The organism is Streptomyces sp. NPDC056600 (assembly GCF_042792855.1).
Taxonomy (GTDB): Bacteria; Actinomycetota; Actinomycetes; order Streptomycetales; family Streptomycetaceae; genus Streptomyces.
Genome location: NZ_JBHTVQ010000050.1, coordinates 1 through 55,517, shown reverse-complemented (window position 1 = coordinate 55,517; position 55,517 = coordinate 1). Strand labels below are relative to the sequence as shown.

Here is a 55,517-nt window from a genome sequence, read left to right as displayed (position 1 = left end):
AGCACCCGCTTGTCGGTGGGGTGGTAGTCCACGCCGTCGTTGTGCCGCTCCGCCGGGGTGGCGCGCGTGTCGTCCACACGGAGAACCCGGCGGGCGATGAAGCGGGCGTAGAACCGCTGGGCGATGAGGTAGGAACCGACCGCCGCGGCGACGATCCAAATGGCCGAAATCTTCTCACCGCGAGCGAGGGCGATGGCTACCCAACCGGCGGCGCCGATGGCTGCCACCAGCAGCCATACGGCGATGCTGCGGGGACTGGTGCGGGACACGTCGACGTGCCTTTCGTTCAGTGGGTTCCTGGCGCTTCACTGATGCTAACGGGGGTAACACGCGTCTCATCAGGGATGTTGCATATGTCACTTATCTGATCGGAACAAAGAAGGGTGACCGGTCGCGTAAGCGATATCCGGCCACCCTTGGGTGGGTCGAGGTCGAGCCGGTGGTCAGCGCCCTCGGCGGAGGGCCAGGTCCGCGACCACCGGCCGGTGGTCCGAGGCCAGGGTCTCGGGCACCGTGACGTCCTTGACCACGACCGCGCCCGGGGACACCGTGACGTAGTCGATACGGGTCCTCGGGTTGAGTGCCGGGTAGGTCGGCACGTCCGCCCCGGCCTCGGTCGAGGCGTCGGTCAGGCGCTCCCAGAGGGGCGCCAGCTCGGGGGCGGCGTGGACGGCATTGAAGTCGCCGGTGAGGATCTGGCGCGGACAACGGCCGTGCGCGTCGCAGTCCTCGTCGAGGATCCGCAGCGTGTCGGCGACCTGGGCGGAGCGCACCGAGGGGTCCGCCCGGTAGTCGAGGTGCGTGGTGTAGACGTGCACCGGGACGCCCCTGACCCGGATCCGCACCTCGGGGAAGCCGGGTGCGGGCGCGGGCACCGGGTTCGCCTCCTGGGTGGAGAGCCGGGTGATGTCGTGGTTCTCGGCCGCCAGGATCGGATGCCGGGAGAGCACCGCCACCCCGTACTCGCGGCGCGGGGCGTCCGCGGAGAGCGGGTCCAGGCTGTATATCGGGGCGAAGTACACCTCCATGCCCAGTCTCGTGCCCAGCTCGGCCGCCAGGTCGCGCCACCCGCTCCTGGCGCCCCAGTGGACGTCCACCTCCTGCAGGCCGATCACGTCCGCGTCCAGGGAGCGCAGCTCCTCGACCTGCCGGTCGAGGTCGAAGACGTTGTCCGTCCCCGCCCCCGCGTGGATGTTGTACGAGACCACCCGCAGCGGCACGGTCGCCGCCCCGGCCGGCGGATCCGCGTACGCGCCCGCCGGAGCGGCGCCCGGGAACACGAGCGCGCCCAGCAGTCCCGCGGTGAGTAGAAGTTGTGCCGTACGACGACGCCGCATCACGCAGCCCCCTCAAGTCCGTTGGGGATCTTGGCACTTGCGCGCAGTACGGTACCGGCGCTGAGCACCGGGCGGAACGCCGCCGCGCCCGGGGGAGCGGAGCGGGCGCCGTGCCGCCTACCGCGCCGGAGGCAAGGGCTCCGTGGGCCCGTCGTCCAGCCGCAGCACCAGGCGGCAGGCGTCCTCGGCCTCCACGGCCACCCGGCGGCCCCAGTGGGCGCTCAGCCGCTCCGCGACCCTCACCAGCCGTATACGGTCCTCCCGGGTGTGGGCGGGGAAGCGGACCAGCCCGTGGTCCGCGATCGCGTTGCCCAGATCGTGGAAGAGCACCGCCTGGAAGCGGCGTTCCTCCTCCGCGCTCAGCGGCGACGGACCGTCCGCCGCCGACGGCCCCGGCACGACCCGCACGTTGTAGAGGTCTCGCGGCATCGTGCACCGGTCCGTTCGTCGGGTGGTCCTGGAGGAGGATCCGACGAGACTACCGGGGCGGTTCACCCCGGCGGGTGACCCCTGTGGTGTCGCCCCGACGCGGCGGCCGCATGCCGTGACGATGGTGACCGTGCGTCAAGACGAACCGACCAAGCGACCGCGCGCGGCACTGTCCGCGCTGGCCCTCGCCCTGGCCGCCACCGCGGTCACCGCGCCCACCGCGACGGCGGACACGGCCTCCGCCGCCAGGCCCGACCCCTGCACCGGAGAGTTCCGGGGCGACGCCCGGCTCGGCCCCGCGAACCTTCCCGACCCCGCCGAACCGCCCGTCGGCCCCCTCCTGCGCGGCTACCACCGCACCGGCGGCCTCTCCGCCCGCGACTTCCTCGCCGCCTACTGGAAGGAGGACGGCCCGAGCGGCTCCGGCGGCTGGAAGTACCCGCCCAACGACGGGTTCGCCGAGGTGAACGGCGAGGTGGACAAGCAGGTCGAGACCCTCGAACCCGGCGCGGAGCTCGACCGGTTCGGGTCGGAGTACGGCTCCTACCTGGCTCCGGCGGGCGACCCGTACGCCAAGCGTGCGCTGCCCCCGCAGAACCTGAACACCCGGGACACGGCCTACCCCTGCGACTACCACCGCTACACCGTCACCCGGAGGTTCGACGTCTGGCAGGGCCGCGCCATGCCGTGGTTCGAGCAGCCGGGCGGAGGACAGCAGATCAAGCTCGACCCCGCGCTGCTCATGCCCGGCCCCGACGAGCGGCTGAACGTCGGATGGCTGCTCGACCACGGCTATCTCGCGCCCGCACGGGACACCGGCCGCTAGACCGGCCCGGCCACCCCGCCCGGCACTACGCTCGTGGTCATGGACCGCGCCGCACTGCACGCCGCGTTGCACGCCGCGGAAGTGCCGGGCGGGTACTACCGCATCGAGGGCGTGCACGAACCCGCGCCCCCGCCCGTCGACTTCCTCTATCTGCGCCGGGCGCCGGACGAACCGGAAGCCTGGGAGACCGGCGCCTACGAGCGCGGCAGGTGGGAGCCGGTCGCCCGCCACCGGGACGAGAGCGCGGCCTGCGTCCACCTGCTGCGCCTGCTCACCAGGGCGGCACCGGGCCGCGGATGAGGCGAGCCCCGCGCCCCGCGGCACGGGCCCGCGCCGTCCCCGAACGCTGATCGGCCCGCCGGCCGCCCTCAGTCGTCCTCCGGGTCGATCAGCCGCAGTGCCTGTTCCACGGAGGCCAAGGACTCGCCCGTCCCGGTCATGGCGACCACGTCCAGCGCCGTGTCCGCCAGCTTGATGACGTGCTCGTCGCCGTGCTCGGCCGCGCGGGCGAAGAGCTCGCCGGCCGTTCCCGACACCTCGGGGACGCGACCCGCGGGCGTCGCGTAGACGGCGGTCACCGCCGCGGACGCGGCCCAGGCGGCCTCCAGGCTCGGCACCCACAGCTCGCATGGCAGAGCGGGAAGGGTGCGCAGCACGGCGTTGGGAGCCGTCGCCGCATGCACCAGCATCACCGGGTCCCCGTGCGCGTGGGCGGCGAACCGGCCGGTCGCCGCCGTCACGAGACCGCGCAGCAGCTCCCGTGCCTCCTCGGGCGAGGCCGGGGCCCGCAGTGCCGCGGTGGCCTCGCTCCAGCCCGCCGTCGCCTCCAGCCGGTCCAGCCGCTCCCGGATGCCGCCGGCCCGGACGTCCACCGTCGGCACCCCGGTCAGCGCCTCGGCCGGACCCGCGACGCCCGACGGTCCGGTCACACCGGCCAGCGGCTGATGGCGGCCCGCCCAGTAGGCCAGGCCGTGCGCCAGCTCCGTGATCCTCGCCGCGTTGTCGCCGTCCTCGAGCAGCGCCCGCACCGCGTGACCCACCCGGATCACGGGGTGGGTGGCGCCCGCCGCGATGCCCGGCAGCAGCCGCGGCCACCAGCGCACCAGTACCGCCCGCCAGCCCTCCTCGGCGACGGCCCGGCCGAAGTACACCGTCCAGTCCCCGAGCCGGCGCGGATCGCCCAGCGCCTCGCGCCACTCCTGCTCCCTCACAGGGTCCGTCGAGCGCGGCATGTCCTCCAGCTTGTTCAGCGCGTAGTGCTCCAGCCAGCGGTGCACGCCGTGCCCGTGGCCGTGCCGCACCAGCGCCTCCACCGCCATCGGCGCGTGGTTGGACAGCCACCCCCGGCGCTCCGGCCCCGCCCGGTGCAGTCTCTCCAGCGCCTCGTCCAGTACTCCGGTGTCCGTGCCGCCCATCGTCGTCAGCTCCCTCGGATCGCCTGATGCCGTCACGCTACGAGAGGGCCGCGGCCCGGAACACCGGCGCGGGACCTAGGCCCCGGGTCCCGGTCGCACTCCGCCCCCGGGACTGTGCTGAACTGGGACGACATGCCCGCCCGACCGCCCCGGGAGACCCCTTGACCCTCCGCTACCGCCAGCCCGGCGTCGTCCTCACCGACCACCGCTTCACCGTCCCGCTCGACCACGCCGACCCGGACGGCGAGACGATCGAGCTGTACGCGCGCGAGGTGGTGGCGAGCGACAAGGCGGACCAGGACCTGCCCTGGCTGGTGTACCTGCAGGGCGGTCCCGGCATGCCCGCCAGCCGCTTCGTCGGCCGCCAGGCCTGGCTGGAGCGGGCCCTGCGGGAGTTCCGGGTCCTCCTCCTCGACCAGCGGGGCACCGGCGCGTCCACGCCCGCCAACCGCCAGACGCTGCCGCTGCGCGGCGGCCCCGCCGAACAGGCCGCGTACCTCGCGCACTTCCGCGCCGACTCGATCGTCCGCGACTGCGAGGCGATCCGGCCGCTGCTCACCGGCGGCGCGCCGTGGACCGTCCTCGGCCAGAGCTTCGGCGGCTTCTGCACCGTCACCTACCTCTCGCTGGCCCCCGAGGGCCTGGCCGCCGCCCTGATCACCGGCGGGCTTCCCTCGACGACCGCGCGCGCCGAGGACGTCTACCGGGCCGCCTACCCGCGCATGGAGCGCAAGGTCGACGCCCACTACACCCGCTACCCGCAGGACGTCGAGCGGGTCCGCCGGATCGCCGAGCACCTGCTGCGCGAGGACGTCGTCCTGCCGAACGGGCACCGGCTCACCGCGGAGTCGTTCCAGTCGCTGGGCATCCTGCTCGGCTCCGGTGACGGCAGCCACCGTCTGCACTTCCTGCTGGAGGACGCGTTCCTCCTGCCCACGACGCGCGGGCTCGAGCTCTCCGACGCCTTCCTCGAGCAGGTGCAGCAGACGCTCTCCTACGCGAGCCACCCGCTGTACGCCCTGCTCCACGAGGCCATCTACGCCCAGGACGCGCAGCCGACCGCCTGGGCCGCCGAACGGGTGCGCACCGAGTTCCCCCGGTTCGACGCCGCCAAGGCGCTCGCCGGCGGCGAGGCGGTGCTGCTCACCGGCGAGACGGTCCACCCGTGGCTGTTCGACTGCGATCCGGCGCTGCGGCCGCTCAAGGAGACGGCGGAGGTCCTCGCCGCCCGCACCGACTGGACCCCGCTCTACGATCCGGCGCGGCTCGCCGCCAACGAGGTCCCGGTGGCGGCCGCCGTCTACCACGACGACCTGTACGTCGACACGGCCCACTCGCTGGAGACGGCCCGGGCCATCCGGGGTCTGCGCACCTACGTCACCGACGAGTTCGAGCACGACGGGGTGCGGGCCGGCGGTCCGCGCGTCCTGGACCGGCTGCTCGCCCTGGTACGCGACGAGGCCTGAGGCGGCGACGCCGCGGCCCCGGCCCGGGACCGCGGCGCACCCGCCCCACCACCCGGCCGTCACGGTCCGCCCCTCACCGCCCGGCGGTCACCGCCCGGCCGTCACCGCCTCCTCGGGCGCCGGCCGGGGCGTCCGGCGCTCCAGGCGCAGGCGCAGGTCCTCCGGCATCAGGGTGAGCCGCTCCGAGACGCTCAGCCGGTAGCCGGGCTCCGGCAGCATCTCGTAGCGGCGCAGCAGCAGCCCGAGCACCAGCGTCGCCTCGTGCAGCGCGAACTGACGGCCGATGCAGGCCCGCGCACCGGTGCCGAACGGCTTGAAGACGTGCGGTGGACGGGCCCGCACCGCCGACGCCTCGAACCGGTCCGGGTCGAACCGCTCCGGCTCGGGACCCCACACCGCGGGGTCCCGGTGCAGCAGCGGAAGCACCACCAGCGCCCAGGCGCCCCGCCGCATCGGATGCGTGCCGCCGAGCACCGTGTCCTCCAGCGCGGCCCGGGCGAAGGCCGGGGCGGTCGGCCACAGCCGCAGCGACTCGTCCAGCACCCGCCGCACGTGCCGCAGTTTCGCCACCTGCTCGTAGCCCGGGGAGGCGACGTCACCCCACACCCGGTCCACCTCCTCGCGCGCCCGCGCCGCGATCTCCGGGTGCTGCGACAGGTAGTGCAGCGCGAACGACAGCGCGCCCGAGGTCGTCTCGTGACCCGCCACCAGGAAGGTGATCACCTGGCGGCGTACGTTGTCCAGCGACAGCCGCTCCCCGGTGTCCGGGTGAGCGGTCTCCAGCATCCGGTCCAGCAGGTCGCCGTCACCGGGCCGCCCGTCGGCGACCCGGGCCCGGACCACCTCGTCCACCGTGTCGTTGAGCAGTGCCATGTCCCGCTCGCCGCCCAGGTCGGCGGCCCGGCCGCCGAACAGGCCGGCCAGCGGGGCGGGCAGGGCCACACGCCGCTGCGCGTAGCTCAGGTAGCCCACCATCGCCTCGACGAAGGGGTGCGGACTCTCCCGTTCGAAGGAGCCGAAGTCGTGGCCGAACCCGGTCCTGGCGATCGTCTCCAGGGTCAGCTTGGTCATGTCGCCGGGCACGTCCACCGCGCGTCCGGCCGCGAGCTCGGCGTCCCAGCGGTCGGTCAGCCGGCCCGCCACGTCCAGCATGGCGCCGTGGTAGCCCGCCATCGCCTCACGGCTGAAACCCGGCGCCAGCACGTCGTGGGCCAGCTGCCAGTTCGGCTCGTGGTTGTGCGCCGTGAACAGCCCGTCCCTGGCGAGGGGACGCAACGCCGCGATGCCCGGGGCGACGTGCTTGGCGAACCGGGACTCGTCCGACAGCTCGCCGGCCAGGTCGGCGCCCCCGACGAGGACGATCTCGAAGGAGAGCACCTTCCTGCGGAAGATCGGCCCCAGGGCCTGTCCGCGGCGCACCGTGTCCTGTACCGGCCGGGTGCGGTCGGTGCCCAGGACGTCCCCCAGCAGCGGCACCCTGCGGGGCGGGTGCGGGACCAGGTCGAGCCGCGGCCAGGCCTCCCGGACGCTCGGCACCGGCGTCGCCGCCCGGACCGGACTGCTGCTCTCCATGGACCCTCCCGATCGAACCGCCGCGTCATCCGGCCGCCCCCGTACCGCCGCGCCGCTTGACCGCCGCGCTGCCGTACCGCGTGAGGGCGGCCCGGTGACCATCGTGCCTTCCGTGGACGGCCCGTCACCAGTCCCCGTCGGCCACCGGCCTTCCCGGCTCGTCGCCGAGCTGGACCACCTGCTGCGGCTTCGGCTCGGCCCACGGGGAGTGGTCGTCGCCGAGCCAGTCGCCGACCGGCTTGACGCCCGCGAGGGTCTCCGAGGGATCGAGGTCCACCGCGCTCTCGTCGTAATGCTCGAACCAGGGCAGCCCCGCCCGGGTGTAGGCGGCGCGGTCGACGGGCGAGGGCGGCGCGGCCTCACCGGTGATGCGGCGCCACTCCGGCGGCGTCACCAGGTGCACGAAGACCCGGCCGGAGGGCTCGGTGGCCCAGTCGGCCGACGGGCGCCGGTCCTGATGCACCTGCTGGCGCATGGAGCCGCCCGCGCCCAGCCCCATCGCGGCGGCCCGGGGCGCGGACCGCTGGGGCGCCGCACCGGCGGGAGCCGGCGGCGGCACCGCCCCCGGCGCCATCCCAGGAGCCATGCCGGGCGCCGGCGGCGGCGCGCCGTACGCCACCGCGCCGGGAGCCAGGGGCATCGGCATCCCGGTGTACGGCGGAGGCGGCGGCACGGGCCCCGGCGGGGGCGTGGCGGGCCATACCGGCGCGTTCAGGCGGTTCCACTCGGCCAGCTTCGCCTCCGTCAGCCCGAAGGCCTGCAGCTGGATGCCGCCCCAGGACTCCTCACCCGTCACCTGGCCCTCGACGGTGGCGCCCATCCCCAGCGGCACGGCGACGAACTGACGGACCGTGCCCCGTCCGGAGTTGATGCCGTCCAGCCAGGGCTGCTCGGGCAGCGGCAGATAGTTCTGCGGGTCCGCCGACAACCGCCGGCTCCACGGCTTCCCGGACACCGCGCACACCTTGCCCACGCCGACCTGCAGGGCCGCCGGACGCGAGGTGCCGCCGAAGTGCAGCCACATCGCCTCCCGCAGGTACACCGGCAGCATCACGCCACCACGCGCCAGCCACTCCGCCGGCGCCGTGTCGGGGAAGTCCTCGACCCGGCGCAGCGGGAAGGACCCCAGCCCCGGCGGCAGCGCGTGGGTGCCCGTCTCCGGCAGCCGCAGGGTCCGGATGAACCGCACCCGCACCCCGCCCGGCAACACCAGGCTGTCCCCGTCGATCCGCGCACCGCCCGCTTCGACCATCGCACGCTCCCTCTTTCCGGGACCCGTCGGCAGGCCCCGCCGTGGAGCACGCTGTCAGGACCGCGCCCGGTTCCGCCGGGGTTTGCGGATCTTCGGCAGCCGCAGCCGGCGGCGCCACTCCTCCAGCCGGCGCTTGCGCTCGCGCTGCATCCGCGTGTTGCGGTCCAGCTCCTCCAGCAGACGGCGGGAGCGGTGGTCGGTGTCCAGCTCGTCGAGGATCCGGGTGATCTCGGTGAGGAACGCCCCCACCAGCTGCCAGTCCTTGGGATCCTCCTGCACCCGCTCCAGCAGGACGTTGGCCAGCCGGTCCCGGGTGGCCGTCGCCTGCGTCAGCTCCGCGGCCAGACGTTCCTCCGCCTCCTCGGCGTTGGTGCTGACGTCGGAGATCACCATGACCCCGAAGCTCACCACCGCGTCCCCGACCTCGGCCAGCAGTTCCTCGACGACCGGACCCGCCTGCGGGTCGAACAGCGGGTCGGGGTCGCGGCGCTTCGCCAGGTCGGTGAAGCTGCGCGCGATGACCCGCAGCACCACCGTGCAGATCTCCAGGGTGTCCAGACCCGTGCGCAGCACGACCCGGTGCAGCAGCCCCTCCCGGACCCTGGGATTCAGCCGCAGGCTGTCCTCCGCCTGGCGCAGCGCCGCGTCGACGCCGGAGATGTGGTGGTCCAGGGCGCGCGCCTCGTGGAGCCGGGCGGTGGCGTTGGGAACCGGCGTGTGCCCGGAGGCCTCCTCGCCCATCCGCAGCATCAGCTGCCGCATCCGCCGGGACAGGTCGGTCAGCGACTCGGCGGCCACGTCCACCCAGACCGGGGGAGCGAAGAGGAAGTTGAAGGAGAGTCCGACGACCGCGCCGATCAGCGTCTCGACGATGCGCGCCCACGCGGTGTCGCCCACCGTGGTGACGCCCAGCACCAGCATCGCGCTGATCGCCACCTCGGGCAGGAAGTCCCCGGTGCGGGCCACCCTGCCGATGACCAGAGACGCCAGGATGATCAGCGCCAGACTCCACCAGGTGAGACCGACCACCCGGGTGAACAGAATGGCGATCAGCACGCCCGCGACCACCGCGTTCACCCGCTCGATGCCCGTGGTGATCGTCGAGTAGAGGGTGACCTGCACGACCAGCAGCGCCGTCAGCGGAGCGGTGAGCGGCACCGCCTCCGGACTCAGACGGAGGGCGATCACGTAGGAGATCGTCGCGGCCGCCGTCGCCCGCAAGGTGTGGACGACGTCCGGATCCCTCTTCCACCCCCGGTACTTCGTGACCAACGCTGCCTTCACACCCTGAACGTCCCGCATGACCTGCGCCTTCCCGCTCCCGGGTACACCCAACACGTCGGTTCCGCCGGGTGGAGCCCATGTGCCGTCCATGGTCCGTGCCGTCCATGGTCGCGGCCCGTGTCGTGGATCGTCTCCACGACACGGGCCGCGCGGGCACCGGTCCGGCCCTCGGGCCGCGGGGCGGGTCAGCCGGCGGGCTCGTCGGGCACCGGGTGCGCCGGGTTGGGGCTGCCGCCCTTCGGCGCGCCCTGCCGGCCGGTGCCCGCCTCGTCGGTGTCGGGCAGCTCCTCCTCGTCCGCGCCGCCGGGCCGGTCGCCCGAGCCGGTGGCCCCGGGACCGGGGGCGGCGTCCCAGCGGTCGCCGCCCTCGTCGGTCGCCTGCTGGTCCTGGAGGTCACGGGGGACGGGCTTGCCGGGGGCCGCGGGCCGCTCGGGGTCCTCCCGGCTCTCCGGCTCCTCGTGCGCCGCTTCGTCGTCCGTGGACGCCGTCGCAGGGTCGCGGTCCGGGGAGGCCGCGGCGCCCGGGCCCGCCTCCGGCGCGCGGCCGCCGTCGCGTTCACGGGACTGTTCCGGGTCGGCCTGCTGGTCCGGCATGTCACGGGGGACCGGCTGGACGCCTCCTGCGGCTGTCACGTCGCTCACGTGCCCACTCCCTTTCTCCTGGCCGTCGAAGCGGTCGGGGCCACCGGTCGGACCGGGGCCTGACCTGCGGGTACCTCCGCCCTGGGCCGGCAAACGCCACGACGGGGCGCCACGGCCAGGCGTCGGCCTTCGGCGTCGGTCCCGACGCCCCGTCAGGCCGGCCCGGCCGTCACCACGCCGACCCGTCACCACGCCGACCCGTCAGCCCACCGACCCTCCGTGCAGCGGCGCCGTGTCCAGGCCCTCACCCTCGCGCAGGCCCCGCAGGAACTCCTCGATCACCGACTCGGCGTCCCGGGAGGGCCGCCACCCCAACACGTCGCGGGCCCGCCCGGTGTCCATCATCGGGACCCGCAGCACCGCGTCGAACAGATGGGGCGAGGCGGGCAGCAGCCGCATCCGCCACGCCGCGGAGACCGCCGCCCGCACCGCGCCCGCCGGCACCCGCACCGGCCTGGCGCCGAACATCCGCCCGAGCACCTGGACGTCCAGCGGCGGTCCCGCCGCCAGGTTGAACGCGCCCCGGGCGTCGGGGGAGAGGGCCGCGATACGGTACGCCTCGGCCGCGTCGTCGGTGTGCAGCGCCTGTACCCGCAGCCCAGGAATGTCCGGCAGCACCGGAAGCAGGCCCGGCCGGGCGATCGCCCCGGGCAGGTACGTGCCGCCGAAGATGCGTCGCTGTTCGCTGGCGGCCTGCTTCTTGAACAGGAACGCCGGCCGCATCCGCACGACGCGTACCTGGGGGTGCTGCCGCTCGAAGGCGTCCAGCGCCCGCTCCAGATAGGCCTTCTCCCGGGTGTAGGCGGCGTCCGGCCAGCCGTGCGTGGGCCAGGACTCGTCCACCTCGCGGTCCTTGGGCCCCGGGGAGTACGCCCCCACCGAGGAGGCGTGCACCAGTGCCGGGACCCCGGCGGCCGCCACCGCCTCGAACACCCGCAGACTGCCCAGCACGTTGGTGCGCCAGGTCACCACCGGGTCGTGCGTGGGCTGGAACGCCCACGCCAGGTGCACCACCGCGTCCGCGCCCCGGAACACCTCCATCAGCGCGGGCCCGGACTTCTCCCGGGCCAGGTCCACCGCCTTCCAGTCGGTCCCCTCCGGCCGCCACCCGGGCAGCCGCCGGGCGACGCCCGTCACGGAGGTCACCGCCGGATCCTCGGCGAGGACCCGCACCACGCTCGTGCCCACGTTGCCGGTGGCCCCGGTCACCACGATCCTGCCGCTCACAGCGTGCTCCTCACGTCCGGTAACGGCGTCCCGGGTACCCGTGCGGGCACGCCGCTCACTCCCGGCGGGCGCCCAGCGAGGTGTCCGCCCAGATGTTCTCGGCGTGCAGCAGCAGCGCGCCCAGCACCGCCGCCTGGGAGGGGTCCTGGGCGGCGTGGTCGCGCAGGCTGCGCCGCAGCCCCGTATGCAGTGCGGCGAGCCGCTCCTCCGAGGACTCCCCGGACCCGCCCCCGCCGTCCTCGCCGCACTCCCCGTCGCCCTCGCCCTCGTCGTCCGGCTCCCGCTCCAACAGGTCGCTCCGGCTCGCGCCGGAGGGGCCCGCGGCCAGCCGGCGGCTCTCCGCCTCGCACGCCCGGCCCAGCACGTCCAGCATCCGCGCGTACAGATCCAGCGCCGCGGTGTCCGGCGGCACCGGCGAGCGACCCGCGTCGGCCGCCACCGACAGCGCCCGGGTCAGCGCGACCACCTGGCCCGTCACCCGCGCCCAGCGCTCGTCCTCCTCCGCCCGCGGCGCCTCCACCGGGATCCGCCGCAGCCGCCGCAGGCGGTGCGCGGCCAGCCGCAGACTCTCGTCCGACCAGCTCCGCGCGGAGCGCAGCCCTTCCAGCCGCCGCTCCAGCCGGTCCGGGAGGTGCGCCCAGCGCGAGGCCGTCGCGTCGTCCCACTCCGCCTCCGGCAGCTCCCGCGCCACCTGCCGCAGCGCCGCGCCCGCCTCCCGGGCCAGCCCCGCCAGGTTGTCCCGCACGTCACGCAGGTGGACGGGCGGCAGCACCAGCGCGTTCACGGCCACCCCGACGACCGCGCCCAGCACCGCCTGTCCCACCCGGTGGCCGGCGGCCTCCGGGCCCACCGCCCCGGTCGCCAGGGTGAAGACGGCGGTGGTCGCCGCGTACGCGCCCTGGTCGCCGAAGCGGGACCAGTGCGAGAGCAGCATCAGCGGCGGCAGGCACACCGCCATCGCCGCCAGCTCGTCGCCGGTGACCGCCTGGGCCCCGCTCGCCAGCAGCGTCCCCACGCAGATCGCGGCGCACTGCTGCGCCGCGCGGAGCAGCGACCCGTACACGGTGGCCTGCACCAGCACCAGCGCCGCCCACGGGGCCATCAGCGCCATCGGGTCGTTCAGCCACAGCCGGGCCACCGCCCACGCCAGCAGCGCCGCCCCGGACGCCTTGAGGGACTGGACCAGCAGATCACGTTCGCGCCCCGGACCGCGCACCGCGTTACGGGCCGTCGCGCCGACGGCCCGGAGCTCCCGGCCGATGGCCTCCGTCGCACGGTTCATCCGGCACGGGTTGCCGGGAGCGCCCGCGGTAACCGCGCCCCCGGGGCCGCGTTCCCGCCGGTCAGGCCTCATGCCCCCCCCGTGGCCCGCCCAGGAGGTTGCGCGGCTGGGCCAGGGGAACCCACCGGTCCGCCCGGCGGTGCGCCTGGGCTCAGGCCAGCGGCCCCTCCCGCAGCGTCTGCAGCAGGTGCGCCGGGTCGGCGTAGACCGCCCGGGCCCCCGCCTCCTCCAGGTCGGCGCGCGGGATGCCGCCACAGAGCACCGCCACCGGCGTGACGCCCGCCCGGCTCGCCGCCTTCATGTCCCAGACCGTGTCCCCGACGAAGACGGCCCGCTCGGCCGGCACCCCGGCCAGCTCCAGGGCGTGCTCCACCGGCTCGGGAGCCGGTTTTCCCTGCTCGACGTCGTCGGCGCTGGCCGTCGCGGTGATCGCCTCGTCGGCGTCCAGGGCCCGGCGCAGGGCCGCCAGCTCCGGACCGCCCGCCGAGGTCGCCAGCACCACCCGGCGGCCCTCCGCGTGCAGCCGCTTCAGCAGCTCGCTCGCGCCGGGCAGGGGGTCGAGGCGGTCGAAGTACTGGCCGTACAGGGTCTTGTGCGCCGAGCTCAGGGCGTCGTCCTGCTCCTCGTCGCGGTCCTCGCCCAGCACCCGGGCGATCAGGTCCATGCCCGGCAGCCCCACCGCGCGGTGGATGTGGTGCATCGGCACCCGGTGCCCCGCCTGGCGGAAAGCCTCCCACCAGGCCACCGCGTGCAGGTGGTTGGTGTCCACCAAGGTCCCGTCGACGTCGAACACCACGGCCCGTTCCATACGCGTCCCGCCTCTCGTTCCTCGGTCACCGGCCGACCGGCGACCGTTCACGGGTACCACCGCCGGCCCGCGTTCAGACGCCCGACGGCACGACTCCCTCACGGCTCCAGGCGAGCAGCCGCTCCAGCGGCCAGGTGGTCACCACCCGTTCGGGCGGCACACCGCTCTCCTCGGCGCGGGCACAGCCGTGGACCTGCCACTCCAGCTGGCCAGGAGCGTGGGCGTCGGTGTCGACGGAGAACAGCACCCCGGCCTCCACGGCCTGCCGCAGCAGCCGCCGGGGCGGGTCCAGCCGCTCGGGACGACTGTTGATCTCCACCGCGGTCCCCGAGGCGGCGCAGGCCGCGAACACCTCGTCGGCGTCGAACTCCGACTCCGGCCGGCCGCGGCCCGTCACCAGCCGCCCCGTGCAGTGCCCCAGCACGTCGGCGTGCGGGTCGCGAACCGCGGCCACCATCCGCCGGGTCATCGCACGCCGGTCCATGCGCAGCTTGGAGTGGACGGAGACCACCACCACGTCCAGCCGCTCCAGCAGCTCCGGCTCCTGGTCCAGCGAGCCGTCGTCGAGGATGTCGCACTCGATCCCGGTCAGCAGCCGGAACGGCGCCCAGGTCCCGTTGAGCCGCTCCACCACCTCCAGCTGCTCCCGCAGCCGCTCGGGGGAGAGCCCGCGGGCGACGGTCAGGCGCGGTGAATGGTCGGTCAGCACCGCCCACTCGTGGCCCAGCGCCGCCGCCGCGCGGCCCATCTCCTCGATCGGGCTGCCGCCGTCGGACCAGTCGGAGTGCAGATGGCAGTCGCCCCGCAGCAGCGACCGCAGGTGCTCGCCCCCCTCGGCGAGCGGCCCGCCGCCCGCCTCCTCCAGTTTCGCCAGGTACCCGGGCACCTCCCCGGCCAGGGCCTCCCGCGCGGCCTGCGCGGTCTTGGGCCCCACCCCCTTGAGGGACTCCAGCGAGCCGTTCGCGGCGCGCTCGCGCACCTCGTCCGCGCCCAGCCCGGCCAGCACCCGGGCCGCGGTCCGGAACGCGCGCACCCGGTAGGTGGGTTCCTGCGACCGCTCCAGCAGGTAGGCGATCCGCTCGAGCGCGACGACGGGGTCCATCCGCGCCTCCCTTCGTACGTACGACGACGCCTGCCGGGGCGCCCCGCCCGCGGCCGGGCGCCGGTGCGTGCCCGGTTTGCCCCGCGGGCGCCCGGGTACTGCGACGGCGCCCGGGTACTGCGACGCCCGGGTACCGGAACGCCCCGAGTACCCATCCGCCCAACACCGTCAGCAGGAGGCGTGCCCATGCCCGAGACCGCACCCCGCGTCGCCGTCGTCACCGGCTCCGACTCCGGCATCGGCCGGGCGGTGGCGGTCAGGCTGGCCGAGGAGGGCATGGACGTCGGCATCACCTGGCACACCGACCACCGGGGCGCCGAGCGCACCGCCGAGGAGGTGCGCGCCAAGGGCCGCCGCGCCGAGGTCGTCCAGGTCGACCTCACCCGGCTGCCGGAGGCCGCCGACACCGTGGACCGGCTGTGCGACCGGCTCGGCCGGATCGACGTCCTGGTCAACAACTCCGGCACCGGCACCTCCACCCTCTTCCTCGAACTCGCGCTGGACGACCTGCGGCACGTCCTGGACGTGAACCTGGCGGGCCCGTTCCTCTGCTCGCAGCGCGCCGCACGGCGCATGATCGAGCAGGGGAACGGCGGCCGGATCGTCAACGTCACCTCCGTCCACGAGCACCAGCCCAAGGTCGGCGCGGCGCCCTACTGCGCGTCCAAGGGCGGGCTGGGGCTGCTCACCCAGGTGATGGCGCTCGAACTCGCCGAGCACGGCATCACGGTGAACTCGGTGGCGCCCGGCGAGATCTCCACCCCGATGACCGGTCAGGAGGACACCGACCCGGGCACCCAGCGCCGCCCCGGTGTGCCGCTGGGCCGCCCGGGCGACGCCCGGGAGGTCGCCGCCGTGGTCGCCTTCCTGGCCGGTCCCGAGTCCTCCTACGTCACCGGAGCCTCCTGGGTGATCGACGGAGGCATGACGCGGATGGGACCGATGGCCGGGGCGTACCTGGACGCCGACGACTGGCGGCGTCCCTGAGGCGAACTACGCTCAAAGCCATGACGGAAATCTCGAGCCCCCGCATCGGCCGCTCCCGGATCACCGTGCTCGCGGTCCAGCCGGCCACGCAGCCCTTCCGGATCGTGGAGATCGACGGCGACTTCGTCGGTGAGGCGAGGTCCGTCACCGACGTGCTGGAGATCGCCGCCGCCTACGGCATCGTGGTGCACGACCTCGACGACCCGGACGTGGTCCGCTGGGTCGGCGGCGACAAGTTCACCTGGGGCCGCCGCCAGGCGGGCTGAGACCGGCCGGCACACGGACGACCGGCGCAGGCGAAACGGCCGGCACACGAGCAACCGGCGGCATGCCGAATCGGCCGCCACGCGAAACGGCCGGCACACGAGGTGCCGGCCGGTCGGGGGAGCGGAGGGGAAGCGGGTCAGGCGGCGGGCCGCCGGGTGCGGCGGGCGTGCACCGCCCGGCCCAGCTTGCGGCCGAGCAGCAGGTGGCCGAGCAGCGCCCCGGCCGTGTTCATGATCACGTCGTCGATGTCGAAGGCCCGGCCGGTGATCAGGGATCCCTGCACCAGCTCCACGCAGAGCATCACCACCGCGGTCAGCGCGAGGACCCGCAGCATGCCGCGGGCGGCCGGGGCCACGATCGGCACCAGCACACCGAACGGCACGCCCAGCAGGACGTTCCCGCCGACCTGCTTGAGCGCCTGAAGGGGCTCGTAGGTCTCGAAGTACCGCCGCAGCGAGTCACCGGGACGCAGGTTGCTGTGCGTCAGGTCCGCCGAGGCCGGGGAGGGCTCCAGCGTGAGGCGGGCCAGCAGGACCGCGAAGCCCACCAGGAGGGCGAAACCGGCCAGCATGGCCAGCGCCCTCAACGGCCACGGCAGCGGCCGTGGTCCGGTCGGCGCCGTGATGCCGGCGGTACGGGTAGCGCGTTCAGTCGCCATAGGTGACGGTCACCTTCTCGAAGCCCAGGGAGTGCAGCAGGCCCTCCAGCATTCCGGTCGTGTTCTCCTCGGCCCGTTTCGTCAGACCGCTCTCGTCCGCGGCCTCCCCGATGTGCCGGACGGCGAGCTTCTGCACGGCCTGCTCGCTGTTCGGGTTGTCGGAGAAGAGGTCGCCGAGACGGTCCAGCACGCCGCGCTGCTTGGAGACGGCGTACGACCGGTCGGGGTCGAGGGAGGGTTTGCCGAGCTGGGCGTGCGGCAGGTGGAGCGTCGCGACGGTACGGTCCTCGTTCACCGTGACGTCCTTGTCGCCCACCCGGCCGAGGTCGACATAGGCGTCGACGGTGCCCGCGCCCACGTACAGCGTGCGACTGCCGCGGACGGCGTCGGGCAGGAACTTCGTGTCCTTCTCCAGGTCCACCACGACCTGGAAGTTGCCGGTGGCCGCGTCGTAGCGGCTGATGTCCTGTACCGATTCCAGCAGTGCGGGACCGGACCGGTCGTGCGTGTCGGTGCCGAACCAGTCACCGGGACCGGGTATCCCGCTGAGCTTGATCCCCGCGGCCAGCGCCAGCAGGACCAGCAGCAGGGCGGCGGCCCATGCCCCCGTCCGTGATCGGCGCCCGGCGCCCGTGGGCTTCGTCGTCATCTCGGCTCCCCCTCTCAGCTGACCTCTTCCCTCCATCCGTCGGCTCAGACCCAGCAGTTGGAGCGCACGGGCGCCGGCCGCGGACTGCCGTGACGGGGGTGGCCGCAGGGGGCCGGGGGAGGGGGTGGGACGTCGCGCGCGGGGAACGGCGCGACGCGGGGGGAGGGCGCCGCCGGGCCGGCGCCGGCCGTCACGACGCTCCGGTCGCCGCCCTGGGGCCCGGGGCGTCCAGCGCCGCGTCGAGGCTGGGCGCCGGGGGCAGCAGTTCGGCCAGCCCGGTGATGCGCAGTATCCTGAGCACCAGCCGGTCGGAGCACACCAGCCGCAGTTCGCCGCCACGGTCGAGGATCCGCCGACGGGCCCGGTACAGCAGTCTGAGGCCGGCGCAGTCGAAGAACTCCACCGGTGTCAGATCGACGACGACGTCGGGTTCGGGGCGGCCCGTCACGGCGTCCATGTGGGGGTGGATCTCCTGCGCGGAGAGGATGTCGATCTCGCCGCGTAACTCCAGGACGGTCCGGCCCCCGTGTTCACGGACACGCAGATGCCGGGTCAGGGGCGCGGGTTCCTGCCGCACGACGTTCGCCTCCATCCGGCCGCAGCCTGCTTCGGGTCCACCCAAGTCCCTTATGTGGAAGGGTAGTTACCCCGATGAGGTGAATTCCAGCATGTTCAATTGACATATGTCTGGTCTTTGGCTGTGAGGCTTGTGTGAGAGCCGTCGCACTCGGGCGGCTCCGGTGCGGCCGGTCCCCCCCGTCCGAACGGCGCCCGGGTGGTCAGCCGACCGTCAGGACCAGTTTGCCCGTGGTGCGCCCCGTCTCGCCCACCGCGTGCGCCCGGGCCGCCTCCGCCAGCGGGAAGGTCTCGGCGATCGCCGCCCGCAGCCTCCCGGTGGCCGCCAGGTCCGCCACCGCCCGCATCCCGGCCTGGTCGGCCTCGACCAGCATGACGGCCGTCCGCACGCCGAGCCGCTCCGCCTCGGCCTCGACCTCCGGCGTCAGGCGCAGCAACGAGACCAGTGTGCCGCCCGGCCGCAGCACCCGCAGCGAGCGCAGGGCGTGCTCCCCGCCCATGGTCTCCAGCACGACGTCCATCCCGGAGACGGCCTCGGCGAAGTCGGTCTCCCGGTAGTCGATCTGCTCGTCCGCTCCCAGCGCCCGCAGGAACCCGTGCTTCTCCGCGCTCGCCGTGCCCACCACGTAAGCTCCGCGGGACTTGGCGATCTGCACCGCCACGTGGCCCACGCCCCCGGCCGCGGCGTGCAGCAGGACCCGCTGCCCCGGCCCCAGCGTCGCCGTGTCCACCAGTGCCTGCCAGGCGGTCAGCGAGACCAGCGGCAGCGCGCCCCCCTGCAGCACGTCCACGCCCTCGGGCCGGGCCACGAAGGCGCGGGCCGGGCCCACGGCGTACTCGGCGTGCGAGCCGTGCCCGAAGGGGTAAGGCAACATCCCGAACACCTCGTCACCCGATCGGTGGATAGTGACACCGTATCCGGTCTCCACCACCGTGCCGCAGACGTCCCAGCCGAGCACGAACGGAGGGTCGCCGAGGAACGCGCCGGAGGCCCGGTGCTTCCAGTCCGTCGGGTTGAGTCCGGCCGCCCGGACCCGCACCAGCACCTCGCCCGGACGGGGCGAGGGGCGGGGCATCTCCACCTCCCGCAGCACGTCAGGGCCGCCGAGGGCGTCCTGCCGGATCGCGCGCATGGTCTTCGAGCCGCTCATGCCGACCAGCCTGCCATCCCCGCGCCGGGGGCGCACGGCGTGCCCCGGGAGCGGGCGCCGGCGGAGGACGGCGCCCGCGGACCATCCCGATGGAATATTCCCGGCCGAATCGCCGGAGGTTGATCCGGCGGTCGGAATTCCGGCTAAGCTCCCCCGCAGCGCTGCGAGTTGGAACCCCTACGCACCGCGATCGCCTCACCTTCCGTACGTGCGTGCCCATGTGCCCGCGGTGCCGGAGGAGTGGACGGCGGTCCGGTCCGCCGGCGTGTCCCCGGGGCGCGTCACGCGCCTCGTCGCGCTGCCCGTCCATCCGTCCGCCAGTCCCCCTCCCGACTCCCCACCCGTCCGCCTGTCGCTCCGACGTGTCGCCCCGAAGGATGCAGATGGATTTCGCCACACCACCGGAGAGGCCTTCGGCCGCCCGGTACAGCTGGTGGCTCATGCCGCTGGCGCTGGGCTCCGGTACGGTCGCCTCCGCCTTCCTCGGCCCGGAACCCGCCCTGACCACCCCCGTGGGAGCCGCGGCCACCGCCGCCGGCGCCGTGTGCGTCCGGCTCCTGCTCAAGTCGCAGGACCGGCTGCGGCGCTCCCGCGAGGAGTTCCACGCCGAGGCCCAGGAGACGGAGCGCCGCTGGCGGCAGCGCGTCGCGGGTCTGGAGAGCGAACTGGCCACCACGCGCGCCCAGGCGGACGCCCGTGTCGCCGCGGAACGCGAGACGCTGGACCGGCGTCTCGCCGAGCGGGACCAGGCGTGGATCGCCACCCGTGAGCGCGACCTGGCCGTCGTGGCCCGCTTCGCCGGACAGCACCTGCCCGAGGCGCTCAGGCGCCTGCGCGACGGCGACGCGGTGGAGGACCTCCTCCCGCTGGTCACCGACGAGCAGGACGTCACCCCCGAGGTCAGGGCGGAACTGCGCAAGGTGCTGCGCACCGCCCTGATCGGCGTGGAGGAGGAGCTCAACCGATCCACCTCCGCCGAGCAGGCCGTCATCAGCCTCGGCAACCGCATCCACGTCCTCACCAGCAAGCTCCGGGTACGTCTGCACGAGATGCAGGGCGAGCACGGCCGCCACCCGGTGGTCGCACAGGGCCTGATGGAGCTCGACCAGCAGATCGGCCCCGCCGACTGTCTGGCCGCCTCCATCGGCGTGCTGGGCGGCTCGGCTCGCCCCGGCCGCCAGTGGCAGGAGCCCCAGCGCCTGCTCGGCGTGGTCCGCGGCGGCATCGGCCGGATCAAGGACTTCCACCGCGTCGAGGTCCGTCAGCTGCCCGAACTCGGCGTCGACGGCGGTCTTGTGGACCACCTGACGCTGATCTTCGCGCACCTCCTCGACAACGCGGCCCGCTACTCGCCGCCCAGCGAGCCGGTGATCGTCTCCGGCAAGGAGGTCCCCAACGGCGTCGGCATCGAGATCCAGGACGCCGGCAAGGGCCTGAGCGAGGAGAAGAAGCGCGAGGCCGAGCGGTCCCTGGCGGGCGTCGCGGCCGGCTCCGGGCTCGGCGGGCTCTCCGAGGACGCCCACCTCGGCCTGCGGGTGGTGGGCGCGCTGGCCCGCCGCTACGGCATCCGGGTCACCTTCGCCGACTCGCCCTGGCTGGGCACCTCGGTGGTCGTCGTCGTGCCGCACAAGTACTTCAGCCCGCTCGCCGCCGCCCCGGTCGCCACCGCCCCCGAGCGGGCTCCCGGTCTGCCGGCGGTGCCGGCGCAGTCCGCGCCCGGGCACGACACGGACGACGTGGAGACCACCGGGGACTCCACCCCCGGAGGTCTGCCCCGCCGCCGCAGCATCCGGCGGAGCGCGCCCGCCGCACAGCGGGAGCCCGCGCGTGCCGAGGCGACCGAGGCTCCCGCGCGGCGGTCCGCCGGGGTGCCCGACGTCCCGCCCGACGCCTCGTTCGCCGGCCTCGCCGCCTTCGCCACCGCCGGTCGCGACACCGGCGCACCGGCTCCCCGGGCGGCAGCCGACGACCTCGAGTCCACCGAGCCCCGTACGGAAGAAAGCGACTGGTCCGCATGACGACGCAGCAGGGAACCGATGTCAGCTGGGCGCTCCGCGACCTCGCGGAGAGCATCCCGGAGATCCGTTTCACCCTGGTCGCCTCCAGCGACGGCAAGGCCATCACCTCCTACGGCGCCGAGGACCCGGACGACGTCGACCGCTTCGCCGCCGTGGTCGCCGGACTGCAGGCGCTCGCCCAGCCGGTCGCCGAGCAGTTCCCGGCGGCGGCCGGGCAGCTCCGGCTGGCCATGATCGAGGTCGACGGCGGCCACCTGTTCGTGGTCCGGGCCGGCCAGGAGACCTACCTCGGCGTCCTCGCCAAGGAAGGCCTCGACCAGGGTCTGCTCGGCCACCAGATGCGCGACCTGGCCCGGAGGATGGGGGAGCTCCTCGGCACCACTCCGCGGCTGGAGGAGCACTCTGGATGAGTGCTCCCCGTCGCCCCACCGATCCGGCCGGGCTCGAGCGCTACTACGTCCTCACCGGAGGCCGCAGCAAGCCGGCCGGTCCGGCGGCGACCCTGGACGTGGCGACCCTGGTGGTCTCCCGCGCGGGATCTCAGCCGTCGCCGCATCCCGGCCTGCAGCACGAGCACGAGGAGATCCTCCGCCGCTGCCGCGAGCCGCTGTCGGTGGCGGAGCTCGGCGCCCATCTGGGGCTGCCCTTCAACATCATCGCGGTACTCCTGGCCGATCTGCTCGATGCAGGACGCGTGGAAACCCGTGACCCCGTCCCGGCGAACTCCGCCGGACTCGGGCCCGACCTCGCGCTCCTTGAGGAGGTACTCAGTGGACTTCAAAGGCTTTGACCCCACCGGCCGGAGCACGGCGGCCGACGGCACCCGCTCGGTGAAGGTCATGATCGCCGGAGGCTTCGGCACCGGGAAGACCACGATGGTCCGGTCGGTCAGCGACATCCGCCCGCTCACCACGGAGGAGACGCTCACCCAGGCCAGCGTCGGCGTGGACCACCTGGTCGGCGTGACGGACAAACAGCAGACGACCGTGAGCCTGGACTTCGGCAAGATCGGGATCAACGACGAACTGGTGCTCTACCTGTTCGGCACCCCCGGACAGGAGCGCTTCTGGTTCCTGTGGAACGGCCTCTTCAAGGGGGCGCTGGGCGCGGTGGTCCTGGTCGACACCCGCCGGCTGGCGTCCAGCTTCCGGGCGATAGAGGAGATGGAGCGCCAGGACGTCCCGTTCGTGATAGCGCTCAACGTCTTCCCCGACAGCCGCGACCACCCGGTCGAGGAGATCCGTGACGCCCTCGACATCCCGGACGACATCCCGGTCGTGGCGTTCGACGCCCGGGACCGGTCCGCCAGCCGGGACGTGCTCGTCGCCCTCATACGCCATCTGCAGGAACGCGCTCTCGCCCTGGAGCCCCGATGACCGACCGGACCTCTGCAGGCCTCACCGCCGAGCCCGGCTGCCCCGTGGACCACGGGGCAGCCACCCGGCTGTACGGGCCCGAGACGACGCACGACATGGAGGGCGTCTACACGCGGCTGCGCCGCGAGCACGGCGCGGTGGCGCCCGTCCTGATCGAGGGCGACGTCGCCGCCTGGCTGGTGCTGGGATACCGGGAGAACCGGCGGGTGCTCGACAACCCGCTCCAGTTCAGCCGGGACGCCCGCATCTGGCGGGACTGGAAGGACGGTCGCGTCGCCGACGACCTGCCGGTGATGCAGATGGTCGGCTGGCGCCCCGACTGCGTCTCCCAGGACGGCGAGCCGCACCGCCGGCTGCGCGGCGCCGTGACCGACAGCCTGCAGGCGGTCGCGGGCCGCGGCATCCGGCGGCACGTGGCGCACTTCGCGGACAAGCAGATCGACGCCTTCGCCGACGCGGGCCGCGCCGATCTGGTGACCGACTTCGCGGAGTACCTGCCGATGCTGGTGCTCACCCGGCTGTTCGGCCTCGCGGCCAGCGAGGGACGCAGCCTCGCCGAGTCCAGCAACCACGTCATCAAGGGCGGCGCGGACGCCCTCGTCCACAACACCCGGATCATGGCCATCCTCGGCGAACTCGCCGAACGCAAGCGCCGTGAGCCGGGGGCCGACTTCACCAGCGGGCTGCTCGCGCACCCGGCCCGGCTCGACGAGGAGGAGATCCTCCACCACCTCCGGCTGGTGCTGATCACCGCGCACACCACCACCAGCAACCTGCTGGCACGGGTGCTGCAGGCCATACTGACCGACGACGCCCGTCTCGCGTCCCTGGTCGGCGGGGAGCTCGCGCTGTCCTCCGTGGTCGAGGAGGTCATGTGGAACACGCCTCCGCTGGCCGTGCTGCCGGGACGGTTCGCCACGGCGGACCTCCAACTCGGCGACGCGGCGGTCAAGGAGGGCGACATGCTCCTGCTGGGGCTGGCGGCCGGGAACCTCGACCCGGAGATCCGCCAGGCCGCGGGAGTCTCGGTCCAGGGCAACCACTCGCACCTGGCGTTCAGTTCCGGCCCGCACGAGTGTCCCGGGCAGGGCATCGGGCACGCCATCATCGAGATCGCCGTCGACGTCCTGCTGCACCGGCTGCCCGGTCTGCGGCTGGCCGCCCCGCCGGACTCGCTGACCTCCACCGCCTCCACCTGGGTCGCCCAGCTGGACAGCCTCCCGGTGGAGTTCCCGGTCAGGTGAGGCTCCCGGCGGGACCGAACCGGGCCCCGCCGACACGCGCACGGCCCGGCGGTCGCACCCCTCAGGGGAGGGATGCGGCCGCCGGGCCGTGCGCGTCCCGTGCGGGCGCCGGGTGTCAGCTCACCTGGAGCAGGTCGTCCACGGAACCCCTTCCGGCCCGCTCGGCGGCGGCCGCGACGGTGTCCTTGTCGGCCGCGTAGCGTCCGGTCACCAGGGCCCACTCGTAGTTGCCGTTGATCCAGTGCTGGATCGCCTCCACGCCCATCCGCGTGCGGACGCGCTCGTCCTCGGACAACCCCAGCTCGTCGCACATCGCGGGCACCCGCGCCTCCAGCTCCAGGTACTCCACCAGGCATCCGGCGGTCATCCGGTACGCCTCGGCCGCGGCCTCCTCCCAGGAGCAGCCCAGTTCGCGGCGGAGCACGGCGATCAGGTTGTGCCCGTCGCCCCGGCGCCTCTCCCGCTCGAAGGAGTGGATGTCGTTCATGAATCCGATGACGTCCGAGGCCAGGTCCCGCATCCGCTCCATGACCGGGTGCGCCTGCGCCTGGGCCGGCACCTCGAAGCCGCGGCTGCGCTCACCGGCGTCGATGCTGTGGTGGATGCCCACCGTGCGGCGCCGGAACTCCGCGTACTCCTTGACGGTCAGCGTGCCCTCCCGCCCGGCGGCGGCGAGGTCGACCTCCTCGCAATGGGCGGTCAGGAACCGGCCCCAGGAGGCGGCGAACCGGGTGCGCCAGGTGAGGGACATGCCGTGCGCCAGGTGCTCCCAGACCTCGGCCCAGGCCTCGGTGATCGGGCAGGCCACCCGCGGGGGAGTGCCCGCCGGGCGCAGCGGGGTGACGATCAGTTCACGGGCCACCTCGGTGATCCGACCGGCCCGGTCGGGCTGGTTGGCGTCGAACTGGTCGTCGAAGAGGAACGCCAGGGAGAACCAGTTCATCAGGACCGTCATGTCCTCGGCGGAGGCGTAGGGGTAGGTGCGCGCGGCCGCCTGTGCGAGGTCCCACGAGCAGTACTCCTCGAAGCCCGCGTCGCTGCGGACCAGTCCCCGGTCACGGACCCAGCGCAGATGCCGTTCGCGCGCGTACTCCAGATGCGGGCTGACGGGGGTGGAGAAAGGCAGGTCGAACGTGACGTCCTGAGGCATGGGGATTCCTTTCGGGACGGTTGGAACTCAATTGCGCAGCAAATGCGCCAAGTTGAGACATGGAGGCCGTTCCGAAGCTGCCCTTCCGGTCACGAAGGCATACTCTTCAAACATGTGACCTGTATTACTTTTCCGGGTCATGTGCTGGGCGCACATTTCCCGTCCGTCACACGAAAAACCGGGGCCCCGGTCGTCCCGGGGGCCCCGGTCGTGGCACGGTGGCCGGGATCAGTCCCTGCCGTTGCCCTTCGCGCCGTCCGGCCACACGCCGGTCCTGCGCTCCACGGCCTGGGCGCTGCTCCGGTCGATGACCGCCCGGACCACCGCGAAGATGGCTCCCTGGATCGCCGCCGCGAGCAGGATCTCGCCCCACTTCCGGTCACGGTCGAGGGCGTCCGGCGCGTTGTCCTCCTTCTTCAACGCCTTCCAGGTCTTCTGGAAGGCGGCGGTCGCCAGCCGGCCGCCGCCCCAGCTGACCGCGAAGCCGAGCGGCTTGTAGGCGGCGGGCAGCTTCTGCTTCTTCTGCGTGTAGGTGGCCAAGGGATCTCTCCTTCGTTCCTCGGTCGGGGGAAAGGTCGTGATCGCCGTCCGCGGGCGGGGGCCCGTCGACGGTCAGGCCGGCGTCGGCCGTCCCGAAGCCGGTACCTCCTCGCCCGGCGGCACCGGGCCCGGCGGAGTGCCGTCACCGAACGGCCGGCCGCCGAGCCGCTCCCGCCCGTGCGGGGCGAGCCAGCCGGCCAGGTCCGGCCCCACCGGCACCACCGCGGTGGGATTGATGCCGGTGTGCACCGTGTAGTAGTGACGCTTGATGTGGTCGAAGTCGACCGTGTCGCCGAATCCCGGGGTCTGGTACAGGTCCCGGGCGTAGGCCCAGAGCACCGGGTTCTCCGCCAGCTTCCAGCGGTTGCACTTGAAGTGGCCGTGATAGACCGGGTCGAAACGGACCAGGGTGGTGAACAGCCGGATGTCCGCCTCGGTGATGGTGTCGCCCACCAGGTACCGCTGTCCCTCCAGTCGTTCGGCGAGCCGCTCGAGCCGGGCGAAGACCGCGCGGCACGCTTCCTCGTACTCGTCCTGGGCGGTGGCGAAACCCGCCCGGTACACGCCGTTGTTGACGTCCTGGTAGACGTCCTCCATCACCTCGTCGATCTCCGCCCGCAGGGCCCGCGGGTACAGGTCCGGCGCGCCCTCGCGGTGATGGGCGGTCCACTCGGTGGCGAAGTCGAGGGTCATCCGGTGGAAGTCGTTGGTGACCAGCCTCCCGCTGGGGACGTCGACGAGCGCCGGGACGCTGACGCCGCCGGGGTAGTCGCTCTCGCGCCGGTCGTAGGCCTCGTGCAGGTACGCGATGCCCAGCACCGGGTCGCGGTCGTCCGGATCGAGGGTGAAGCGCCAGCTCCGGTCGTCCTGGACGGGGTCGGCGACGGCCATCGAGATCACCTTCTCCAGGCCCAGCAGGCGACGGGAGACGGCGGCCCGGCTCGCCCACGGGCAGGCCCGGCTGATCACCAGCCGGTAGCGGCCCGGCTCCACCGGCCAGCCGTGCCTGCCGTCCGCCGTGACCCGGTCGGCGAAGTGACTCCGCGACCGCTTGAACTTCTTACGGCCGTACCCGGCGTTTCCCTCGCCGCTCATCGCCGTTCCGCCTTCCCGGTGCCGTCCGCGGACCTCTCGTCCGCTCCCCAGAACTGCGTTCCCCCTTTTCGGCGATCGGCACCGACGAAGAGGGGCGAGGAGGGCATCTGCGGAAGAAGCGCGCGGGGGCGGGCCGGGGGCCGGCACGACACCGCGTCGAAAAGGAGGTGAAGACACTGGTGGGCCCCGCCACGACGGGGGAGCGCGGCGGGACCCGACAAGCGTCTGCCCCACCGCACCGGCTTCATGCACACCGCTCCGGCGGATTTTCCGCCACCCGCCCGTGTCACCCGTGGTGGGATCCGGACCCGCTTCGTCGCGAGCCGTCGCCGTCACTCCTGGCAGGCGACCGCGGGGCCCGCCACCATCCCGCCGGTGCGGAAGGTCTGGCCCCGGGGCATCCAGTAGCCCAGCTTCGACACCACGGTGGAGCACGCGTCGGCCGTCGTGGCCCGGACGACCACCCTGGCGGGACGGCCGGGCTGCAGGTCGGTCAGCGCGCAGTCGAGCGCGTGGGTGAGCCGCTGCCTCGACGGGTGGCGCCCGACCAGCGGGTTCACGCAGCGGGCGTCGTCGGTGGTGAGGCGGATGCCGGAGTCCTCCTCGCCGATCACCCCGAACCGGCCGCTGCCGTCGCCCTCCTCGCTGTCCCGGTACACGGTGTACGTCAGCGTCGTCGTCCGCCCGGGCCGCAGCTCCTCCCGGTCCACCTCGATGCGGTGCGTGGGCTCGCGCAGCGGCTGGGTGAGGGTGAGGGGGGCGGTCACCTCGCCCCGCACGTCCACCCCGGCGGGTGTCGAGCGGACGCGGACCTGGGCGGTGATCTCGTACGTCCCCGGCCCGGGGTAGTCGGCGGAGCCGGGCAGGGCGCCGCGGGCGACCACCTTGCCGTCCTTGCGGGCCGTCCAGCTGCCGGTGGTGCGGCAGGCACGGACCGTGCCGTGCGCCGTCGCACAGGAGGCGGGCGCCGACAGGGCGAGGGAAGGGCCGCCGGTGGACGTGCACAGGGAAACCGAGGCCTTCCTGCTGCCGCCCTTCCTCAGCACGCCGGCGGGCGCGCAGAGGGTCTCGGCGGCGGCCTCCGCGCCGGGGGCCGGGGAGGGGGCCGCCGCGGACGGGCGCCCGCGGCCGTCGTCGGGCGAGGGGGCGGAGGGCTGGGCCACCGCGGCCAGGGTGAGGGCCGCGGCTCCCGCGGTCAGGGCGACACGTGCCCGCCGGGTGAGCGGGATACGCGACGGCGGGGTCGGGGATGCCGGCACCGGTTCCTCCGGGGGGTCGGGAGCGTCGGGTCCGCCGACGAGCATGACCTGCGACGCACGCCGGCGCCCGCGCTCCGCCGCCGACACGCCGCCCCCTCACGCGGCGGCACCAACGGTCCGCGACCCGGGCGGGTCAGCCGCCGGACCGCGCGGCGAACGCCGTCACGGAGAGCTCCGCCCCGTCGGAGACCGGAACCTCGCCGTTCTCCCACCGCACGCTCAGCGGGCGCCGCTCGTCCGGCGGCGTGATCAGCAAGGTCGCGGGCTTCTCGGCCTTCGACCCGGTCAGCCTCGGATCCGGGAACGACAGCGCCGCCCACACGCTCTCCCCGGCGACGAGGGTGATCTTGCCGGCCGGCGCCTTCCCGACCCGTTCGGGATCCGGGCCCACCTGCTCACCGCCGGCGTCCGCGAAGGCCGCGCCGGGGAACCCGCGCACGGTGCAGGCGCGTCCCGACTGGTTGGTGAGGGCCACCGAAAAGCTCCGCTGCCCCGCGCCCGCGTCACCCCGGCCCACCGAGGCCGACAGCCCGGAGGTGTGGCACCGCTCCACGGCGGTACCCGCGCCGGCCGGTTTCCCGTCCGCCCCCGAGGCGGATCCGTCGCCTCCCGCCCAGCAGCCCGTCAGCAGGAGGGAAAGAGGCAGTGACGCGGCCGCCGTCCCCAAGATGCCGCGGTGTCGCGTCGCGCGCGAGAGGCCCATGGTCGTCCACTCCCCGGAAGATCGGCGTGCCGGAACCTGCCCGCCATGGTCCTCCGGCCCACCGGATTCGGAAAGACCCCCTCCGCTCCGCACACCTCACGCCTCGTCGAGCAGCGCCAGTTCCGCCCAGATCGTCTTGCCTTCCTGAGTGTGGCGGGTGCCCCACCGCTGGGTCAGCTGGGCCACCAGCAGCAGGCCGCGGCCGCCTTCGTCGAAGGTCCGCGCCCGGCGCAGGTGCGGGGCGGTGTGACTGCTGTCCGACACCTCGCAGATCAAGGTCCCCGCGCCGTGGATCAGCCGCAGCCGGATGGGCCGGGAACCGTAGCGGATGGCGTTGGTGACCAGCTCGCTGACCACCAGCTCGGCGGTGAAGGAGGCCTCCTCCAGACCCCAGTGCTCCAGCTGCTTCACCGACTGCTTGCGGATCGCCGCCACCAGCGCCGGGTCGGCGGGGATGTCCCAGGTCGCCACCTTCGAGGAGGGCAGCCCCCGGGTGCGGGCCAGCAGCAGCGCCACGTCGTCGGCCACGTCGCTCCTGGGCAGCAGCGTCGCCAGGATGTGCTCGCAGCTCGCCTCGAGCGACTCGGCCGGCTCCGCCAGCGCCTCCTGCAGCTGGATGCGGCCCGCGTCCATGTCCAGACCGCGGTTCTCCACCAGGCCGTCGGTGTAGAAGGCGAGGACCGTCCCCTCGGGAAGCTCCAGGTCGGCCACCTCGAACGGCAGCCCGCCCACGCCCAGGGGCGGACCGGCCGGCATCTCGACCGGCTCCGGCAGACCGCCCGGGAGGACCATGAGCGGCGGCTGATGCCCCGCGCGGGCCATGGAACAGCGCCGGGACACCGGGTCGTACACCGCGTACAGACAGGTCGCGCCGACCTCGCCCGGACTCCCCTCGCCGCCCGCCTCCTCGGAGAGCCGGACCACCAGATCGTCGAGGTGGGTGAGCAGTTCCTCGGGCGCGAGGTCGATGTCGGCCAAGGTGCGCACCGCGGTCCGCAGCCGCCCCATGGTGGCGGAGGCCTGGACGCCGTGGCCCACCACGTCGCCGACGACCATCGCCACCCGCATGCCGGAGAGCGGGATGATGTCGAACCAGTCGCCGCCCACCCCGCCGGCGCGGGCCGCCGGCAGGTAGCGCGAGGCGGCCTCAAGAGCGGCGGTGACGGGCAGCGAGCGCGGCAGCAGGCTCCGCTGGAGCGCCAGCGCCACCTCCCGCTCACGCGAGTAGCGCCGGGCGTTGTCGACGCACACCGCGGCCGTCGCCGCGACCTCCTCCGCAAGCAGCACGTCGTCACGGGAGAACGGTTCCTGCTGCCGGTGCCGGGCCAGCAGGGCCACGCCCAGGATCATCCCGCGGGCCCGCAACGGCACGGCGATCGCCGAGTGCACGCCGATGTCGACCACCCGGCGGCCGAGCCCCTCCCGGTAGGAGAAGCGGCGCGCCAGCACCTCCGGAGTGTCGGTGAAGACCAGGGTCCGTGCCTGGCTGAGCGACTCCGCCTGGAGGCTGGACGCCGGATAGGAGTCCAGCTCGCCGATGTCGGGGAGCGCCGAGGAGCGGCCCAGCACCGAGCGGTCGGCGACCCGGCGCAGCTTCACCGGCGCCGACGGCGGGGGCGGCTCCGACGGCGGGTCACCGCCGTGCTCCGGGTCCAGCAGGTCCACGGAGACGAAGTCGGCCAGCGCCGGCACGAGCACGTCCGCGAACTCCTGCGCGGTCCGGCGGACGTCCAGCGTGGTCCCGACCCGGGTGCTCGCCTCGTTCACCAGCTGGAGGCGCTCGCGGGCGCGCAGCTGCTCGGTGAAGTCGTGGGCGGCCACCGAGACGCCGCAGACCGCGCCCATGCCGTCGCGGACCGGGGCCATGCTGGTCAGCCAGGCGCGGATCGTCCCGCCGCCGCCCAGCTGGGGCAGGTAGGTGCGCACCGAGAAGTGCTTGCCGGTCTCCAGGACCTGGCGCATGGTCTGCTCGACCTCCGCCAGTTCCGGGCGCTCGCCGATGTCGGACACCCGCAGTCCGCGCAGCCGCTCGGCCGGGGCGCCCATCACGCGCGCCATGTCGCCGTTCATCGCGCGCAGTCGCAGACCGGAGTCGAAGACGGCCATCGCGCAGGGTGACTGCACCAGCTCCACCGTCGCCAGCGGATCGTCGGGGCGCAGCGGGTCCGCGGTCTCGCCGACCGGCGCCACCAGGAGCCAGCTGCCCGGGGAGTCGCCCCGCGGCGGTCTGTGGTGGGCGATCAGGCCGACCCGCACGGTCCGACCGTCCCGGTGACGCAGGGGCACCGTGGCGGTGATCCGGTCCGCGACGGGCGCGGGATCGGCCGGCAGGACGCCGGAGTCACCGTCACCGGCGATCAGGGTGGCGGCACGCAGGCCCACGATCTCCTCGGGGGCGTGGCCCAGGAGCCGCACCGCGCCCGCGCTCCACTCGAGCACGACACCGTCGTCGCCGACCACGGCGCGGGCCGTCGCGGCATCGTCGAGCGGGTTGACCGGGCTCATGGTCGGCACTCCATCGCGGACACTTTCCGTGACCGTCGCGTCACGTCGGTCCCAGCGTAGTACCTCGGACGGGGGCGCGTGCCGCGCCCTTGGGCCGAGCGGGCGGCGGCTCCCGCGCCCCCGCGCGGGGAGACCGCCTCCCTCACCCTTTCGGGCACCGGGCCGAATGGGCGTTCCCCAGGCCGTGACCTGCGGGAATTTACCCTCGGTCGGGTGAGCGGTACCGTGGCGCCATGCCAGCTCTCAATGTCGAGTTCAGCGACCGTGAGCTCGAGGACCTGCGGCAGATCGCCAAGGAGCGCGGTACCTCCATGAAGGCCCTGGTCCGGGAGGCCGCGGCCGCGGACATAGCGCGGCACCGTGCCCTCCAGGAGGGCGCCGAGGCCTTCCGCCGCTTCTTCACCACGCACGCGGACGAGTTCGCCGCCGCCTTCCCGGACGACGAGCCGCCGGTCCGCGGCGCGGGGCGGGCCGCCTGACGTATGACCTCCGTCCTGCACGTCGACGTCCCCTGGCTCCTGCAGCGCCACGAGGAGGTGCTGCCGGACCAGCCGACGGTCAGTGACTTCTCGGCCCTGGTGGCGGCGGTCGCCAGGCACCGGGTGGACCCGCCGCGCCTGGGCGTGGACTCCGACCCCGCCTGGCGCGCCGCCGCCCTGCTGCACACCATCGCCGTGCTCAGGCCGCTGCCGTCCTCCAACGCCCGCTTCGCCTGCGCCACGGCGGTGGCGTACATGTACGCCAGCGGGGCGGGGATCGATCCGCCCTACGGCGCGCTCGTCGACCTCGCCCGCGAACTGATCGCGGGCAAGGCCGACGTCTACGCGGCCGCCGACCGTCTCAGGGAGTGGCAGCTGTGACGCGTGGGCGGCGCGGGACACGTCAGCGCCGCCTTCGGTGGCTGGTGTCGCACCAGGGATAGCGCTCGCTGAGTCGGCAGGTGCACAGGGCCACCCGGAAGCGGTCCGAGGACGCCACGGTGCCGTCCTCCAGCTCCACCTCCACCGGGCCGTCGACCAGCATCGGGCCACGGCGCGGCACCACGATGCGCCGGGCCTCCGCAGGACGCTGCGAGGCGCCCGGGGCGGGCGTGCGCTCAGACGGGTCGTTCGGCACGGACCACCACCAGCTCCTCCCGCTCCGCGCGGGCCTGTTCCGGGGAGATCATCCCCCGGTGCCTCAACCAGTTCACCCGGTCCCTGAGTACCGGGCCGAACGCCACGTGGCGTCGCAGGGTCACCGACGCCTTCAGTCCGGCCGCCCGCAGTTGCTCCACGGACGTGGCGGGACCGCTCAGCGCCGAGTGCACCATCAGCAGCACGCCGCCCGGGCGCAGCAGCTCCGGCGCCTCCCGGCAGATCCGGTCCACGACCAGCCGCCCGTCGTCCCCGGCGTCCCAGGCGCGGGCCTCCCTGGGGCGGCCGCGTGTCCCGCCCGGAGGGGTCGGCACGTACGGCGGATTGCTGGTGATCAGGTCGAACGCCTCACCCCGGACGGGGTCGAACAGGTCGCCGCGCACGGCGCGCACCCGCACCCCGTGCAGCAGGGCGTTGAGCCGGACGCCTGCCACCGCGCGGCGGGAGACGTCCACCGCCGTGACCTCGCCGCCGCGGCGGGCGGCGGCCAGGGCCAGGGCTCCTGAACCGGTGCCGACGTCCAGCACGCGGCCGCCGGCGGGGAAGGGTTCGTCCTCCAGTGCCTCGGAGAGGAGGAGCGTGTCGTCCTGGGGGGCGTACACACCAGGGATAACCAAAGGTCGCTTCACACGGGCCGAATACCCAGGCCGGGCCGCACCATGGCCGGTGGGCCCCCCGCCGTCACCCGTCCAGGTCCGTCCCGTCGCGCGCTCCGGGGGCCCGGCGACCGTCCCGCTCACGCGGACACCGCCACGGGCTCCGGCAGCTCGGAGCGCAGCGCCGGACGGTCGGCCCGCCAGCAGGCCATGACATGGTCACCCAGACGGTCCTCCAGGAAGACCGTCGCGTCCATGCCGAACACGACGTCGTCCTCCAGGTACGGCTCCACCTCCAGCAGACCGCCGATCACCTCGTGCCGGACCACCTGCTCGTGCACGGCGTCCGCCTCGACGTGCTCGTCGTAGAAGAACTCGGCCGCGGCTCCCGCGCCGGTACGGCGCATGGCCTCGGCCAGCCGCCGGGAACCGGGGGAGGAGGTGATCTCCACGGTGGCGAAGTGACCCACCAGCGCGCCGCGCAGCGCGCGGTGCAGGCCCAGCAGCGACATCAGGTTGACCACGGCCAGCGCCGGGGCGGGCGCGTGCTCGAGGTAGGCACCGTAGGAGGTCTCCAGGCCCAGGTCCGCCATCAGGTCGGCGAACAGCTTGGCGTGCACCCGGTCGGCGCGGCCGCCGCCGAACTCGTCGAACTCCACCGACACCATGGCGGCCTTGGCGCGCCCCCACAGCCGGGGCAGCACCCAGGCGTGCGGGTCCGCCTCCTTCAGGTGGTAGACCGACCGCATCGCGGCGTACTCCCGCAGGTGGCGCAGCTCGCCCTCGTCACGCAGGAACCAACTGACGCCGACGCCCTCGACGGGCTCCGTCTCGAGTTCCTTGACGGCGGAGCGCACGTCGCGGTGCACCTCGACGTCCCGGCGCAGCGCCGCGAGGAACCGGTCCTCCATCGCCCGGCGCACGGTGAGCAGGGCCGGGTCCCACTCCAGGGCGGGGTCCACACCGGCGAAGCCGCGGTAGTGCAGTTCGTAGCAGCAGTACAGGGCGAGCTGGAGGTCGTCGCCGTAAGGGTCGGCCTCGGCGGCGAGCTGCGCGCCGGGGGGCGGACCCTCGCCGCGCAGCAGGGCGAGGACGCCCCGGGACAGCGGGCCGCGGGAGGAGGGGAGCTCGGGGGCGTGCCGGTCGTGAAGGGCGTCGCGGTCGTGACTCATGCGGCCCGGGTACCCGCCGCGACGCCGGGTACCCGGGCGGACCGCCAGGTCAGCCGTCCCGCCGGGCCTGCTCCTGGGCCCGCGGGTTCGGCGAGGTGGCGTCGCCGGCCTCGCCGGAGCGGCCCGCGCCCTCCTGGTCCCGGCCGTCGGCGCGGGCCGCGGCCTCCTCCGCCTCACGGAAGGCCTCGGCCAGCGCGGTGCGCGGCGGGTCGTCCTGACGGTCGCGGTCGCTGTGGTGGTGGTTCACCGTTCGTCTCCTCGGTCTCGCCGGTTCGGGACGCCCCGCCCGCAGGCCGCCCGGGGGTGGCCCCGCGCCGGGGCCACCTGCGGGTACCCGGCACCGCCACGGACAGACCCCGGCTCCGCCGGGGCCACGGCGGGGCGGAGGCCCCGGCCCTCGTCCGTCACGCCATCTGGCGGCGCACCAGCTCGTGCAGCCGGCCTCCCCGGTCGGCCAGCAGCTCGGCCGGGGTGCCGATCTGCGCCACCCGTCCCTCGTCCATCACGATCACCCGGTCGGCGTCCATCACCGTCGACAGCCGGTGGGCGATCACCACCCGGGTCGCCCGGAGCGCCCGGGTGCTCTCGATGACCTGCCGCTGCGTCTCGTTGTCGAGCGCGCTGGTCGCCTCGTCCAGGAAGAGGATCCGCGGACGCCGGATCAGCGCCTGGGCGATCATCAGCCGCTGGCGCTGACCGCCGGAGAGCGAGCCGCTGCCGGCCACCAGGGTGTGCAGCCCCATCGGCATCCGCCGGATGTCGTCCCCCAGCCCGGCCAGTTCCGCCGCCGCCATGACCTCCTCCGGCGTGTACGGCTCGTGGCCGCGGACGATCTCCAGCACCGACCCGGTGAACGGCTGCGCGTGCTGCAGCACCACCCCGCACTGCCGGCGCACCGCCGCCCGGTCCAGCGCGGCCAGGTCCTGTCCGTCGTACAGGACACTGCCGGATGCGGGGCGCTCGAAGCCGATCAGCAGCCGCAGCAGCGTGGACTTGCCGCAGCCGCTGGGCCCGACGATCGCCAGGAACTCGCCGGGGCGGACCTCGAAGGAGACGTCGTCGAGCACCGGCGGCCCGTCGTCGGAGTAGCGGAACGACAACCGGCGCGCCTCGATCGCCCCGGTGAGCCGCCCCGGCGGCGTGTTCGCCTGCCGCACCTCCGGCACCGCGTCGAGCACCGGCCGGAGCTCCTCGAACAGCGGCAGCGCGGCCACCACCGACACGGCGGCCCCGGTCAGCTGGGTGACCGAACCGAGCAGCATGGTCACCGCCGTGTTGAAGGCGAGGAAGTCCGCGGCCGGCATCACACCCCGCGCCGGGCCCGCCAGCAGCATGAACATCAGCAACGAGCAGAGCGGGAGCGCCACCGCGCCGAGCACCGCGTTGAGGTTCTTGATCCCGCCCAGCCGCCGGTGCATCTCCCGGCTGCGGGCGAACTCGCCCGCCCACGCGGCGTACGCGTAGTTCTCGGCCGCCGCGACCCGCAGCTTCGGCAGGCCGCGCAAGGTCTGGAACGCCTGGTTGTTGAGCCTGTGGGTGAGCCGGACCAGACGGCGCTGCCACCGCACCTGCCACAGCCCCAGCGCCAGGAACACCGCGCCGAGCACCAGCAGCAGGGCCACGGCGGCCGTCGCCATCGCCGGGTCGTACCAGAACAGCAGAGCCAGGTTGACGGTGCCGACCGTCAGCGACTGGACGGCCACCGGCCCCACGCCGGCCAGCAACTGCCGGATCCGGCTGATGCCCATCGCCGCCCCGGCCAGCTCCCCGGTGGAGCGGCCGGTGAAGAACCGCGCCGGCAGCCGCAGCAACCGGTCCCACACAGCGGGCTGCAGCACGGCCTCGATCCGCCCCTCCAGCCGCAGCATCGTCAGGTTCTGCAGCAGCAGGAACACCGCCGACACCAGGGCGGCCACCAGCACGGCGGTGCAGGCAAGGGCGATCAGGTCGGTCCGCGCCTGCGGCACGTACGCGCCGAGCACCTTGCCGGTGACCACCGGCACGCACACGCCGACCACCACCGTCACCAGCCCGCCCAGCAGCAGCGACGCCACGTCGCCACGGGCCCCGGACAGCACGAACCGGGCCAGCCCCAGCGGAGTGGTCCGGCGCTCGGGCAGCGGGCGGAAGAACATCACGGCGCGCGCGTCGTAGTCGTCGGCGTTGTCCGCGCCGATCCGGGTCTCCCGCCCGGTGGTCGGATGCACCGCGACGTAGCCCCCGCGCCGCCACAGCAGCGCCACCGGAGCCCCCGACAGCGCGCGGAACCCCAGCAGCGGGCCGACGTCCTCCTTCCACCAGCGGCCGGCGCCCAGCCGCACGGTCCGGGTCCGCACCCGGGAGACGGCCGCGATCCGCTCGACCGGGTCCAGTCGCTCGGCGCCCGCCGCGCCGCGCGCCGGATCGGTCAGCGTGACGCCCGCGGCGCGGGCCACCAGCCGGCAGGCGGCCCAGGTGGCGTCCTCGTCCACGTCGGTGATGCGGCGGCGCGAGCGGCCGCCCATCGACGCCAGCAGGGTGCGGTCCGCACGGTCGCGGGCCTCCAGCCCGGCCCGGACGCCCGCAGCGGCGCGGCTCTCGTGGGACCGCTCCTGCTGCTCGATCCACCGGTCCAGGGTGGACAGCAGCCGGTACTGACGGTCCACCATGCCCTGCCAGAGCGCCGGGTCCACGAGCAGGTCGGCCGCGGCCTCCTCGCCGTACACGGAGCCGTGGGCGACGGAGCCGGGCGGCACGTGCAGGGAGAAGACGTCCTCGTCCGCCTTCCTCGCCAGGTGCTCGGCGGCCTGCTGGAAGCCCGGCTCGGTGGAGAAGCCCTCGGTGAACTCGGCCGTGAACACCGCCGCCATCGGCGCCTGGAACAGCACCGACAGACCGCGCCCCATGCCGAACGCCAGCGCGTGCTCCAGCGGACTCGACCCGGAGGCGGTGTACCGCGGGCTCAGGTGCAGCGGGGTGCCGTACTCGTCGTAGGTCCAGGTCTGCTCGGCCACCGGCTGGTACAGCTCCCGCAGCTGGATCCGGCGCACCGCGCAGTCCCGCAGCGGCCGGGCGACCAGCGTGTGCCGGGGACCGGCGACCGGGCCGAGCAGCAGGGAGCCCGCCTCCAGCCGCCCCAGGTGGTGCCAGTGGCCCTGGCCCACCACGTCCGCCGCGAACAGGTCGAGCGCGCCGGCGGCGACCAGCCACAGCACCTGCGGCCCCTCCAGGTCGAGCTGCGGGCCGGAGCAGTCCACGGGCGTGCCCAGCGTGTCGAGCGCCTGGAGCCCCGTCTCCCCAGGGGCCCGGCCGCCCGGGTGCGCGTCCTCGTAACCGGAGGTCATCTACCGCTCCCTGACCAGTCGTGCGTAGCTGCCGCCCGCGGCCAGCAGCTGCTGGTGGGTGCCGCGTTCGACGATCACGCCGTGCTGGAGCACCACGATCTCGTCGCTGTCGCGGACCGTGCTCAGCCGGTGGGCGATCACCACGCAGGCGCAGCCGCGGCGGCGCAGGTTGTCCATCACCACCAGCTCCGTCTCGGCGTCCAGCGCGCTGGTCACCTCGTCGAGGACCAGGACGCTGGGACGGCGGGCCAGGGCACGGGCGATCTCCAGCCGCTGCCGCTGCCCGCCGGAGAAGTTGCGGCCGTCCTGCTCGACGGGGCTGTGGATGCCGCCGGGGCGGCGCATCACCACGTCGTACAGGGCGGCGTCCCTGAGCGCGTCGACCACCGCCTCGTCGGGCACCGACGGGTCCCACAGCGCGACGTTGTCGCGGACCGTGCCCTCGAAGAGGAACACGTCCTGGTCGACGAAGGAGACCGAGGCGGCCAGCGCCCCGCGCGGGATGTCCTCCAGCCGCTGCCCGTCGATCCGGATCACGCCCTCCCAGGGCGCGTACAGGCCGGCCAGCAGCCGGGCCACCGTCGACTTGCCGCTGCCGGAGCCGCCGACCAGCGCCACCTGACGGCCCGGACCGACCGTCAGGTCGAAGCCGCTCAGCAGCGGCTCGTCCAGCGGGCTGTAGCCGAACGCGACGTCCTCCAGCTCGATGTGGCCGCGCAGGCGACGGGTGGAGTCCTCGCCGCCGCGCACGTGCAGCGGATCGGGCGCGAAGTTCTCCACGTCCTTCAGCCGGGCCACGTCGGCCGCGAAGTCCTGGATCCGCCCGGCCACGCCGTTCAGCCGGGTCAGCGGCGCGGTGAACCGGGTGACCAGCGCCTGGAAGGCGACCAGCAGGCCCACCGTGATGTGGCCCTCCACCGCGCGCAACCCGCCGATCCACAGGATCAGCGCGCTGTTCAGGGTCGCCAGCGTCGGCGCCACCACGCCCAGCCAGGCGGTGGGCACGCCCAGCCGCTGCTGCTCCTCCAGGGTGACGGCGTGCTGCCCGGCCCACTTGCGGAAGTAGCCGTCCTCACCGCCGGTCGCCTTCATCGTCTCGATCAGCTGGAGCCCGGTGTAGGCGGTGTTGGTGAGCCGGGCGGTGTCGGCGCGCAGCTTGGCGGTACGGGTGGCCCGCAGCCGCACCACCACCCGCATCGCCACCACGTTGAGCAGCGCCACCCCGATGCCCACCGCGGTCAGCTGCGGGTCGTAGGTGTGCAGCAGGACCGCGTACAGCACCACCACCACGGCGTCGACACCTGCCGAGGCGAGGTCACGGGAAAGAGTTTCGGCCACCGAGTCGTTGGACTCCAGCCGCTGCACCAGGTCGGCGGGGCCGCGCTGGGAGAAGAAGGTGACCGGAAGCCGCAGCAGATGGCGCAGGAACCGGGCGCTGGAGAGCGTGGAGGAGATGATCCGCCCGCGCAGCAGATTGCCCTGCTGCAGCCAGGTCAGCACGGCGGTGAGCAGGACGCAGGCGCCCATCGACGTGAACAGCACGTCCAGCAGGGAGGTGCTGCCGCCGATCAGGAAGGTGTCGATCCAGGTGCGGCTGAGCGCCGGCACGGCGGCACCGACCAGCACCAGCAGCAGGCTCGCCAGCACGGCGGCGGGCAGGGCGCCGGCCGTGCCGCGCAGCCGGGAGGGGAGCGCGCCCAGGGCGCCCGGGCGCCGGCCGCCGCGCCGGAAGTCCGGGCCCGGCTCCATCACCAGCACCACGCCGGTGAAGCTGGTGTCGAAGTCCTCCATGGGCACGAACCGGCGGCCCTTCGCCGGATCGTTGACGTGGACGCCGCGCCGGCCGAAGCGCCGTCCCATGCCGTCGAGGACGACGTAGTGGTTGAACTCCCAGAACAGCACGGCCGGCGCCGCCACCTCGGCGAGGGCGGCGGTGTCCATCTGCATGCCCTTGGCCGTCATCCCGTAGGCGCGGGCCGCCTTGAGCAGATTCCCCGCCCGGGAGCCGTCGCGGGAGACGCCGCAGGCGACGCGCAGTTCCTCCAGGGGGACATGGCGGCCGTGGTGGCCCAGCACCATGGCGAGCGCGGCCGCGCCGCACTCCACGGCCTCCATCTGCAGCACGGTGGGGGTGCGGACCGCGCGTCGGCGAGGGCGGCGGGCCGGGGTCTTCCTCGCCGGGGCGGCCCGGCGCCTGCCCCGGACGGGCGGCGGCGGACCCTTCTTTACGTTCGTGGTGCGGGTGGTCACGGCAGGAGCCAATCGACGGGGTGCTGGTCGGCGACGCGGACGGAGGCGGTGGCCTGGGTCATGGAGTCCAGGCGGAAGGGCGGCCCGTCCTCGGTGGACCACCGGTAACCGCTCCTCGTCGACGAGGAGCGCACCGGGGTGACGGTGACCGCCACGGGCGCGCCGTCCTCGGTGAGCCGGGCGGCCAGCTGCGCGTCTCCCAGGAAGGAGGCGATGCGCCGGGCCGACTGGGCGCGCCGCTCGACGGACGTCACCCTGCCGCGCAGCACCCCGTAGCGGGAGGCGGGCGCGGTCTGCACGGTGAGGTCGACCGGATCGCCGACCCGGATTTCGGAGGCCTTGCCGGCCGGGACGTACACGGTCGCGTACAAGGGGGAGTGCTCGTCGGTGACCTTCTCCACCGCCGCCACGTCGGCGCCGGTCTGCAATACGGCCCCGACGTTCACGGCGAGCGCGCCCACCCGGCCGGCCTCGACCGCCCGCACCAGGGTCCTGCCCTCGGCGGCGCGTACCTCGAGGACCGGCGCCCCGGCGTCGAGCCGGTCACCCTCCTCGGCGAGCACGCGGGTCACCTGTCCGGTGACGGGACTCTGCAGGACGTAACTGCCCTGCCCGTGGGTGAGCACGGCCGGCGCGCCCACCGTGGTGACGACCGAGCCGGTCACCGCCCACACGGAGGCGGCGGCCATCACGACCAGCGTCACCGAGAGCACCAGCCAGCCCTGCGGCCGGGCGAGCCGGGCGGGCAGCTCGAGGTCCTCCGGCGACCGCAGCTTGTCGAGGGCCTGCTGGCGGAACTGCACGGAACTTCTTTCGGCTGAACGGAACCGGTCCCCGTGCGGGAACCGGCCATGGAACGCCGGGAGTCCCGGAGCCGTGGGGGTGGCTCCGGGACTCGACGGCGCGAGGTGCGATCAGAGGCCGTTGACCAGGCCGGTGACCGGAGCGGTGTTGAGGCCGGTGACGCCCTCGACGGTGGAGACCGCGGTGTTGAGGATGCCGGAGACCGGCACGATGCCGTCGACGACGCCGGTGACGGCACCGAGGGTCTCGCCGATCAGGCCGCCGGAGACGTTGTCCAGCTCGGCGTCGGAGATCTCGGCGGTCTCGACCTGGGGGACGAAGTTCATCAGAACTTCCCTTCGTAAGGACCTACATAGGGGAAAACGCGCCGCCGCCCGCCGTGCCGGTGAGAGCCGGCGAACCTTGCGGCGCGGTGGGATCAAAGCACGGGCGACGTGCCGCCTTCCAATCAACAACCGCTGTGAGCTGGGCTTTTGGCCCTCGGTCGGGGGGAAGCGTGAACGCGGCGTCACCACATGGGGATCACTTCCACACATGGGTCACGGGAGGACCGCAGGGCCTTCTCCCGCCCTGGGGCCGGAAGCGGGCATTCGGGACCACCGCGGTGCGCGGCCGCCCCGGGAGGGCCCGCGCGGTGCCCGGATCGGGCAGCCGGTGTGCAGATTTCCCGCACGGACGTTTCGGCGCGGCGGTCGTTCACCGTACGTGCGCGCGCCGTCGCTCACCGGCGCCACCGGGATGCGGCCGGCGGCCGTCCCGCGAGGGGACCGGCCGCATCGGGCCGCAGCCCACCAGGGGCGGGCGCCCGGCCCGCTGACCTGCGCGACAGCTCCACCGGCTGCGCCCCGGACACGCCCTCGTGACGTACCGTTGGGTGGCCGGGCCCGGTTCACGTCACCGACGAAAGGTCACTCCATGGCGCAGGAAGTACGCGGCGTAGTCGCTCCAGGCAGGAACGAGCCGGTGCGGGTCGAGACGATCGTCGTTCCGGACCCCGGACCGGGCGAGGCCGTCGTCAAGGTGCAGGCCTGCGGGGTCTGCCACACCGACCTGCACTACAAGCAGGGCGGCATCGGCGACGACTACCCCTTCCTGCTCGGTCACGAGGCGGCCGGCGTCGTGGAGTCCGTCGGCGAGGGCGTGAGCGAGGTGGCCCCCGGCGACTTCGTCGTCCTCAACTGGCGCGCCGTGTGCGGCCACTGCCGTGCCTGTCTGCGCGGCCGTCCCTGGTACTGCTTCGACACCCACAACGCGAGGCAGCGGATGACCCTCGCCGACGGGCGGGAGCTCAGCCCGGCACTGGGCATCGGCGCCTTCGCCGAGAAGACCCTGGTGGCCGCCGGCCAGTGCACCAAGGTCGACCCCGCCGTCTCGCCCGCCGTCGCGGGCCTGCTCGGCTGCGGCGTGATGGCGGGCATCGGCGCGGCCGTCAACACCGGCAACGTCGGCCGCGGCGACAGCGTCGCGGTGATCGGCTGCGGCGGCGTCGGCGACGCGGCGATCGTCGGGGCGAACCTGGCGGGAGCGGCCCGGATCATCGCCGTGGACCTCGACGACCGGAAGCTGGAGACCGCCCGCACCATGGGCGCCACCCACACCGTCAACAGCAAGGAGACCGACCCCGTCGAGGCGATCCGCGAGCTCACCGGCGGCTTCGGCGCCGACGTGGTGATCGAGGCGGTCGGCCGGCCGGAGACCTACCGGCAGGCCTTCTACGCCCGCGACCTGGCCGGCACCGTGGTCCTGGTGGGCGTGCCCACCCCGGAGATGAAGCTGGAACTCCCGCTGCTCGACGTGTTCGGCCGCGGCGGCTCCCTCAAGTCCTCCTGGTACGGCGACTGCCTGCCCTCGCGCGACTTCCCGATGCTGATCGACCTGCATCTCCAGGGGCGCCTGCCGCTGGAGAAGTTCGTCACCGAGACGATCGAACTGACCGACGTGGAAGCCGCGTTCGAGCGCATGCACCACGGCGACGTCCTGCGCTCGGTGGTGGTCCTCCCGTGACCGCCAGGATCGAACGACTCGTCACCTCCGGGCAGTTCAGCCTGGACGGCGGCACCTGGGACGTGGACAACAACGTCTGGATCGTCGGCGACGACCACGAGGCCGTGGTGATCGACGCGGCGCACGACGCGGAGGCGATCCTGGAGGCCGTGGGCGACCGCCGGCTGACCGGCATCGTCTGCACCCACGCCCACAACGACCACATCGACGCCGCCCCCGAGCTCGCCGAACGCACCGGGGCCGTGATCTGGCTGCACCCCGACGACCTGCACCTGTGGAAGCAGACCCACCCCGAGCGGATGCCCGACGCCTGGCTGGAGGACGGCCTGCGGATCGAGGCGGCCGGGACCGACCTCGAGGTGATCCACACCCCCGGCCACGCTCCGGGCGCGGTCAGCCTGCGGTCGGTCGCCCTGGGCGTCGTCTTCACCGGCGACACCCTCTTCCAGGGCGGGCCGGGAGCGACCGGCAGGTCCTGGTCGAGCTTCCCGGACATCATCGAATCCATTCGCGAGAGGTTGCTCACGCTCCCGCCGGAGACCAAGGTCCTCACCGGCCACGGCGACAGCACGACCATCGGCGAAGAGGCTCCCCACCTGGAGGAATGGATCGCCCGAGGGCACTGAGACACACGGCGGCGAGCGGGCGCGCCGCTGGACCGGGCCGGTGAACCGGACCGCCCTCGCGGCGTGCCGGTGCCCCCCGGTTCACGGCGCGCCCGATTTGTGATGTCATCATTTCCTCGCCGGCCTGCCTGACCCGTGACCGCTCCCAGGGCGCGGACCGCTGTCGGCACGACCAGCACGACACGGACCAGAGGAAGGCCCTGGGTCATGGGGGACATCCGCAGGCGGGGCGCCGCCCTGCTCGCTGCGGTGCTCGCGGCGCCGCTCGCACTCGTCGTCGGCGCGGCACCGGCCGGCGCGGCGGACGGCGCGGCCGTCGCCGCCGCCTGCACCGCCGGTACGGGCCCCTACCAGAGGCAGGCCGAGGGCTTCCTCGGCAGGCCGGTGGACGGGAAGCAGTCGCGCGCCGACTGCGAGGCGATCCGCGCCTTCCAGAGGAAGCACCTGATCACGCCCAGCGCCGGCTACGCGGGTCCGCTCACCTGGCGGGTGATGGACCTCATGAACCGGCAGCGTGCGGCGGGCACGGACCCGAACAAGGACGGGCGCTGCCCCGTCGACAAGGGCCGCATCGCGTGCGTGGACCTCACCCGTCAGCTGAGCTGGATCCAGGACGGACGCAAGCTGGTGTACGGGCCTGTCCCGGTGCGCACCGGGCGCGACGGCTACGAGACCCGCACGGGCCTCAAGAAGGTCTACTGGCGCAACATCGACCACGTGTCGAGCATCTACAACGTGCCCATGCCCTACAGCCAGTTCTTCGACGGCGGCCAGGCGTTCCACTCGGTGGCGATGAGCGTCTGGGCCCCGCCGGGATCGCACGGATGCGTCAACATGACGCCCAAGGACGCCAAGAAGTACTGGGAGTTGCTCCGCAACGGCGACGAGGTGTCCGTGTGGGGGCGCAAGCCCGGCACGTGATCAGAGACACGTCCGTTACGCGCGTTTTCGCCGGATTGCTCACATCGTCCCCCGGCTTTCCGCCGTATGCTTCACAACATGTCCACCACTCCTGAAACCGTCCGTCTGCGTTCGGCGGCAGAGGTGAACGAGGAGATCCGGGACCTGTTGATGAAGTCCGGCGGGCGGCTCGACCACGAGCAGCGCCGCAGGTATCAGCGCCTGGTGGGGGAGTGGGCCGCTGCCACTCCGCGGCCCAAGTCCCGCCGCCGTCCGGCCCGGGCCTCCTGAGGACCTCCTCCGCATCCCGTGTCCCCGCCCGGCGGGGGCGCGGGTCCGACAGCGCCCGGGATCGAGCTCCGCGGTCGTCAGTGCCAGGAGCGGTGCGTGTCGTCCGTGAGCTGGAAGACCGGCTCGCCCCGCACCGGGTCCTTCGCCGTCACCAGCCGGACGCGGTCGCCCGTGTGGACTCCGGCCGGCGGACCTGTCACCCGGCCCCGCACCACGAAGCCCTCGGCCATCTCTATCAGCGAGACGTTGCGGGCCGACGGTGTGTTCCGGTGGACCACCGTCGAGCGCAGCACCGTCCCGGCGCCCGCGCTGCGCTCCGTCCGCAGCTCGCTTCCCGCGCAGACCGGGCACAGCAGCTTGTGGTACATCGCGGTGCCGCACCAGGTGCAGCTCTGGTAACTGAGGGCCTCGGTCTCCTGGGCGACGTGGTCGAGCACGCCCGTCGCGGAGAAGCCGGTGGCCGGGTGAGAGGCGAATCCTGACTGGAACACGACGGTCATCTCCCTGCGCTCGGACGGGGCGTCCCCGGCGCGCGGCGCCCCCGCGCGCGAAGCACAGCGTATGGCACCCAGTGCCACACGTAAAGGCACTGCGTACCGTCTATCGGTCCTCTGTGCCGGGGCCCAACGTCGACTCGATCTCGCGCACCACCTGCCACATCGGCGCCCGGCGGCGTGAGACCACCACGACCACGTCCTCGTCCTGGCGGTCCGGCCCCGCGCCGTCGCCGAACGCCTCACGCACGTAGTCCAGCGCCCGCTCCACCGCCGCCTGCGCGTCGCCCTCGCCCTCCGAACGCAGCCAGGACCGCAGAACGTTGTTGTGCGCCGCGACCACCGCCGCCGCTATCACGTCCGCCCGCAGCGCCCCGTCGGGCCGGTCCGCCAGCCGCTCCCGCAGGTGCCCCGCGAAGGTCCGCTCGTAGCGCCACACCACGGACAACTCGTAGGCGCGCAGGCCGGGAACGGTCTTGGTGAGCCGGTAACGCTGCACCGAGAAGGTCGGGTTGTCGGTGTAGAGGCGCAACACCAGCCGCACCGCCTCGCAGACCCGCGCCACCGGGTCCTCGTCGCGTCCGCTGCCGGAGAGGAACTCCGTCACCTCGGCCAGCCGGCGTTCGTGGTCGGGGAAGACCACCCCCTCCTTGGAGGGGAAGTACCGGAAGAACGAACGGCGGCCGACCCCGGCCAGCGTGACGATGTCCTCCACCGTCGTCTGCTCGTACCCCCGCTCCAGGAAGAGCCGGAAGGCGGCCTCGACCAGCGCGTCACGCATCGGCGGCTTCGACGGGAAACTCATGCCGCGAAACGTAGCACCGACCGGACGCGGCGGCACTCCGTCCCCTCCTAGGGGGAACGGAGTGCACCGGCTAGGTTGACCTGCGTCGACGCCCTCGAGCCGCCCTGCGTTCGACCCCTTCGAGGAGAAGCCCATGCCGCCCGCCCGTCCCCGCCTCCTGCACGTCACCGATCTCGCCTACCCGGCCGCCGGACGCCGGTACTGCGACGAGGACATCCACCTGTCCGCCCGCCTCGGTGAGGACTTCGACGTCGCCCTCTGCCACCCCCGGCAGGCGGCCGCGCTGATGGACTCCTTCGACGCCGTGCTCGTCCGCAACAGCGGACCCGTCCTGGGCCACCTCGACGCCCACCGCGACTTCCGCGACCGGGCGCTCGCCGCCGGGACGCGCGTCTACAACGAGCTCACCGGCAAGGGCGACATGGCCGGCAAGCAGTACCTGCTCGACCTCACCGCCGAGGGCCACCCGGTCATCCCCACCGTCGAGCGACCGGAGGACCTCGGCCGTCTGCCCGCGGCCGAGGCCTACGTCGTCAAACCGAAGCTCGGCGCCGACTCCGTGGGACTGCGCGTCCTGCCGGCCGAGGAACTGGCCCAGATCGCGTACGGGGACGTCCTGGTCCAGCCCCGGATCGACTTCGCCTACGAGGTCTCCTTCTACTTCGTCGACCACGACTTCCAGTACGCCCTGTACGCGCCGGATCCCGCCCGCCGCTGGGAACTCGACCCCTACGAGCCCACCGCCGAGGACCTGGAGTTCGCCCGCCGCTTCGTCGCGTGGAACACCCTCTCCCACGGCATCCAGCGCGTCGACGCCTGCCGGGCCCCGGACGGCGGGCTGCTGCTGGTCGAGCTCGAGGACCTCAACCCCTACCTGTCCCTCGACGTGCTCCCCGCCGAGCGCCGCGACGCCTTCGTCGACGCCCTCGGGCAGGCTCTGCACCGGCTGCTGGACCACGCCTGAGCGGTGTCCCGCCAGGTGGGGCGGGCGGGGCGGAGGAGCGGAGTGGCGCAGGAGTGCCCGCGCGCTTCCGGGGCAGCATGGCACGCATGCGATCCACCGACGCGTTCATGAAACGGCTCAACCCCGACATGTGCGTGGTCACCGCCGTCGCGGACGGGGAGCGGGCCGGGTGCCTCGTCGGGTTCTGGGCACAGTGCTCCATCGAGCCGCTCCGCCTCACCGTCTGGATCTCCAAGGCGAACCGCACCTGCCGGGTGGCCCGGCGCGCCGAACGGCTCGTCGTCCACCTGCTCACCCCCGAGCAGCACGGCCTGGCGGCCCTGTTCGGCGGAGAGACCGGCGACCGCACCGACAAGTTCGCCGGCGTCGACTGGCGCGAGGGACCGGGCGGCAGCGTCGTCCTCACCGGGGCCGCGGCCTGGACGGTCGGCCTCGTCGAGCAGCGCATCGACACCGGCGACCACGTGGCGCACGTCCTGGCGCCCGAGCGGAGCGGGGAGCGTCCCGGGGTAGGAGGGCGCCTGCTGAGGCTTGAGGACGCCCTGGACATCGAGCCCGGACACCCCGCCTGAACTACCCCCGGGCGCCTCGTCAGGGCGGACCCCGGACGCCTCGCCCGAACGACCCTCGGGAGCCCGGCCCGAGCGACCGCACGGTGCGCTCCCCGGTCCGCGCGGGCGAGGTCAGTGCTCCAGGTCCTTCTCGGGCATGACCCGGATGTCCAGCACGCAGACGTCGTCGCGGCGCTCGCCCTCGAGCATCTCGGCGAGCAGCGGACCCAGCGAGGCCGAACCCGGCTGCTCGTCGTGGCCGGTGGCCGCGGCGGCCAGCCGCTGCAGACCCGCGTCGATGCCCTCCGAGGGCCGCTCGATCAGGCCGTCCGTGTACAGCAGGATCCGGTCGCCCGGCTCCAGCACCGTCTCCGCCTCCTGGAACGGCGGGTTCTCCACCGCCCCCAGCAGCATGCCGACCGGACGCTTCAGGAAGCGGGCCTCGCCGTCGCGCAGCAGCAACGGCGGCGGATGGCCCGCCTGCGCCCACACCAGCTTGCGTTCGCTCGGGTTGTAGCGGGCCAGCACCATGGTGGCCGTCGCGCGCGGCTCGCCGGTGTGCAGCAGCAGGGCGTTCAGCCGGGCCAGCGCGCCGGTCAGCGAGGAGCCGGTGATCACCATGCCCTTGGCGGTGAACCGCAGCTGCGCCATGGTGGCGACCGCGTCGATGCCGTGGCCGGCCACGTCGCCCACCACGCACAGGGCGTCCCCGTCGGGCAGCTCGATCGCGCTGAACCAGTCACCGCCCACCTGTATGCCGGACTGCGCGGGCAGGTAGGCGACGTCCACCCGCAGCCCGCCGGGCCGCACCGGCTCGTGCGGCAGCGGCAGCAGCGCCTGCTGCAGCCGGCTGGCCAGACTGCGCTCGGCGCGCAGCATGCCGTGCTGGGTGAGCATCATCCGCTCGCTCTCCACCAGCGCCAGCTCGGCACTGCGCTGCGCGGTGAGGTCCTGGACGAACCCGTGGGCCTCCACCGGCGTTCCGTGGGTGTCCGTCACCGCCTCGGCCACCGCCCGCAGATGGCGCACGCCGTGCGCGGTGCGGATCCGGAAGGGCACGTCGAAGGCGCGGCCGTCGGAGGCGAGGGAACGCACCGCGCGGGTGAGGGCGGGCCGGTCCTCGGCCATCACCTGGTCGGGCAGGTCGTGGTACGGGACGGGGCCCTCCGCGGGCGGACGGTCGAAGATGCGGAAGACCTGCGGGGACCAGTTGACCTCCTCGGTCAGCAGGTTCCAGTTGGTCCAGCCGAGATTGCCCAGGCGCTGCACGTCGGAGAGGCGCTGCTCCTGGCGCTCGGCGATCTCGTAGCGGGACCAGGTGAGCATCAGGCCGTCGCCCAGCCGCCGGGCCCGCACCGAGAAGGTGGGGAGCTCCCCGGCGTCGCTGTTCCCCGAGGGGTAGGCCATCGGCTCGCCCTCGTAGGGCTCGTCGGTGGCCAGGGTGTGCAGCAGGCCCTGCCAGATGTGCTCGTCGGCCAGGGCGGGGAACGACTCGAGCAGCCGCACCCCCACCAGGTCCTGGCCGGTGCGGCCGGTCAGGCCCACCACGGCGGGGCTGGCCGCCTCGATGCGGTAGTCCTCGACCTGCCCGGAGCCCGACCGCAGCGGGACCAGGGCGAGCGCCGCCTCGGGAAGGGCGGCGAGCACGGCGTGCACCGTCGGAAGCGAGACGCCCTCGAAGGGCTGGGGCCGGGCGTCGAAGGACCCGAGCGTGCCCGAGCAGAGCCGGGCGACGGACCGCAGCAACTCGCGCGTCCGCGCGGGCAGCGGTTCGCCGCCGTGCCGCAGCACACCGAGGACGGCGGCCGGTCGGGTGCCCGTCCCGACCGGAAGCCAGGCGCCCGAGCCCCACGGCCCGACGGGATCGGCAGAGCCCTGGGGCCGCGCGGAGGACCGGGCGGACCTCGACGCCTTGGGCGCCCCGGCCGCCTTGGAGGACGCCGACCTGGACGTCTTGGACGACCTGGACGCCTTGGTCGACCCGGACGCCCTGGACGATCCGGACGCCGTCGACGGTCCCGCGTCGTCGCTTTCCAGCCAATACGGGGCACGGCTTTCGAACACCTCGGCCACGGGAGACCCCGGGGCCGGCGGAGAGCCGCGCCAGAGCGCCGCGAGGTCCCCCTCGAGGCCCGCGTGGCCGGTGAGTTCCAGGCCGCCGTCGGGCAGGGCGGAGAAGACGACCACGGCGTCCGGGCCCACGCTGTCGGCCAGGTGTTCGCGCAGGCATGCGGCCAACTCGGCGGGTCCGTCGACGTCCACCAAGGCCCGGCCCACCCGGCGCAGCACGGCGGCGTTGACGTCCTCGGCAGGCGCGGGCGCGGAGCCCCAGGCGGCCGGGGAGGAACCGCGGTCCGCGGGGGAGGCGGGCGCGGGCACGGCGGCGGTCCGGCGCGTGGCCGGGTCGCCCCCGAGCGGCGGGCGTCCCGTCGAGGCTCCGCTCAAGGTGATCCAGCATTCGTCCAGCAGCGTGCGTCCGGCGCCACGGGCCCGGCGGAGGAGTTCCGCGTGGGCCGCGTCGGCCGTGCTGCCGGTCAGCGCCATGATCACGCCCTTGGCCCGCTCCAGCACAGCCTCGGGCGCCACCACGTCGGGGATGGCACCGGTCTCGGCGGAGGGGGCGGGGTCGGTCGTCACCCAATGAGCATGGCACATCCGGCGGGTCGGGATCACGCGGATGCCCACGTCAGCGCATCCGCAAGGGACCTTCGGCCCTGTTGTCCCGGGTCACGCCCGGGCAGGGTGGAATCGCCGCGTCCGCCTTCTCTGCGCGGCTCTGGCCGAAAAGACGCCACAGGTCCCCTTTCACCCGGCCCGGGGAAACCGACAGGCACGTATTCGCGCCTGGTGGGAAGGTGGTCGGCATGAGCGACCTCGGCCTTCCCTCGCAGATCCGGGCCTGCCTGTTCGACCTCGACGGTGTCGTCACCCGGACCGCCGTGGTGCACGCGGCGGCCTGGAAGGAGACGTTCGACACCTTCCTGAGGGAACGGGACGGAGCCGGATACCGGCCCTTCGACGCGGCGCACGACTACGACGAGTACGTGGACGGGCTTCCTCGCGCCGACGGCGTGCGCTCCTTCCTCGCCTCGCGCGGCATCACGCTCCCCGAGGGCTCCCCGGACGACCCGCCGGAGGCGTCGACCGTGCAGGGTCTCGGCAACCGGAAGAACGACCTGGTGCTCCGCAAGATCCACGAGGGCGGCGTCGAGGCGTACGAGACCACCCTCGACTACATCAGGAGGGCCCGGGCCCAGGGACTCTCCACGGCCATCGTCTCCTCCAGCAAGAACTGCCTGGACGTGCTCCGCGCCGTGGACGCGGTCAACCTGTTCGACGTACGGATCGACGGCGTGGTCGCCACCGAGCGCGGACTGCCGGGCAAGCCGAAGCCGGACACCTTCCTCGCCGCCGCCCGCGACCTGGGCGTGGAGCCCTCCGAGGCCGCCGTCTTCGAGGACGCGCTGGCCGGCATGGACGCGGGCCGCGCCGGCCGCTTCGGGCACGTGGTCGGCGTGGACCGGGTCGGCCAGGCCGACGCGCTGCGCGCCCACGGCGCGGACGTCGTCGTGCCGGACCTCGGTGAACTCGGCGTGCTCGGCGGCCCGGACGCTTCCGCGGCCCCCGACGGCTTTGCGGCCCCCGGTGGGGCCGCCGGGGCCGCCGGAGGTGGCCGGTGATCAGCCAGCGGTCGTACGCCGTCGAGCCCTGGACGGTGCGGGAGACCGAGCTCAGCCTGGACGTGCTGGCGCAGAGCGAGTCGGTCTTCGCGCTCTCCAACGGCCACGTCGGCTGGCGCGGCAACTTCGACGAGGGTGAGCCGCACGGCCTGCCCGGCAGCTACCTCAACGGCGTCTTCGAACTCCACCCGCTGCCCTACGCGGAGGCCGGGTACGGCTATCCCGAGTCCGGCCAGACGGTGATCAACATCACCAACGGCAAGGTGCTGCGGCTGCTCGTCGACGACGAGCCGTTCGACCTGCGCCACGGCCGGCTGGTGGCGCACGAGCGCACCCTGGACATGCGACGCGGAGTCCTGGAACGGACCGTCGACTGGGTCTCCCCGGCCGGCTCCCGGGTCCGCGTCCGCTCCACCCGGCTGGTCTCCCTCACCCAGCGGGCCATCGCCGCCGTCTCCTACGAGGTCGAGCCGGTGGACGCCCGGGTCCGCGTGGTCCTGCAGTCCGAACTGGTCGCCAACGAACAGCTCCCCGACGGCAAGGGCAGCGACCCCCGGGCCGCCAAGGCCCTGCAGTCGCCGCTGCAGCCCGAGCACGACTTCGCCTCCGGCAACAGGCTCCGCCTGGTGCACCGCACCTGGCACAGCGGCATCCGGGTGGCCGTCGCCGCCGACCACGTCATCAGCGGTCACCAGCCGATCGTCACCGACAGCGAGAGCGAGGCCGACCTCGCCCGGCTCACCGTCACCTCGGTGCTGGAGCCCGGCCAGCGGCTGGCGGTGCACAAGATGGTCGCCCACGGGTGGTCGCGCACCCGCTCCCTGCCCGCGATGAGCGACCAGGTCGACGCCGCCCTGGCCGCCGCCCGGCACAGCGGCTGGGACGGCCTGCTCAAGGAGCAGGAGGAGTTCCTCGCCGACTTCTGGGGGCGCGCCGACGTCGAGGTCGACGGCGACGAGGAGATCCAGCAGGCCGTCCGTTTCGCCCTCTTCCACGTCCTGCAGGCCGGCGTCCGCGCGGAGGAGCGCGCCATCCCCGCCAAGGGCCTCACCGGCTCCGGCTACGACGGGCACGCCTTCTGGGACACCGAGACCTTCGTGCTCACCCCCCTCACCTACACCTCGCCCAAGGCGGTGGCAGAGGCGCTGCGCTGGCGGCACAACACCCTGGAGGTCGCCAAGGAGCGCGCCGCCACCCTGGGGCTGCGCGGAGCCGCGTTCCCCTGGCGGACCATCGACGGCTCCGAATGCTCCGGCTACTGGCCCGCCGGCACCGCCGCCTTCCACGTGAACGCCGACATCGCCTCCGCCGTGGTCCGCTACGTCGCCGCCACCGGCGACACCCGCTTCGAGCGCGAGGTCGGCCTGGAACTGCTGGTGGAGACGGCCCGGCTGTGGCGCTCTCTCGGCCACCACGACCACCACGGCAACTTCCACATCGACGGCGTCACCGGCCCCGACGAGTACAGCGCCGTCGTCGACGACAACGCCTTCACCAACCTCATGGCCCGGGCCAACCTGCTCGCCGCGGCCGACGCGGTGGAACGCCACGCCGACCAGGCCGCCCAGCTCGGGGTCGACGACGAGGAGAGCGCCGGCTGGCGCGACGCCGCGGCCTCGATGCACATCCCCTACAACGACGAACTGCGCGTCCACGAGCAGTCGGCCGGCTTCACCGGCCACCAGCGGTGGAACTTCGACAAGACCGGCCCCGACCAGTACCCGCTGCTGCTCCACTTCCCCTACTTCGACCTGTACCGCAAGCAGGTCATCAAGCAGGCCGACCTGGTCCTGGCGATGTACACCTGCGACGACATGTTCGACGAGGAGCAGATCGCCCGGAACTTCGCCTACTACGAGCCGCTGACCGTCCGCGACTCCTCCCTGTCCGCCTGCTGCCAGGCCGTCATCGCCGCCCGAGCGGGCCACCTGCGGCTCGCCTACGACTACACGGCCGAGGCGGCCCTGATGGACCTCGACGACCTGGAGCACAACGCCCGCGACGGCCTGCACATCGCCTCCCTGGCCGGGGCCTGGCTGGCCCTGGTCGCGGGGTTCGGCGGACTGCGGCAGCGCGGCGACCGGCTGGAGTTCTCGCCCAGACTGCCGGAGAAGTTCAGCCGCCTCGCCTTCACCCTTCAGGTCCTCGGCCGCTGCCTGCGGGTCGAGATCACCCAGGACACGGCGGCCTACAAACTGGTCAGCGGCAAGCCGCTGACCATCAGCCACCACGGCCAGCCGGTGCGGGTCACCGCCAACGGCGGCGGCCCCGTCGTCCGCCCCGTCCCCAACCCCGTCCACCGGCCCACGCCCGAGCAGCCCCCGCACCGCCCCCCGAACGGCGGACGATGACCCCGAGGAGGGCGCGGCCGTCCGGACGCCACCCGCCTGCCCCGAACGGATGAACGCGCGATGCTCCCTGGCGTGGACCCACCCCGCGCTGGGACCCGCCACGGAGCATGACGGACGACTCGCCGCGACGGCCGAGGCGGCGCAAGGCACCGGGCGGCGGCCGAACCGTCCACGCGGCGGCGGGGGTGCCGGACCCGCCGCCGCGCGGCGTCTCCGGGAGGGGCCCGGGGGTACGGAGTCCGGCCGCCGGGCGGCCGGGAGAGGGGTGCGAGATGACAGGCCCGTTCGACAGGACGCTGTACGCCGTCGCCCGGCAGGTGGCGCGGGTGCGGGCCGCGCCCGCGCTGCACCCGGCCGGTGTGACGACCACCGGGACGCTCGAGATCCCCGGCGACCCGTCGGGCGGCTGGGGAGTGGACTGGCTGGACCGGCCCGCCGTCCACCCCGTCACCGCACGGTGGTCACGGGCGGCCGGCCTTCCCGGCGGCCTGCCCGACGGCATCGGTCTCGCCCTGCGGGTGGACGACGCCGACGGCGCGGGCGCCACGCTCGACCTGCTGTTCACCTCCTGCGGCCCCGGCCGGCTCGGCCGCCGCCTGCCGCTCCCGCGCAGGGACGCGCTGAGCGGCCCGTACTCCACCCTCACCGCCTACCAGGTGGGCGGCCGGCACCGCCTGCTCACCGCGCACCCCGTGACGCCCGCCGCCGGACGGGTCCGGGCCCCCGTCACCCTGGCCGGGCTGCGGAAGGCGCTCGGCCGGAACGCCGTCGGGTTCCGGCTCTGCGCCGAGACCGCCGGCGAGCCACGGCGGATGTTCGCCTCCCTCACCCTCGGACCGGCCGGCCCCGAACCGGCCGAGCACACCCTCTCCTTCGAGCCGTACGCCCACTGCCTGCCCGGGCTGCGCCCCACCCGCACGCTGCGCGCGGCACGGGTCGCCGCGTACGCCGGTTCCCGCGACGGGCGGCGCGGCCGTGACTGAGGCCGAGGAGCGCAGGCCGCCGACGACGGAGACAGGGACGAGGACGGAGCGGGAGACGGAGCCGGTCGCCCCCGCGTCCAGGAGGAAACGCCGCAGGGGCGCCGCGGTCATCGCCTGGGCCTCGACCACGGACCACAAGACGATCGGGCACCTCTACCTGGCCACGTCGTTCGGCTTCTTCCTGCTGGCCGGCGTGCTGGCCATGGTCATGCGCGCCGAGCTCGCCCGCCCCGGCATCCAGTTCGTCTCCCACGAGCAGTACAACCAGGCGTTCACCATGCACGGGGCGGTGATGCTGCTGCTCTTCGCGACGCCCACCTTCGCGGGGTTCGCCAACGCGATCATGCCGCTGCAGATCGGTTCGCCCGACGTGGCCTTCCCGCGGCTGAACATGTTCTCCTACTGGCTGTTCCTGTTCGGCGGGCTGATCGCGATCAGCGGCTTCCTCACCCCCGAGGGCGCGCCCGACTTCGGATGGACCGCCTACACGCCGCTCAGTTCGGCCGGGCGCAGCCCCTCACTCGGGGCCGACCTGTGGATCATGGGGCTGGCGCTCTCCGGGTTCGGCACCATCCTCGGCGCGGTCAACTTCATCACCACGATCATCTGCATGCGCGCCCCCGGCATGACCATGTTCCGGATGCCACTGTTCACCTGGAACGTCCTGCTCACCTCGGTGCTGGTCCTGCTCGCCTTCCCGGTGCTCGCGGCGGCGCTCTTCGTCCTGGAGGCCGACCGGCAGTTCGGCGCCCGGGTGTTCGCCCCGGAGAACGGCGGGGCGGTACTGTGGCAGCACCTGTTCTGGTTCTTCGGCCACCCCGAGGTCTACATCCTCGCGCTGCCGTTCTTCGGCGTGGTGACCGAGATCATCCCGGTCTTCAGCCGCAAGCCGATCTTCGGCTACATGGGACTGGTCGGCGCCACCATCACCATCACGGCCCTCTCCGCGACGGTGTGGGCCCACCACATGTTCGCCACCGGCGCCGTGCTGCTGCCGTTCTTCTCCTTCATGACCTTCCTGATCGCCGTGCCCACCGGAGTGAAGTTCTTCAACTGGATCGGGACCATGTGGAAGGGCTCGCTGTCCTTCGAGACGCCGATGCTGTGGGCGGTCGGCTTCCTGGTCACCTTCCTCTTCGGAGGCCTCACCGGCGTGGTGCTCGGCTCCCCGGTCCTGGACTGGCACGTGACGGACAGCTACTTCGTGGTGGCCCACTTCCACTACGTGCTCTTCGGCACCATCGTCTTCGCCATGTTCGGCGGCTTCCACTTCTGGTGGCCGAAGATGACCGGCAGGATGCTCGACGAGCGACTGGGCAAGATCCACTTCTGGACGCTCTTCGTCGGCTTCCACACCACCTTCCTGGTGCAGCACTGGCTGGGCGCCGAAGGCATGCCCCGCCGCTACGCCGACTACCTCGCGGCCGACGGGTTCACCGCGCTGAACACCGTCTCCAGCGTGGGCTCGTTCCTGCTGGGCGCGTCGACCCTGGTGTTCCTGTACAACGTCTGGAGGACGCGGAAGTACGCCCCGAAGATCGAGGTCGACGACCCCTGGGGCTACGGCCGGTCGCTGGAGTGGGCCACCTCCTGCCCGCCGCCACGCCACAACTTCTCCGCGCTGCCCCGGGTCCGGTCCGACTCGCCGGCCTTCGACATCCACCATCCGGAGCACGCCGCCGTCGCGGACCGGGAGAACGAGGGCAGGCGGGACGTCGTGGACTACAGCGGCGACGACCGCGAAGGAGTCCGATGACTCCTTCGCGGT

55 protein-coding genes (1 of these 55 running past the window's edge) are annotated in these 55,517 nt (G+C 73.7%); 22 read left to right on the top strand and 33 right to left on the bottom strand.

The features are described 5' to 3' along the window. The 3 genes from ACFRAV_RS23315 to ACFRAV_RS23305 all read right to left on the bottom strand — a co-directional run. On the bottom strand, positions 1-269 hold the start of the coding sequence (locus ACFRAV_RS23315; protein ID WP_382558199.1) for a carbon starvation CstA family protein. It extends 1,864 nt beyond the left edge of the window; the window shows 269 of its 2,133 coding nt (coding positions 1-269); it begins with the start codon at positions 267-269; the stop codon falls past the left edge of the window. Positions 270-443: 174 nt separating this feature from the next. Next, positions 444-1,337, bottom strand: a complete 894-nt coding sequence (locus ACFRAV_RS23310) for an endonuclease/exonuclease/phosphatase family protein (protein ID WP_382558198.1) — start codon at positions 1,335-1,337, stop codon at positions 444-446. 117 nt (positions 1,338-1,454) lie between these two features. After that, a complete protein-coding gene (locus ACFRAV_RS23305; protein ID WP_382558197.1) occupies positions 1,455-1,766 on the bottom strand; it encodes a hypothetical protein in 312 nt (103 codons plus the stop codon). 121 nt (positions 1,767-1,887) lie between these two features. Here ACFRAV_RS23305 and ACFRAV_RS23300 point away from each other — a divergent pair, with 121 nt between their 5' ends. Then, a complete protein-coding gene (locus ACFRAV_RS23300; RefSeq protein WP_382558196.1) occupies positions 1,888-2,592 on the top strand; it encodes a TNT domain-containing protein in 705 nt (234 codons plus the stop codon). A gap of 39 nt (positions 2,593-2,631) precedes the next feature. Continuing rightward, a complete protein-coding gene (locus tag ACFRAV_RS23295; protein ID WP_382558195.1) occupies positions 2,632-2,892 on the top strand; it encodes a hypothetical protein in 261 nt (86 codons plus the stop codon). A gap of 68 nt (positions 2,893-2,960) precedes the next feature. Here ACFRAV_RS23295 and ACFRAV_RS23290 read toward each other — a convergent pair whose 3' ends face one another. Beyond that, positions 2,961-4,007, bottom strand: a complete 1,047-nt coding sequence (locus tag ACFRAV_RS23290) for a questin oxidase family protein (protein WP_382558194.1) — start codon at positions 4,005-4,007, stop codon at positions 2,961-2,963. 161 nt (positions 4,008-4,168) lie between these two features. Between ACFRAV_RS23290 and ACFRAV_RS23285 the strand changes: the two genes are divergently transcribed. Then, positions 4,169-5,473 (top strand): alpha/beta fold hydrolase, encoded by a 1,305-nt coding sequence (locus ACFRAV_RS23285; protein ID WP_382558193.1) that lies wholly within the window; start codon positions 4,169-4,171, stop codon positions 5,471-5,473. An 87-nt stretch (positions 5,474-5,560) separates the two neighbouring features. Here the strand turns inward: ACFRAV_RS23285 and ACFRAV_RS23280 are convergent, their stop codons facing one another. The 8 genes from ACFRAV_RS23280 to ACFRAV_RS23245 all read right to left on the bottom strand — a co-directional run bounded on the left by ACFRAV_RS23280 (position 5,561) and on the right by ACFRAV_RS23245 (position 14,641). Then, positions 5,561-7,045, bottom strand: coding sequence for a cytochrome P450 (locus ACFRAV_RS23280; protein ID WP_382558192.1), 1,485 nt, complete (start codon positions 7,043-7,045; stop codon positions 5,561-5,563). A gap of 124 nt (positions 7,046-7,169) precedes the next feature. Next, entirely contained in the window at positions 7,170-8,297 is a 1,128-nt protein-coding gene (locus tag ACFRAV_RS23275) for a hypothetical protein (RefSeq protein ID WP_382558191.1), read from the bottom strand. A 54-nt stretch (positions 8,298-8,351) separates the two neighbouring features. Beyond that, a complete protein-coding gene (locus ACFRAV_RS23270) occupies positions 8,352-9,599 on the bottom strand; it encodes an aromatic acid exporter family protein (RefSeq protein WP_382558190.1) in 1,248 nt (415 codons plus the stop codon). Positions 9,600-9,766: 167 nt separating this feature from the next. Beyond that, on the bottom strand, positions 9,767-10,222 hold the full coding sequence (locus ACFRAV_RS23265; protein ID WP_382558189.1) for a hypothetical protein: 456 nt from the start codon (positions 10,220-10,222) through the stop codon (positions 9,767-9,769). A 201-nt stretch (positions 10,223-10,423) separates the two neighbouring features. Continuing rightward, the gene (locus tag ACFRAV_RS23260) at positions 10,424-11,449 is read right to left on the bottom strand and encodes an NAD-dependent epimerase/dehydratase family protein (RefSeq protein ID WP_382558188.1); all 1,026 of its coding nucleotides are present in this window, start codon (positions 11,447-11,449) and stop codon (positions 10,424-10,426) included. Positions 11,450-11,504: 55 nt separating this feature from the next. After that, positions 11,505-12,731 (bottom strand): aromatic acid exporter family protein, encoded by a 1,227-nt coding sequence (locus ACFRAV_RS23255; RefSeq protein ID WP_382558187.1) that lies wholly within the window; start codon positions 12,729-12,731, stop codon positions 11,505-11,507. A gap of 151 nt (positions 12,732-12,882) precedes the next feature. Next, positions 12,883-13,539, bottom strand: coding sequence for an HAD family hydrolase (locus ACFRAV_RS23250; RefSeq protein WP_382558186.1), 657 nt, complete (start codon positions 13,537-13,539; stop codon positions 12,883-12,885). Between the two features lie 73 nt (positions 13,540-13,612). Continuing rightward, entirely contained in the window at positions 13,613-14,641 is a 1,029-nt protein-coding gene (locus ACFRAV_RS23245; RefSeq protein WP_382558185.1) for a PHP domain-containing protein, read from the bottom strand. A 186-nt stretch (positions 14,642-14,827) separates the two neighbouring features. On the opposite strand from ACFRAV_RS23245, the gene ACFRAV_RS23240 reads away from it, so the two are divergent. After that, positions 14,828-15,628: an SDR family oxidoreductase gene (locus ACFRAV_RS23240; RefSeq protein ID WP_382558184.1), complete on the top strand. Its 801-nt coding sequence runs from the start codon at positions 14,828-14,830 to the stop codon at positions 15,626-15,628. A gap of 20 nt (positions 15,629-15,648) precedes the next feature. After that, the gene (locus ACFRAV_RS23235) at positions 15,649-15,894 is read left to right on the top strand and encodes a hypothetical protein (protein ID WP_108955643.1); all 246 of its coding nucleotides are present in this window, start codon (positions 15,649-15,651) and stop codon (positions 15,892-15,894) included. A gap of 137 nt (positions 15,895-16,031) precedes the next feature. Here the strand turns inward: ACFRAV_RS23235 and ACFRAV_RS23230 are convergent, their stop codons facing one another. The 4 genes from ACFRAV_RS23230 to ACFRAV_RS23215 form a co-directional block, all read right to left on the bottom strand. After that, a complete protein-coding gene (locus ACFRAV_RS23230; protein WP_382558183.1) occupies positions 16,032-16,553 on the bottom strand; it encodes a VanZ family protein in 522 nt (173 codons plus the stop codon). Further along, positions 16,543-17,202, bottom strand: a complete 660-nt coding sequence (locus tag ACFRAV_RS23225) for a DUF4230 domain-containing protein (protein WP_382558182.1) — start codon at positions 17,200-17,202, stop codon at positions 16,543-16,545. The genes ACFRAV_RS23230 and ACFRAV_RS23225 overlap by 11 nt, the downstream gene beginning before the upstream one ends. Before the next feature lie 190 nt (positions 17,203-17,392). Then, on the bottom strand, positions 17,393-17,794 hold the full coding sequence (locus tag ACFRAV_RS23220; protein ID WP_382558181.1) for an anti-sigma factor antagonist: 402 nt from the start codon (positions 17,792-17,794) through the stop codon (positions 17,393-17,395). A 187-nt stretch (positions 17,795-17,981) separates the two neighbouring features. Next, on the bottom strand, positions 17,982-18,929 hold the full coding sequence (locus tag ACFRAV_RS23215; RefSeq protein WP_382558180.1) for an NADP-dependent oxidoreductase: 948 nt from the start codon (positions 18,927-18,929) through the stop codon (positions 17,982-17,984). A 383-nt stretch (positions 18,930-19,312) separates the two neighbouring features. Here ACFRAV_RS23215 and ACFRAV_RS23210 point away from each other — a divergent pair, with 383 nt between their 5' ends. Genes ACFRAV_RS23210 through ACFRAV_RS23190 form a run of 5 tightly spaced genes read left to right on the top strand, consistent with a single transcriptional unit; the run spans position 19,313 to position 23,567 of the window. Then, complete coding sequence (locus ACFRAV_RS23210) at positions 19,313-20,947, top strand: ATP-binding protein (RefSeq protein WP_382558179.1); 1,635 nt, start codon at positions 19,313-19,315, stop codon at positions 20,945-20,947. Beyond that, positions 20,944-21,357 carry a roadblock/LC7 domain-containing protein gene (locus ACFRAV_RS23205; protein ID WP_108955638.1) on the top strand — a complete coding sequence of 138 codons (414 nt, stop codon included), beginning with the start codon at positions 20,944-20,946 and terminating at the stop codon, positions 21,355-21,357. The genes ACFRAV_RS23210 and ACFRAV_RS23205 overlap by 4 nt, the downstream gene beginning before the upstream one ends. Beyond that, entirely contained in the window at positions 21,354-21,737 is a 384-nt protein-coding gene (locus ACFRAV_RS23200; RefSeq protein ID WP_382558178.1) for a DUF742 domain-containing protein, read from the top strand. The genes ACFRAV_RS23205 and ACFRAV_RS23200 overlap by 4 nt, the downstream gene beginning before the upstream one ends. Further along, complete coding sequence (locus ACFRAV_RS23195) at positions 21,718-22,323, top strand: ATP/GTP-binding protein (protein ID WP_382558177.1); 606 nt, start codon at positions 21,718-21,720, stop codon at positions 22,321-22,323. Before ACFRAV_RS23200 ends, ACFRAV_RS23195 begins: the two co-directional genes overlap by 20 nt. Then, positions 22,320-23,567: a cytochrome P450 gene (locus tag ACFRAV_RS23190; protein ID WP_382558176.1), complete on the top strand. Its 1,248-nt coding sequence runs from the start codon at positions 22,320-22,322 to the stop codon at positions 23,565-23,567. The genes ACFRAV_RS23195 and ACFRAV_RS23190 overlap by 4 nt, the downstream gene beginning before the upstream one ends. Before the next feature lie 115 nt (positions 23,568-23,682). Here the strand turns inward: ACFRAV_RS23190 and ACFRAV_RS23185 are convergent, their stop codons facing one another. From ACFRAV_RS23185 to ACFRAV_RS23160, 6 genes are all read right to left on the bottom strand, one after another. Beyond that, positions 23,683-24,717, bottom strand: a complete 1,035-nt coding sequence (locus ACFRAV_RS23185) for a 7-epi-alpha-eudesmol synthase (RefSeq protein WP_382558175.1) — start codon at positions 24,715-24,717, stop codon at positions 23,683-23,685. A 228-nt stretch (positions 24,718-24,945) separates the two neighbouring features. Continuing rightward, on the bottom strand, positions 24,946-25,257 hold the full coding sequence (locus ACFRAV_RS23180) for a DUF4235 domain-containing protein (RefSeq protein ID WP_382558174.1): 312 nt from the start codon (positions 25,255-25,257) through the stop codon (positions 24,946-24,948). Between the two features lie 72 nt (positions 25,258-25,329). Further along, positions 25,330-26,352 carry a glutathione S-transferase family protein gene (locus ACFRAV_RS23175; RefSeq protein WP_382558173.1) on the bottom strand — a complete coding sequence of 341 codons (1,023 nt, stop codon included), beginning with the start codon at positions 26,350-26,352 and terminating at the stop codon, positions 25,330-25,332. 332 nt (positions 26,353-26,684) lie between these two features. After that, positions 26,685-27,611 (bottom strand): hypothetical protein, encoded by a 927-nt coding sequence (locus ACFRAV_RS23170; protein WP_382558172.1) that lies wholly within the window; start codon positions 27,609-27,611, stop codon positions 26,685-26,687. Positions 27,612-27,744: 133 nt separating this feature from the next. Next, positions 27,745-28,314 (bottom strand): DUF4232 domain-containing protein, encoded by a 570-nt coding sequence (locus tag ACFRAV_RS23165; protein WP_382558171.1) that lies wholly within the window; start codon positions 28,312-28,314, stop codon positions 27,745-27,747. Positions 28,315-28,410: 96 nt separating this feature from the next. Then, positions 28,411-30,819: a SpoIIE family protein phosphatase gene (locus ACFRAV_RS23160; RefSeq protein WP_382558170.1), complete on the bottom strand. Its 2,409-nt coding sequence runs from the start codon at positions 30,817-30,819 to the stop codon at positions 28,411-28,413. 233 nt (positions 30,820-31,052) lie between these two features. Between ACFRAV_RS23160 and ACFRAV_RS23155 the strand changes: the two genes are divergently transcribed. Further along, entirely contained in the window at positions 31,053-31,298 is a 246-nt protein-coding gene (locus tag ACFRAV_RS23155) for a hypothetical protein (RefSeq protein ID WP_108955630.1), read from the top strand. 3 nt (positions 31,299-31,301) lie between these two features. Beyond that, positions 31,302-31,679 (top strand): toxin Doc, encoded by a 378-nt coding sequence (locus ACFRAV_RS23150; RefSeq protein ID WP_351116919.1) that lies wholly within the window; start codon positions 31,302-31,304, stop codon positions 31,677-31,679. Positions 31,680-31,701: 22 nt separating this feature from the next. Here the strand turns inward: ACFRAV_RS23150 and ACFRAV_RS23145 are convergent, their stop codons facing one another. The 8 genes from ACFRAV_RS23145 to ACFRAV_RS23110 all read right to left on the bottom strand — a co-directional run bounded on the left by ACFRAV_RS23145 (position 31,702) and on the right by ACFRAV_RS23110 (position 40,426). Beyond that, complete coding sequence (locus ACFRAV_RS23145; protein WP_382558169.1) at positions 31,702-31,935, bottom strand: CDGSH iron-sulfur domain-containing protein; 234 nt, start codon at positions 31,933-31,935, stop codon at positions 31,702-31,704. Continuing rightward, a complete protein-coding gene (locus ACFRAV_RS23140) occupies positions 31,916-32,557 on the bottom strand; it encodes a HemK2/MTQ2 family protein methyltransferase (RefSeq protein WP_382558168.1) in 642 nt (213 codons plus the stop codon). Before ACFRAV_RS23140 ends, ACFRAV_RS23145 begins: the two co-directional genes overlap by 20 nt. Before the next feature lie 134 nt (positions 32,558-32,691). Further along, entirely contained in the window at positions 32,692-33,723 is a 1,032-nt protein-coding gene (locus tag ACFRAV_RS23135; RefSeq protein WP_382558167.1) for an iron-containing redox enzyme family protein, read from the bottom strand. A gap of 49 nt (positions 33,724-33,772) precedes the next feature. Continuing rightward, entirely contained in the window at positions 33,773-33,970 is a 198-nt protein-coding gene (locus ACFRAV_RS23130; protein ID WP_351116914.1) for a hypothetical protein, read from the bottom strand. A 157-nt stretch (positions 33,971-34,127) separates the two neighbouring features. After that, positions 34,128-37,046: an NHLP bacteriocin export ABC transporter permease/ATPase subunit gene (locus ACFRAV_RS23125; RefSeq protein WP_382558166.1), complete on the bottom strand. Its 2,919-nt coding sequence runs from the start codon at positions 37,044-37,046 to the stop codon at positions 34,128-34,130. After that, positions 37,047-39,161 (bottom strand): NHLP family bacteriocin export ABC transporter peptidase/permease/ATPase subunit, encoded by a 2,115-nt coding sequence (locus tag ACFRAV_RS23120; RefSeq protein ID WP_382558165.1) that lies wholly within the window; start codon positions 39,159-39,161, stop codon positions 37,047-37,049. 131 nt (positions 39,162-39,292) lie between these two features. Then, positions 39,293-40,099, bottom strand: a complete 807-nt coding sequence (locus ACFRAV_RS23115) for an HlyD family efflux transporter periplasmic adaptor subunit (protein WP_382558164.1) — start codon at positions 40,097-40,099, stop codon at positions 39,293-39,295. A 111-nt stretch (positions 40,100-40,210) separates the two neighbouring features. After that, positions 40,211-40,426, bottom strand: a complete 216-nt coding sequence (locus ACFRAV_RS23110; protein ID WP_351116907.1) for a type A2 lantipeptide — start codon at positions 40,424-40,426, stop codon at positions 40,211-40,213. A gap of 589 nt (positions 40,427-41,015) precedes the next feature. On the opposite strand from ACFRAV_RS23110, the gene ACFRAV_RS23105 reads away from it, so the two are divergent. The 4 genes from ACFRAV_RS23105 to ACFRAV_RS23090 all read left to right on the top strand — a co-directional run bounded on the left by ACFRAV_RS23105 (position 41,016) and on the right by ACFRAV_RS23090 (position 43,921). Next, positions 41,016-42,104 (top strand): S-(hydroxymethyl)mycothiol dehydrogenase, encoded by a 1,089-nt coding sequence (locus ACFRAV_RS23105; protein ID WP_382558163.1) that lies wholly within the window; start codon positions 41,016-41,018, stop codon positions 42,102-42,104. Next, entirely contained in the window at positions 42,101-42,730 is a 630-nt protein-coding gene (locus ACFRAV_RS23100; protein WP_382558162.1) for an MBL fold metallo-hydrolase, read from the top strand. Before ACFRAV_RS23105 ends, ACFRAV_RS23100 begins: the two co-directional genes overlap by 4 nt. Before the next feature lie 207 nt (positions 42,731-42,937). Beyond that, a complete protein-coding gene (locus ACFRAV_RS23095; RefSeq protein WP_382558161.1) occupies positions 42,938-43,651 on the top strand; it encodes a L,D-transpeptidase family protein in 714 nt (237 codons plus the stop codon). Positions 43,652-43,717: 66 nt separating this feature from the next. After that, on the top strand, positions 43,718-43,921 hold the full coding sequence (locus ACFRAV_RS23090; RefSeq protein ID WP_108955618.1) for a hypothetical protein: 204 nt from the start codon (positions 43,718-43,720) through the stop codon (positions 43,919-43,921). A 77-nt stretch (positions 43,922-43,998) separates the two neighbouring features. Here the strand turns inward: ACFRAV_RS23090 and ACFRAV_RS23085 are convergent, their stop codons facing one another. Together ACFRAV_RS23085 and ACFRAV_RS23080 are read right to left on the bottom strand one after the other, a co-directional pair. Beyond that, positions 43,999-44,421 (bottom strand): OB-fold domain-containing protein, encoded by a 423-nt coding sequence (locus ACFRAV_RS23085; protein WP_351116900.1) that lies wholly within the window; start codon positions 44,419-44,421, stop codon positions 43,999-44,001. 100 nt (positions 44,422-44,521) lie between these two features. Further along, entirely contained in the window at positions 44,522-45,220 is a 699-nt protein-coding gene (locus ACFRAV_RS23080; RefSeq protein ID WP_382558160.1) for a TetR/AcrR family transcriptional regulator, read from the bottom strand. A 133-nt stretch (positions 45,221-45,353) separates the two neighbouring features. On the opposite strand from ACFRAV_RS23080, the gene ACFRAV_RS23075 reads away from it, so the two are divergent. After that, the gene (locus ACFRAV_RS23075; protein WP_382558159.1) at positions 45,354-46,184 is read left to right on the top strand and encodes a hypothetical protein; all 831 of its coding nucleotides are present in this window, start codon (positions 45,354-45,356) and stop codon (positions 46,182-46,184) included. An 86-nt stretch (positions 46,185-46,270) separates the two neighbouring features. Continuing rightward, positions 46,271-46,756 carry a flavin reductase family protein gene (locus ACFRAV_RS23070; protein ID WP_382558158.1) on the top strand — a complete coding sequence of 162 codons (486 nt, stop codon included), beginning with the start codon at positions 46,271-46,273 and terminating at the stop codon, positions 46,754-46,756. Between the two features lie 111 nt (positions 46,757-46,867). Here the strand turns inward: ACFRAV_RS23070 and ACFRAV_RS23065 are convergent, their stop codons facing one another. Further along, complete coding sequence (locus tag ACFRAV_RS23065; RefSeq protein WP_382558157.1) at positions 46,868-49,372, bottom strand: SpoIIE family protein phosphatase; 2,505 nt, start codon at positions 49,370-49,372, stop codon at positions 46,868-46,870. A gap of 227 nt (positions 49,373-49,599) precedes the next feature. Here ACFRAV_RS23065 and ACFRAV_RS23060 point away from each other — a divergent pair, with 227 nt between their 5' ends. The 4 genes from ACFRAV_RS23060 to ctaD all read left to right on the top strand — a co-directional run bounded on the left by ACFRAV_RS23060 (position 49,600) and on the right by ctaD (position 55,505). Next, entirely contained in the window at positions 49,600-50,415 is an 816-nt protein-coding gene (locus ACFRAV_RS23060) for an HAD family hydrolase (RefSeq protein ID WP_382558156.1), read from the top strand. Further along, positions 50,412-52,766: a glycoside hydrolase family 65 protein gene (locus ACFRAV_RS23055; protein ID WP_382558155.1), complete on the top strand. Its 2,355-nt coding sequence runs from the start codon at positions 50,412-50,414 to the stop codon at positions 52,764-52,766. Before ACFRAV_RS23060 ends, ACFRAV_RS23055 begins: the two co-directional genes overlap by 4 nt. A gap of 272 nt (positions 52,767-53,038) precedes the next feature. Next, positions 53,039-53,749 (top strand): phosphodiesterase, encoded by a 711-nt coding sequence (locus ACFRAV_RS23050; RefSeq protein ID WP_382558154.1) that lies wholly within the window; start codon positions 53,039-53,041, stop codon positions 53,747-53,749. A 109-nt stretch (positions 53,750-53,858) separates the two neighbouring features. Then, entirely contained in the window at positions 53,859-55,505 is a 1,647-nt protein-coding gene (ctaD, locus tag ACFRAV_RS23045; RefSeq protein WP_382558201.1) for a cytochrome c oxidase subunit I, read from the top strand. Positions 55,506-55,517 lie beyond the last annotated feature (12 nt).

Bases quoted from the DNA above. Each gene is read 5' to 3' on its own strand.
- ACFRAV_RS23310 (WP_382558198.1), bottom strand. From the start codon at position 1,337: ATGCGGCGTCGTCGTACGGCACAACTTCTACTCACCGCGGGACTGCTG.
- ACFRAV_RS23305 (WP_382558197.1), bottom strand. From the start codon at position 1,766: ATGCCGCGAGACCTCTACAACGTGCGGGTCGTGCCGGGGCCGTCGGCG.
- ACFRAV_RS23300 (WP_382558196.1), top strand. From the start codon at position 1,888: ATGGTGACCGTGCGTCAAGACGAACCGACCAAGCGACCGCGCGCGGCA.
- ACFRAV_RS23295 (WP_382558195.1), top strand. From the start codon at position 2,632: ATGGACCGCGCCGCACTGCACGCCGCGTTGCACGCCGCGGAAGTGCCG.
- ACFRAV_RS23290 (WP_382558194.1), bottom strand. From the start codon at position 4,007: ATGGGCGGCACGGACACCGGAGTACTGGACGAGGCGCTGGAGAGACTG.
- ACFRAV_RS23280 (WP_382558192.1), bottom strand. From the start codon at position 7,045: ATGGAGAGCAGCAGTCCGGTCCGGGCGGCGACGCCGGTGCCGAGCGTC.
- ACFRAV_RS23275 (WP_382558191.1), bottom strand. From the start codon at position 8,297: ATGGTCGAAGCGGGCGGTGCGCGGATCGACGGGGACAGCCTGGTGTTG.
- ACFRAV_RS23270 (WP_382558190.1), bottom strand. From the start codon at position 9,599: ATGCGGGACGTTCAGGGTGTGAAGGCAGCGTTGGTCACGAAGTACCGG.
- ACFRAV_RS23255 (WP_382558187.1), bottom strand. From the start codon at position 12,731: ATGAACCGTGCGACGGAGGCCATCGGCCGGGAGCTCCGGGCCGTCGGC.
- ACFRAV_RS23250 (WP_382558186.1), bottom strand. From the start codon at position 13,539: ATGGAACGGGCCGTGGTGTTCGACGTCGACGGGACCTTGGTGGACACC.
- ACFRAV_RS23245 (WP_382558185.1), bottom strand. From the start codon at position 14,641: ATGGACCCCGTCGTCGCGCTCGAGCGGATCGCCTACCTGCTGGAGCGG.
- ACFRAV_RS23240 (WP_382558184.1), top strand. From the start codon at position 14,828: ATGCCCGAGACCGCACCCCGCGTCGCCGTCGTCACCGGCTCCGACTCC.
- ACFRAV_RS23235 (WP_108955643.1), top strand. From the start codon at position 15,649: ATGACGGAAATCTCGAGCCCCCGCATCGGCCGCTCCCGGATCACCGTG.
- ACFRAV_RS23230 (WP_382558183.1), bottom strand. From the start codon at position 16,553: ATGGCGACTGAACGCGCTACCCGTACCGCCGGCATCACGGCGCCGACC.
- ACFRAV_RS23225 (WP_382558182.1), bottom strand. From the start codon at position 17,202: ATGACGACGAAGCCCACGGGCGCCGGGCGCCGATCACGGACGGGGGCA.
- ACFRAV_RS23220 (WP_382558181.1), bottom strand. From the start codon at position 17,794: ATGGAGGCGAACGTCGTGCGGCAGGAACCCGCGCCCCTGACCCGGCAT.
- ACFRAV_RS23215 (WP_382558180.1), bottom strand. From the start codon at position 18,929: ATGAGCGGCTCGAAGACCATGCGCGCGATCCGGCAGGACGCCCTCGGC.
- ACFRAV_RS23210 (WP_382558179.1), top strand. From the start codon at position 19,313: ATGGATTTCGCCACACCACCGGAGAGGCCTTCGGCCGCCCGGTACAGC.
- ACFRAV_RS23205 (WP_108955638.1), top strand. From the start codon at position 20,944: ATGACGACGCAGCAGGGAACCGATGTCAGCTGGGCGCTCCGCGACCTC.
- ACFRAV_RS23200 (WP_382558178.1), top strand. From the start codon at position 21,354: ATGAGTGCTCCCCGTCGCCCCACCGATCCGGCCGGGCTCGAGCGCTAC.
- ACFRAV_RS23190 (WP_382558176.1), top strand. From the start codon at position 22,320: ATGACCGACCGGACCTCTGCAGGCCTCACCGCCGAGCCCGGCTGCCCC.
- ACFRAV_RS23185 (WP_382558175.1), bottom strand. From the start codon at position 24,717: ATGCCTCAGGACGTCACGTTCGACCTGCCTTTCTCCACCCCCGTCAGC.
- ACFRAV_RS23175 (WP_382558173.1), bottom strand. From the start codon at position 26,352: ATGAGCGGCGAGGGAAACGCCGGGTACGGCCGTAAGAAGTTCAAGCGG.
- ACFRAV_RS23165 (WP_382558171.1), bottom strand. From the start codon at position 28,314: ATGGGCCTCTCGCGCGCGACGCGACACCGCGGCATCTTGGGGACGGCG.
- ACFRAV_RS23160 (WP_382558170.1), bottom strand. From the start codon at position 30,819: ATGAGCCCGGTCAACCCGCTCGACGATGCCGCGACGGCCCGCGCCGTG.
- ACFRAV_RS23155 (WP_108955630.1), top strand. From the start codon at position 31,053: ATGCCAGCTCTCAATGTCGAGTTCAGCGACCGTGAGCTCGAGGACCTG.
- ACFRAV_RS23150 (WP_351116919.1), top strand. From the start codon at position 31,302: ATGACCTCCGTCCTGCACGTCGACGTCCCCTGGCTCCTGCAGCGCCAC.
- ACFRAV_RS23135 (WP_382558167.1), bottom strand. From the start codon at position 33,723: ATGAGTCACGACCGCGACGCCCTTCACGACCGGCACGCCCCCGAGCTC.
- ACFRAV_RS23125 (WP_382558166.1), bottom strand. From the start codon at position 37,046: ATGACCTCCGGTTACGAGGACGCGCACCCGGGCGGCCGGGCCCCTGGG.
- ACFRAV_RS23120 (WP_382558165.1), bottom strand. From the start codon at position 39,161: ATGGAGGCCGTGGAGTGCGGCGCGGCCGCGCTCGCCATGGTGCTGGGC.
- ACFRAV_RS23110 (WP_351116907.1), bottom strand. From the start codon at position 40,426: ATGAACTTCGTCCCCCAGGTCGAGACCGCCGAGATCTCCGACGCCGAG.
- ACFRAV_RS23105 (WP_382558163.1), top strand. From the start codon at position 41,016: ATGGCGCAGGAAGTACGCGGCGTAGTCGCTCCAGGCAGGAACGAGCCG.
- ACFRAV_RS23095 (WP_382558161.1), top strand. From the start codon at position 42,938: ATGGGGGACATCCGCAGGCGGGGCGCCGCCCTGCTCGCTGCGGTGCTC.
- ACFRAV_RS23090 (WP_108955618.1), top strand. From the start codon at position 43,718: ATGCTTCACAACATGTCCACCACTCCTGAAACCGTCCGTCTGCGTTCG.
- ACFRAV_RS23085 (WP_351116900.1), bottom strand. From the start codon at position 44,421: ATGACCGTCGTGTTCCAGTCAGGATTCGCCTCTCACCCGGCCACCGGC.
- ACFRAV_RS23080 (WP_382558160.1), bottom strand. From the start codon at position 45,220: ATGAGTTTCCCGTCGAAGCCGCCGATGCGTGACGCGCTGGTCGAGGCC.
- ACFRAV_RS23075 (WP_382558159.1), top strand. From the start codon at position 45,354: ATGCCGCCCGCCCGTCCCCGCCTCCTGCACGTCACCGATCTCGCCTAC.
- ACFRAV_RS23070 (WP_382558158.1), top strand. From the start codon at position 46,271: ATGCGATCCACCGACGCGTTCATGAAACGGCTCAACCCCGACATGTGC.
- ACFRAV_RS23060 (WP_382558156.1), top strand. From the start codon at position 49,600: ATGAGCGACCTCGGCCTTCCCTCGCAGATCCGGGCCTGCCTGTTCGAC.
- ACFRAV_RS23050 (WP_382558154.1), top strand. From the start codon at position 53,039: ATGACAGGCCCGTTCGACAGGACGCTGTACGCCGTCGCCCGGCAGGTG.